Below are 56,849 nucleotides of genomic sequence, written 5' to 3'. Positions count from 1 at the left end.
TGCTTCTGCACGGGAAACCTGATTTCCGCCCGGCTTCAGAAGCGCGGCCTGCCGCTGATCTCGATGAATGGCTGGGGCATGGTCTACGGCACCCTTTGGGCTGCATTTCTCGCCGTTGTTTTCGGCAAGCATTTCACCGTCGCGTGGACCGGCGAATATCTCGGCTCGCTGGTCTTCCTGGCGGTCGTCTCGACGGTGCTGGCCTTCTTCGCATATCTGACGCTTCTCGGCCGCATCGGCTCCGCCCGCGCCGGCTACGCGACGGTGATGTTTCCGGTCTTCGCGCTGATCGTCTCGACCATCCTCGAGGGCTACCAATGGACAGTGCTTGCCGTCGCCGGCCTGCTTTTGGTACTCGCCGGCAATCTTTTCGTCATCCGCGGAAAGAGATAAGCAAGTCCAGGAAAGGTGGAAGGCTTACCACCCCGGCACGAGCTCGCTCGAGCGCACTCGCCGCGTGCGCACATTGGTGGTGAGCTGCGTGATGTCCGATGTGGCGAGGCCCGCCTGCGCGGGCGAGGAGATATTGTCGAGGCTTTCGATGATATGCTGCGCCAGCGCGTCGATGATGGCGGTCTGCTTGCTGTGGCCGCGCATGATGCCGATCCCGAATTCCGGCAGCTTGCCGAAGCCTTCCGGTTCACCCAGGACCCGCATTCCGGGGCGCAGCGCGCATTCCGGCAGGATGGAAACGGCAAGGCCGGAAAGCACCGCAGCCGCCAGGACGGTTGCCGACCAGCTGGTAAAGAGGATGCGATAATCCCGCCCCGCCGTATCGAGCACGTCGGTCGCCGAACGCCGCCATATGCAGGTCGGGCGCCCCACGGCAAGCGGCAGCACTGCCTGCTCGTGGACGGCATGGTTTGCCGATGTGACCCAGAGCAGCGGCTCGCTGCGCACCACTTCCGAACGGCGCTTGTCGTCGCATTGGGTGACCAGCGCGATATCGAGCGTTCCCCGCCTTATCATCTCGTCGAGATTGACGGTCGGCTCGCACACGACTGACAGTTCGACGCGGGGATTGGAGCGGGCGAACCGCGCCATGATCTCCGGCAGGAAACGGTCTGCATAATCGTCCGGCGTGCCGATGCGGACATGGCCTTCGAGCTGCGTGTCGTCGAAGGCGGCAACGGTCTCGCTGTTCAGATGGATCATCCGCCTGGCATAGATGAGAAGCCGCTCGCCATCTTCCGTCAGCCGGTTGGTGCGCCCGTCGCGCTCGAACAGCGGCTTGCCGATCCGCTCTTCCAGCCGCCGCATCTGCATCGAAACGGCCGACTGGGTCTTGAACACCACGTTCGCCGCCCGGGTGAAGCTGCCGGAATCGGCAATGGCGATGAAGGTCTGCAACTGATCGAGATCGAGCGGGGCGGTCATGAGCTTATCCATCATCAATATTGAACAATAACATTAGAAACATTCGTTTGAATAATCAATAAGCCTGCCTCATAACATCCATGTTCACGAAAAAGGCGCGCAGCTTCGAAAAAAAGCTGCGCAACGAGCGTGCGGAAATGCTTTCCGTGCGGTGGATTTTCTTATGCTCACGCGCCCCAAGGAGAACGGCGATGACGACGATAAAGACGACGACCGTGAAGTTGCCTGCCGCGACCGGTTTTGCTGCGATGATGACGCAGACGGCCACGCACGCCTTCAATATGGTGGTGAAGTTTTTCGTCGTGCGCCGAAACCGTGCGGCGATCCTCGGATTGGGCGATTTGGACGATCACATGCTGAAGGATATCGGCATCAGCCGCTCCGATCTACACGCGGTTCTCGGTTATTCCTATCTGGATGACCCGAGCAGCGCGCTCGGAGACCTGGCTGATGCCCGCGTCCGGCAGCAGGCGGTTCGCAGCATTTCGCTCTAAGCATGTCGCCCGAAAGTGGGAACCGGTTTCGGGATAACGACATGCGTCAAAGACAAAGTTCCCAAGGCAGGCGGCCACCCCATTCACAAGCCGGATCCCCTCCCGGCTTCGCCTGCCACCTGCCCGGCCGTGCTTTCACGGCCGGGCTTTTTTATGGTGAATAGGGAATTGTGAAATAGTAATATTGAACAGGAGTTGGCGGATAGCACCCTTTTCCATTCACCATTCACCATTCACCATTCACCATTCACTAATAAGCATACTCAAGGAAGATCGGCTCGATGGAGCTGCCCCAGACGCTATGATACTGGCTCAGCATCTTCTCGGCATCCGTCGTGCCGCGCGCGACGATTTCCTCGAGCGGCGCCAGATAATGGGTCTCGTCGAAGCCGTCGCTGTTGAGGCGATTGCGGTTTTTCAGGCCGAGATGTGAAATCTCCAGCGTTTCACGGGCGATATCGCGCACGGCGCGATTGCGGAAAATGGCGTTGAGCCCTTGCGCCGGCACCGCATCGCGCAGCTCCTGCACCTCTTCATATTGCCAGTCGCGGGTCAGATCCTCGGCGGCATTGAGCGCTTCGGCATCATAGAGCAGGCCCACCCAATAGGCGGGCAGCGCGCAGATGCGCCGCCACGGTCCGCCGTCGGCGCCGCGCATTTCGAGAAAACGCTTCAGCCGCACTTCCGGGAAAAGCGTCGAGAGATGATTGGCCCAGTCGCCCATATTCGGCATGCCATCAGGCACCTCGTCGCGCAAAGCGCCATTCATGAACTGGCGGAACGTCACATGCGTGGCGTCGTAATACTGCCCCTCGCGCAGGACGAAATACATCGGCACGTCGAGCGCCCAATCGACATAATCGGCAAAACCGAAATCCGGCGAGAAGACGAAGGGCAGAACGCCGGAACGCTGGTTGTCCGTATCGCGCCAGATATTCGAGCGCCATGATTGCAGGCCGTTCGGCTTGCTCTCGGTGAAGGGGGAACTGGCGAACAGCGCCGTCGCGATCGATTGCAGCTTCATCGAAACCTGCATCTTGCGGCGCATGTCGGTTTCCGACGCGAAATCGAGATTAACCTGGATCGTGCAGGTGCGGTACATCATGTCGAGACCCTCATGCCCGACCTTGGGCATGTAGTTCGTCATGATCTTATAGCGCGATTTCGGCATGATTGGCGTTTCCGCCAGCGTCCATTTCGGGCTGCCGCCCGTGCCGAGGAAGCGAATGCCGAGATGATCGGCGATCTGGCGCACCTGGGACAGATGGGCATTCACCTCGCGGCAGGTCTGGTGGATGGTCGAAAGCGGCGCGCCGGAAAGTTCGAACTGGCCACCCGGCTCGAGCGAGATCGCGCCTTGTCCGGTCGGCTCTACAAGGCCGATGATATTGCCTTCGTCGATGATGGGATCCCAGCCGAGCTTGACCCGCATCCCTTCGAGAATGGCGCGGATGCCGCGTGGGCCTTCATAGGGGACGGGGCTGTTGTCGGCGGTGTAGAACGGAAATTTCTCGTGTTCGGTGCCGATGCGCCATTGCTCTGCCGGCTTGTTGCCCGCCGCCAGGTAGGACACCAGTTCGTCCGTTGAGGTGATCGACGTTTCATCCGTGGTGTCGCGCGCCATGCCCTGCCGTTTCTCTAAACCCCTGACTCTTTGGTTGGTGATTGGACGGTTTTGTCAAACTGCGCAAGTGAATTCCTTTTATGCGTCGATCAAGGCAAATTGATTATTAGGGGAGTAGGAGAGTAAGGGAATAAGTGAGTAAGGGGGAGGGCACGCTTGTAATAAGAACATATTCCCCTATTCCCGTACTCCCCTAAAATTCCAGTCGCCGATCGTGGCCTGCACCAATGCCAGCGCCGCCACGGCCGCTGTGTCGGCGCGCAGGATGCGGGGACCGAGCGGAATGGCGGTGACGAAGGGCCGGCGGTGCAACACGCTACGCTCTTCCTCGGAAAACCCACCCTCCGGGCCGATGATGAGGCCGAGCGGTCCCGGCCCGAGCGATTGCAGAAGCGGCAGGGGATTATCCGTCTCATGCCCCTCGTCGCAGAAGATCAGGCGGCGGGACGGTTCCCAATCATCGAGCAGCCGGTCGAGTTTCACCGCCTCGCGGCATTCGGCAAGGCTCAGCACGCCGCATTGTTCGGCGGCTTCCACCGCATTGGCGCGGATGCGCTCGATGCCGATCTTCGGAACCTGCGTGTGCTGGGTGATGACGGGCTGCAGCACGCCAGCGCCCATCTCGACCGCCTTCTGCACCAGATAATCCAGCCGCCCCTGCTTCAACGGCGCGAAACAATAGACGAGATCCGGGTGCTCCGTCTGCGGCCGCGTTTCTTCCAGCACGTCGAGCCCGACGCGCTTTTTACCTTCGACGCGAAGCCTGGCTTTCCACTCGCCGTCGCGGCCGTTGAAGAGGAGAATTTCATTGCCGTCCTTCATCCGCAACACATTGGCGAGATAATGGGCGGCCTCGGCTGGAGGCGATATCTGCTCGCCGCCGCCAAGCGGGGCATCGATGAACAGTCTGTGCATTCTATAATTCGCGCGCATGGATTCATCGATGGCAGAGCAGGGGCCATGCGGTCAAGTCAGGCCTCTTTTGGACCGGTCTGCCGCGTGCTATAAACGGCCCGGCCGCGGATGTCGCCGGCATGGCGCTCGCCCGCGCCTGGGTGCGGCAGGTTTAGCCACACGGAAACGTTGCTCTCCTGCCACAGGGGTCGGTCAAAGCCCTCCAATTTGTGGAAATCTAAAATCCAACCCTCACCGTTCAGTTGTCTGTAACGAATTGCGGGTGTACTTGGCTGACGCACCGGCGGCGACCTGATGATCCGGATATTCAACCGGGCGCATTCTTCGCCGCAATGACAATACTGAAGTTTGTGGAGACGTTAGAAATGACTGCCAAGAGCGCCACGCTCCTCACCGTTCTCATGATCTCTGCCATCCTGTTCATGGCCACCGGCATCTTTTCGGTCGATGCGGGCAATAATCAGGTATCAAGCGACGGATATGGCATCTCGTCCGACTTTCATTGATCTCTGATCTCTATGAACTCATGATCGCGCTTCGATGAAGCGCTTGGCCCGACCGTCGATGACGATGGCGCTGAGCCGGCCCGAATGCCAGGCAAAAGTATCGAGATTGACCCTGTTGGATCTCACATCGACTGCCTCAAGCGGCGTATGGCCATGGATGACCACCTTCTCGAACGGCTCCGTCCAGTCGAGAAATTCACGCCTTATCCAGATCAGATCGTCGGGATCCTGCCTGTCGAGCGCGATACCCGGCCTGATACCTGCGTGACAAAAGAAGAAATCGCCGAAGATAAGAGCGCGCGGCAAATGTTTGAGAAATGCGACATGCGCCTGCGGCACGGCACTGACCAACGCGACATAGCCTTGATCGACCGAATCAGGATCGTTGAAATCGATCTCCACGCCGTAGGAAAGCGCCGTTTCGCGCCCGCCATTATTGGCAAAGACGCCGTCTGGCTCGGCAAGTGCCAGGAAGTCCAGAAAACTCACCTCGTGGTTCCCGGCGAGGATCAGATTGCGGTCGTCTTTTTCCCGCGCATCGATCAGGAAATCCAGAACGGCCTTTGAAGCCGGGCCGCGATCGACATAATCGCCCAGATGCACGATCCGCCAGTCGTGAACGGGATTGTCGGCGAGATCGGCGCGGATCAGCCCGTGCATTCTGGCCAAGAGATCCGCCCGCCCGTGAACGTCGCCAATGGCGTAAAGGCGAAGGCCCTCAGGCCCCGCTGCTTCGGGAAGTGTGACTGACTTCATGAGTCCTGACTTGTGCTGGCGTGCCCCGTAATGGGACTGGGATGGGGAACGCCGGAACTGCGTTGGGTGAGCCGCAGGCGCGAGACCTGCTGCCATGAATAGCTAAGCTCGGCATCGTGCATGGCACGCTCGATGAAATCAATATGCGCCTCCACCGCCTTGCGCGCAGCCGAGGGATCGCCGCCGATCACGGCATTGAAAATGGCACGGTGCTGCGCCAAAAGCATCCCGCGCGCGCCGGGAAAGCCATAGATCAGCGCGCGGTTGTAGAATACGCCGTCGGCCAGGAGCCTGTAACAGGATCGCAGCGTGTGCAGGAGCACGATATTATGCGCACACTCGCCGATCGCATTATGGAATTCGACATCGAGATGGGCTTCTTCCGCGAAATCGTCCTTGCCATGGGCGGCTTCCATCGCATCCATGATCCGCGTCAGAAGCGCCTTGTCGTCCGCCGTCGCACGCTTTGCTGCGAACTCGGCGGCAATGCTCTCGATTTCACGGCGATATTCGAGATAATCGGCGGTCGCCTTGCGGTGGCTGGCGATCAGTTCGATGATCGGCCGGGTGAAGACCTGCCCGATCACATCGGCGACGAAGGTGCCGCCGCCATGGCGCGTGACAAGAAGGCCGCGGCTCTCCAGTCTTTTCAGCGCTTCCCGCAGGATCGGCCGCGAAATGTCGAACTGCCGCGCCAGTTCACGTTCGCCAGGCAGGCGGTCGCCGACCCGCAATATGCCTTCCAGGATCAAAAGCTCGATCTGGCTGACGACATCGTCCGCCGTGCGCGAAGGCTCGATTCTGGAAAATATCTGCTCGCCCATGCAATTTCGCCAAACAATCCCGTGAGCGGGCAGAGTAGCGGTATCAGGCAAAAGTGGTCAATTGTTTTGTCCAGTTCGTACGCACTGTCCCGGGTGTTCATGGCGCGGCGAACGCTTTTTTGAGATTTTATCGGCATGGTGGCGAAATGAGCACCTGGAAGACGTCCGCGACATATCTGGCGAAACATGCCGTCATTCGCGCCGGGATGGAGGCGGTGGCGCTGACGCGCGCCGGGCGGTTCCTGCCCAATGCCGCGGGACGCGGGGTGATCTTCACGCTTCATCACGTGCGGCCGCCAACGGAACCATCCTTCAGGCCCAACGCGCATCTCTCGGTGACACCGCATTTTCTCCGGCAGGCGATCGAGACAGCCCTGGAAGCCGGGTTGGTACCGGCCCATCTGCACGACCTACCGCGGCTTCTGGCTGATCGCGACGATACACGCCGCTTCGTCTCGTTCACGCTCGATGACGGCTATCGCGATAATATCGAATATGCCGCGCCGATATTCCGCCAGTTCGCCATGCCCTATACGATCTTCATCACCAGGGGTTTCATTGAACGCAAACGGACGATCTGGTGGGAGACGGCGCAAGCCCTGCTCGGCAAGGTTTCATCTTTCACATTCGATTTCGGATCGGGGCTGGAGAGGGTGGCGAGCGCCACGCCGGCGCAAAGACATCACGCCTTTGCCCGGCTCGCGCGCTTCGTCCAGGCGGCGGATGAGGACGAGGCGGTGGCGCATATCGATGCTGCCGCGCGCGATAACGGCATCGATCCGGTGGCGATCGTCGACGATCTGGTGATGACTGGGGACGAATTGCGTGCGCTTGCCACAGATCCGCTGTTCCGCGCCGGCGCGCACACGCTCACCCATGTCAATCTCGCGCGTGTCGATGAGGCGCGGCTGGTGCGCGAGATCGGCCAATCCGCAGACGCCGTTGCTGAATGGTGCGGCTATCGCCCCGAAAGCTTCTGCTACCCCTACGGCACGCGAGACGCGGTGAGCGAGCAGACGCAAACGGCTGTCGTCGACGCCGGCTTCGCGCTGGCCGTGACGACCCGGCCGGGCGTGTTGCGCACACGCGATCCCGATACCCCGGCGCTCTTTCCCCGCGTTTCGCTCAACGGCCATTACCAGAAGAAGCGCTATGTCGAAGCGCTCCTCTCCGGCATTCCCTTTATCGGCTGAGCTCCGCCTTAGGCGGTTTTTCCCAATAGGGCACGGGACCATAGAGATCGGCGAGATAGTCGATGAAAAGCCGTACCTTGGCCGGCAGGAACTGGCGCGAGGGATAGACGGCGTGGATCGCCACCTTGCGCGTCGCTGTATAGTCCGGCAGCACCTGGACGAGCTTGGCCGCCGCCAGTTCCGGGCCGATATCCCAGGTCGAACGCTGGGCAATGCCGAGGCCGCCCAGAACCGCCTCGCGCACCACTTCGCTGGAATTGGTCTGCAACGGCCCGGCGGGGCGAAGCGTTACCGGGCCGTCCGGACCTTCGAGCCGCCAGGGATCATTGTTGTGCGGCGCAAGGCAGACGTGATTTTCCAGGTCAGTGAAATCCCCGGGGCTTCCGTGCTCCTCGATATAGCGCGGCGCGGCGACGAGGATGCGGCGCACCGGAGCGAGCCGTCGCGCCACAAGGCTCGAATCGGAGAGTTCGGCGATGCGGATCGCCAGATCATAGCCTTCGCCGACGATATCGACGATCTCGTCGGTCAGCATCATGTTGATGGAAAGATCTGAATTGGCCCGCATGAAGGGTTCGAGATGGGGCGCGATATGCATTCGTCCAAAGGTCGTCGGCGCGGAAATCTTCAGCGTGCCGCGCGCGTCAGCAGAGCGGCGCGAGACGAAGCTCTCCGCCTCCTCGACGCCCGACAGGATCGCCAGCACGCGCTCGTAATAGCCCTGGCCCGCCTCGGTGAGCGCGATCTGCCGTGTCGTGCGCTGGAGAAGCCGGGTGCCGAGGCGATCCTCCAGCCGCCGCAGCCGTTTCGAGACGACGGCGGGAGAAAGCCCCAGTTCCCGACCGGCCGCAGACATGCTGCCGCTCGATACCACCCGGGCGAAAATCTCCATATCTGCCAGATTGCTCATCATGCGTGTGTCAGGCCTCAAAAAGCCGCCAAGGGCCTATTGCCGGAAATCGGCTCGTCATGTTCTTACTACACCGCGCTATCCGTGGAAATCATCGCCTTCGAACCGCCGGATGCGTCTTTCATTCATTCCTTGAGGGAAAAACGCCTTCAACGATGCTGCGCCAGTTTGGAGCATTTACAAGTTTGTGCGCTGACAGGTAAACTGTTTTTACCACTTTGCTCATTCGGGAGAGACCATGTCCGGACTGACGATGCCGAAAGCAGACAGCAACACGCTGTCGCGACGCGCTGAGATCGTCGCCGATTTGCGCGATATCGTGCCGGGCGAGGGCGTGGTCGATGTGACCAATGAAATGCGCGCCTTCGAATCCGACGGGCTGACCGCATATCGGCAATTGCCGCTGGTCGTCGTCCTGCCGCAAACCGTGGCCCAGGTTGCGCGTATTCTTGGATATTGCCACGCCAACGACATTCGCGTCGTGCCGCGCGGTTCCGGCACCTCGCTTTCCGGAGGCGCGCTGCCGCTGGAGGACGCCGTTCTCCTCGTCATGTCGCGCTTCAACCGTATTCTGGAGATCGACTATGCCAACCGCGTCGCGGTGGTCCAGCCGGGTGTGACCAATCTCGGCATCACCCGCGCCGTCGAGCACGAGGGCTTCTATTATGCGCCCGATCCCTCCTCGCAGATCGCCTGCTCCATCGGCGGCAATGTCGCGGAGAATTCCGGCGGCGTGCATTGCCTGAAATACGGCCTGACCGCCAACAATGTGCTCGGCATCGAAATGGTGCTGATCAGTGGCGAGGTGATCCGGCTGGGCGGCAAGCATCTCGATAGCGAGGGCTATGATCTACTCGGCCTGATGACCGGTTCCGAAGGGCTGCTCGGCGTCGTCACGGAAGTCACCGTCCGCATCCTGCAGAAGCCGGAGACGGCGCGCGCCGTTCTCATCGGCTTCCCCACCAGCGAGGCGGCGGGGCAGTGCGTCGCCGACATCATCGGCGCCGGCATCATTCCGGGCGGCATGGAAATGATGGACCGGCCCGCCATCCACGCCGCGGAGGATTTCGTCCATGCCGGCTACCCCCTGGATGTCGAGGCGCTTTTGATCGTCGAACTGGATGGTCCCGAGATCGAGGTCGATCATCTCATCGCGATGGTCGAGGCCATCGCAGGCAAGAACGGCGCCACCACCTGCATCGTCTCGCAATCGGAAGAAGAGCGCATGGCGTTCTGGGCTGGGCGCAAGGCCGCCTTTCCTGCGGTCGGGCGCATCTCGCCCGATTATTACTGCATGGATGGCACCATCCCGCGCAAGGAACTGCCGAAGGTGCTGGCCGGCATGCGCGAACTCTCGGAAAAATACGGCCTGCGCGTCGCCAATGTCTTCCACGCCGGCGACGGCAACCTGCATCCGCTCATTCTCTATGATGCGAACCTGCCCGGAGAGCTCGAAAAGGCCGAGGCCTTCGGCGCTGATATTCTCAGGCTTTGTGTGGCCGTCGGCGGTGTTCTGACCGGCGAGCACGGCGTCGGCGTCGAAAAGCGCGATCTGATGCCGGAAATGTTCAATGAGACGGATTTGAACCAGCAAATCCGCGTCAAATGTGCCTTCGATGAAAAGCACCTGCTCAACCCCGGCAAGGTATTCCCGCAACTCCACCGCTGCGCTGAACTGGGGCGGGTGCATGTCCATCGAGGGCAACTGGCATTTCCGGATATTCCGAGGTTTTGACCGTGGTCGCTATACGTTCTCACCCCCCTCTGTCCTGCCGGACATCTCCCCCACAAGGGGGGAGATTACGCCTTCATAAAGGTCGCCACCAATCGCAGACATTGAACTATAGGTCGTGTTGTTCGTGTCAGCCAATCTCCCCCCTTGTGGGGGAGATGTCCGGCAGGACAGAGGGGGGTGGGCCTGTTAAGTCCCCCACCAAAAGGGGCGCCAATTGACCACCTTCACCCCCACCACCGAGGAAGCCGTCCTCGAAACCGTTCAATGGGCGCTGTCGGAGGAAACCCCGGTGGAGGTGCTCGGCCACGGCTCCAAGCGCGGCATAGGCCGGCCCTTGCAGACCGAGCATACCATCGATCTCTCCCACCTCTCGGGCGTCACGCTTTATGAGCCGGAGGAACTGGTTCTCTCGGCAAAAGCCGGAACGCCGCTTGCCGAAATCGAGACACTGCTCGCCAAGCACGGCCAGTGCCTGCAATTCGAGCCGATGGATTACGGCCCGCTTCTGGGAGGAACGTCGGGCAGGGGCACGATCGGCGGTGTCCTCGCCGCAAATCTGAGTGGCCCAAGGCGGCTCAAGTCAGGCGCCGCCCGCGATCATATTCTGGGCGTGCGCGTCGTCTCGGGCAGGGGCGAGCTGTTCAAGTCCGGTGGCCGGGTGGTGAAGAATGTCACCGGCTACGATCTCTCCAAGGGCATGGCCGGCTCCTGGGGCACGCTCGGCATCCTGACCGAGGTGACCTTCAAGGTGCTGCCCGCGCCCGAGACCGAGACGACGCTGGCCATTCGCGGCCTCGATGACGAGGAGGCGGCGCGCGCCATGGCGATTGCGCTTGGGTCGAGCGGCGAGGTTTCGGCTGCAGCCCACCTGCCGGTAACCGTCACCGGCAAGGTCATCGACGGCGCGCTTGCAGGCGTTGCATCGACGCTGCTGCGGCTGGAAGGCTTTGCGCCCTCGGTGAAGGACCGCGCGGCGAAGCTAAAAGCGCTCCTGCACCCGGCGGGCGAGATCGAGGAAATCGCCGAAGCCCAATCGCGCCGCCTCTGGCGCGAGATACGCGATTGCCTGCCGTTCGCGGATGGTACTCAGCGTTGCATCTGGCGCGTCTCGATGGCGCCGATGGAGGCGCACAAGATGGCCGCCAATCTGCGTCTCGGAGCGGGCGTCGATGCATTCTACGATTGGCAGGGCGGCCTCGCCTGGCTGCGCATGGAGGCCGACCCGGAGCCACAGGCGCTCCGCCGCCTGATCGCCCATTTCGGCGGCGGCCACGCCACGCTGGTGCGCGCGCCCGCCGCAATGCGCGCCGTGATTGATGTGTTTGAGCCGCAACCGCCGGCCTTGGCGGCCTTATCACGGCGGTTGAAACAGCAGTTCGACCCGAAGGGGATACTCAATCCGGGGCGAATGGGAACCTAAACATGCAGACCAATTTCACATCAGAGCAATTGCGCGATCCGGTAATAGCGGAATCGGAAAAGATTTTACGCAAATGCGTTCATTGCGGCTTCTGCACGGCGACCTGCCCGACCTATGTGACGCTGGGCAATGAGCTCGACAGCCCGCGCGGGCGCATCTATCTCATCAAGGACATGCTGGAAAATGGCCGGGCCGCCGACGAGCAGATCGTCAAGCACATCGACCGCTGCCTCTCGTGCTTGGCTTGCGTGACCACATGCCCATCCGGTGTCGATTACATGCATCTGGTCGATCACGCCCGCGCCCATATCGAGAAGACCTACCGCCGCCCGTTGATGAACCGGCTGACCCGGGCGCTGCTCGCCTTCGTGCTGCCCTATCCCGCACGTTTCCGCGCAGCCCTGTCGGCGGCGAAACTAGGCCGCCCCTTCACGCGCCTGTTCAGGGTCATCCCGGGCCTCAAACCCGTGGCCGCGATGCTCGATATCGCGCCGCGTTCCGTGCCCGCCAGATCAGCCTTCGCCGAGGCCGGAACGCACAGGCCTGATGCCGCCACGCGCGGCCGCGTCGCCATATTGACCGGCTGCGCCCAGCCGGTGTTGAAACCCGGCATCAACGAGGCGACGATCAGGCTTCTCAACCGGTTCGGCATCGAAGTGGTGGTGCCGAAAGGCGAGGGCTGCTGCGGCTCGCTGGTGCATCACATGGGGCGCGAGGAACAGGCGCTCGATGAAGCCAGGCGCAATGTCGATGTCTGGACCCGCGAGATCGACAATGGCGGCCTCGATGCGATCATCATTACCGCCTCGGGTTGCGGCACGACGATCAAGGATTACGGCCATATGCTCCGCCTCGACCCGGCCTATCGCGACAAGGCGGCGAAGGTTTCAGTGCTGGCCAGGGATATCACGGAATATCTGGCGGAACTCGACCTGCCGGCGCCGGAAAGGCCCGGCGGCCTTACGGTCGCCTATCATTCCGCCTGTTCGATGCAGCACGGCCAGAAAATCACCCGCCAGCCGAAGGCGCTACTCGTGCGGGCGGGTTTCACGGTAAAGGAACCGGCGGAAGGGCATCTGTGCTGCGGTTCGGCCGGCACCTACAACATCATGCAATCGGAAATCGCGCAGCGCCTGCGTGACCGCAAGGTGAAGAATATCGAAGCGACGGGCGCCGATGTCATCGCCACCGGCAATATCGGATGCATCACCCAGATCGCGTCCGGCTCGAAGCTGCCGATCGTGCACACGGTCGAACTCATCGACTGGGCCTATGGCGGGCCGAAGCCCGCCGACCTGACGATAACGGAGAAAGACGCCGCCTGAAAGCCGCGGGCGTTCAGATACTATCCGGATGAGGCCCGATCCGGCCGTTGCTGCCGTTGAGGGCTGAAATCGCGTCATGGTCGCCCGATGACAGCTTGAAGCCGAAAACGTCGAAATTCTCCTGGATGCGTGATGGCGTCACGGATTTCGGGATGATGATATTGCCGATGTCGAGATGCCAGCGCAGGATGGTCTGCGCCACGGTCTTGCCGTGCTTCGCGGCGATCTGCTTCAGATCCGCATTTTCCAAAATCTTGCCTTGGCCGAGCGGGCTCCATGCCTCGGTGGCGATCCCCTTCTTCTCGTGAAAGACGCGCAGCTCGTCCTGCTGGAACTGCGGATGCAATTCGATCTGGTTGATCACCGGCGTCACGCCCGTTTCCGCAATCAGGCGCTGGAGGTCGGCAATCCGGAAATTCGACACGCCGATCGACTTCGCCCGGCCGTCCTCCTTGAGCTTGATGAAGGCGCGCCAGGTATCGAGGAAGCGGTCCTGCCCCGGCACCGGCCAATGGATCAGATAAAGATCGACATAATCGGTGCCGAGCCGCTTCAGGCTCGCGTCGAAGGCGCGGAATGTCGAATCATAGCCCTGATCGGCATTCCACAGCTTGGTCGTCAGATAGATGTCGCCGCGCGCCACGCCCGAAGCCTTCAGCGCCTTGCCGACGCCTTCCTCGTTTCCGTAGAACGTAGCGGTATCGATATGCCGGTAGCCTGTCTCCAGTGCCTGCCCGACGGCGGCGACGGCTTCGTCATTGCCGATCTGCCAGACGCCATAACCGAGTTGCGGTATCTCATTGCCGTCGTTCAGCTCTATCCTGGGTATGGTCATGGTTCATCCTTTGCTTATAGTCCCCGGCTTATTGTCCGGCTCTCGGGAGAGGCAAGGTTATCAGCCCTGGCGGGAGCCCCCAACTATTATTGGGAGCAGATACTATCGGGACCAGATATCGTTTAGAAGAATATCATCGGAAAAACTTGCACGGGGCAAGAGCAGCCATATTATCGATATGGCGTTTGCAGAGAAAAGAAAAAGGGCAGCGGCGTTCGCTCCGCTGCCCAGTTGTGACGCCCTTGCGGGCATCCCCTCTCTCCTTGGGTTTTTACATGACCACGACCTTGGTGCCGATTTTCACGCGCTCGTAGAGATCGGTGACGTCTTCGTTGCGCATGCGGATGCAGCCGGACGAGACCGCCGCGCCGATGGTCCAGGGCGCATTGGTGCCATGGATGCGGTAAAGCGTGGAGCCGAGATAAAGCGCGCGGGCGCCGAGCGGATTGGCCGGGCCGCCTTCCATGTGAACCGGCAGGACGCGGCCCTTCTTCTTTTCGCGCGCGATCATTTCCGCCGGCGGACGCCAGTCGGGCCATTGCGCCTTGCGCGTGATCGGGTGGGTGCCTCTCCAGCCGAAGCCCTCTTTGCCGACTCCGACGCCATAGCGCCGGGCCTTGCCGTTCGGCTCGATGAGATAGAGGAATTTCTGCGCCGTATCGACGACGATGGTGCCGGGCTTGTGCGGACCGTCATAGGCGACCGTCTGCGGCAGGAAGATCGGGTTCATCTGCCGCTGCCGCCGTTGCTCGACGGGACGTTGAGCCGGGCGCTGCGCCGGACGCCTGTAAACCACGTCGCGGTAGCGCGGCGGCTGATCTGCAACCATCCCAGGCGCGCGGCGCATTGCGGGGGTACGGCGCACGACGCGGCCCGTCGTGGGGGCCATGACGCGGGGTTTAGCTGCATATCGCGGCCGCTGCTGCAATTGCATCACCCATGGCGCGGTGAGGTCGGGGCTCAGCATGACCGGAGGCCTGCTGGCATAGCGGTCATTGGCCCATGCTCCGCCCGCGGAAAGCGCGGAGATGGTGATCGCCGTCACGGCGGTGATGAGAAGTAGATGGCGAGGTTTCATATCTTGTGCCATTGCCTTGGCCAGCCCTCGGCTCCTGACATGATGCTGTCAGGAGGGGGGTGGCAGTGTCGATGACGGGATTGTGGCCGAGCTTCAGAGTCGGAAAAGTGAATCGAATTCAATAAAATGCGATTCTTTTACAGAACCGTTTCTTGTGGTTAGCACCCGGTTTCGAATGCTGGTTAACATCGCCTGAACGGCGGGAAAAAGAAAAGTGGAATACGCATCATGACCGAGGAAACGCCCGTGAAAACGGGACTTATTGAAGGCGCGGACGGCAAGACGCGCTGTTTCTGGCCCGGCATCCTGCCCGACTATCTCCATTATCACGACCATGAATGGGGCAGGCCCGTTGCCGACGACCGGCGCCTGTTCGAAAAGATCTGTCTGGAGGGCTTCCAGTCGGGTCTGTCCTGGCTGACGATCTTGCGCAAGCGGGAAAATTTCCGCGAGGCTTTCGAAGGCTTCGATTTCGAGCGCGTCGCCCGCTTCGGCGAAAGCGATGTCGAGCGGCTTCTCGGCAATGCCGGGATCGTCCGCCATCGCGGCAAGATCGTCTCGGCCATCAACAATGCCAGACGCGCCATCGATCTGGCATCCGAGAAGGGCTCGCTTGCCGCCTATTTCTGGTCGTTCGAGCCTGATGCGGCGGAAAGGCCCGCCATCGTCGATTATCCGACGCTGACCGCCAATCCGACCAGCCCGACATCGATCCGCCTGTCGAAGGATCTGAAAAAGCGCGGCTGGAGCTTCGTCGGGCCGACGACGATGTATGCGCATATGCAGGCCATGGGCCTCGTCAACGATCATATCGAGGGCTGCTGCTGTCGCGCCGAGGTGGAGGCTATGCGGCTGAAATTCAAACGGCCGAGGTGAGGGGACATCTCCGGCTTTATTGAACCGGCCCGCAAAACCTGCGATAATTGCCGGAAATCGCGTGAGTTTCCCCGAGGTTTTCATGAGTATCGCATCGCTGTTGATTTTCGCCGGCACGCTGCTTGTCGCGGCGGGTTCGCCCGGACCGAGCATCGGTGCCCTGGTGGCCCGCGTCATCAGCCGCGGCTACAAGGACGTCCTGCCCTTCCTCCTCGCCATGTGGATCGGCGAGGCGATCTGGCTGTCGCTCGCCGTATGGGGGCTGGCAATGGTGGCGCAGACCTTCCATCTCGTCTTCACGATCATCAAATATGTCGGCGTCGCCTATCTTCTCTTCCTCGCATGGAAGATGTGGACGGCCCCTGTCGAGGTGCATGACGGCGCTCTGCCGAAGGAGAACTCTGCGGGAAAGCTGTTCGTGACCGGCCTCGCGGTGACGCTCGGCAACCCCAAGATCATGATGTTCTACATGGCGCTGCTGCCGACGATCATCGATCTTAGCCATGTCTCCGTTGTCGGCTGGGCCGAGCTGACGGGCGTCATGGTGCTGGTGCTGATCATTGTCGACCTGTTCTGGATCGTGCTCGCGGCACAGGCCAAGCGCTTTCTCAGGAGCACGCGCGCCATGCGCATCGCCAACCGCACCAGCGCCACCATGATGGCCGGCGCCGCGGCAGCCATCGCCACGCGATGAGGTTGTCATGGTTTAATTGAAAACGCTGTCGGGACAACGGCCTTTCTCCTGCCGTCATTCTCGGGCTTGTCCCGAGAATCTGCGACAAGGAAAAGAAAAGGAACTACCGTTCTGACAAATCATGCCGCTGTGGATTCTCGGGACAAGCCCGAGAATGACGGCCAGAGAGGAAGCTGTTTCAAGCTAGCTTCTGACAAACTCTAAAGCTTGCCAGGCTCCAGCCTCTACGCTAGGAACCGCCTTGTTGGATTTGTCGATCGACAATGATCGCCAAAATCTACAAAACCTACAAATTCCAGACATCGGACAAATGACATGGCGAACAAGGCTGACAAGGTGAAGGCACGGCTTCCGCGCGGGCTTGTCGACCGCCATGCCGCCGATATCCGCGCCACCGACAAGATGCTGGCGGCGATCCGCGAGGTCTATGAGCGCTACGGCTTCGACCCGGTGGAAACGCCGATGATCGAATATACCGATGCGCTGGGCAAGTTTCTGCCGGACCAGGACCGGCCGAACGAGGGCGTCTTCTCCTTTCAGGACGATGACGAGCAATGGCTGTCGCTGCGCTATGACCTGACCGCGCCGCTGGCGCGCCATGTGGCGGAAAATTTCAACGAGATCCAGCTTCCCTACCGCACTTATCGCGCCGGCTATGTCTTCCGCAACGAGAAGCCGGGCCCGGGCCGTTTCCGCCAGTTCATGCAGTTCGACGCCGATACGGTCGGCGCGCCTTCCGTATCGGCGGATGCCGAGATGTGCATGATGATGGCCGATGTCATGGAAGCCCTTGGCATTGCGCCCGGCGACTATGTAGTTCGTGTCAACAATCGCAAGGTGCTCGATGGCGTGATGGAAGCGGTCGGCGTCACGGATGAGGCGCAGAAGCTCACCATCCTGCGGGCCATCGACAAGCTCGACAAGTTCGGCGAGACGGGTGTGAAGCTGTTGCTCGGCCCTGGCCGTAAGGATGAAAGCGGCGATTTCACCAAGGGCGCGGGGCTCGACGAAGACCAGATCGAAAAACTGGTCGTGTTGTTCCGCACGCCCAACATAAACTGGCTGAGCAAACCATCCAACGACGCCACCATCGATACGTTCGAGAAATCACCCTTCTTCGTGAATTCCACGTTCAAGATCGGCGTTACTGAACTTCGGGAAATAGCGACACTGGTCGAGGCTGCCGGATATGGCACCGACCGTATCCGCATCGACCCCTCCATTGTCCGCGGCCTCGAATATTACACCGGCCCGGTCTTCGAAGTGGAATTGACCGCCGAGATCCCCAATGAGAAGGGCGAGATCGTGCGTTTCGGCTCGGTCGGTGGCGGCGGGCGCTATGATGGGCTCGTCTCGCGTTTCCGTGGCCAACCTGTTCCGGCGACGGGCTTCTCCATCGGCGTGTCGCGCCTGATGACGGCGCTGAAGAACCTGGGCAAGCTTGGCGAAGGTGATGTGCTTGCCCCCGTGCTCGTCACGGTGATGGACGGCGATATGGAAGCCATGGGCAGATATCAGGATTTCACCCAGAAACTCCGCTCAGCCGGCATTCGCGCCGAGATGTATCAGGGCAACTGGAAGAAATTCGGCAACCAGCTGAAATATGCCGACCGCCGCGGCGCACCGCTCGCCATCATCCAGGGTGGGGATGAACGGGCCAACGGCCAAGTTCAGATCAAGGATCTGATCGAGGGCAAGCGCCTTTCCGAGGAGATCGAAAGCAACGAGGAATGGCGCGCCAGCCGCCCCGCGCAAGTGACGGTGATGGAAGCTGACCTGGTGGCCGAAGTGCGCAAGATGCTCGACCAGCAGGCCGAGGATCGCGTTAGGGGGGCGTGACATTATGCTTGGTTTACCGGTGCTCACCCCCCTCTGCCCTGCCGGGCATCTCCCCCTCAAGGGGGGAGATTGGCTGGCACGACCCTCTTTGCCTATCCTGCAACGTCTGCGATTGGTGCCGAACGTCTATGAAGGCATAATCTCCCCCCTTGAGGGGGAGATGGCTGGCAAGCCAGAGGGGGGTGTGATCGTAAAGGCGCTCTGCAAGGATCTGCTCGCATGACCCCCTCCCGCCTTCCCGCTTTCGCCAAGGACCTCTCCGCATTTCTCTCCGGCCGCGATGCCGAGTTCGTCGATATCCCAGTCATCCAGCCTGCCGATCCGTTCCTCGACATGGCCGGCGAGGATCTGCGCCGGCGCATTTTTCTGACCGAGAACGAGAATGGCGACAGCCTTTGCCTGCGGCCCGAATTCACCATTCCGGTCTGCCGCAACCATATCGCGCTCAATGCCGCGACGCCGAAGCGCTATGCCTATCTTGGCGAGGTCTTCCGCCAGCGCCGCGAGGGCGATACCGAATTTTACCAGGCCGGCATCGAGGATCTGGGCGATGCCGATGAGGCGCACGCCGATGCCCGTTCGCTGGCCGACGGGCTTGCCTGCGTGCGGGCCGTGGCGCCCGATGCAGCCTTTGAGATCGTGCTCGGCGACCAGACGATGTTCGAGGCGGTGCTCGCTGCCCTTGGCCTGCCGCGCGGCTGGCAGAAGAAGCTGGCGCGCACCTTCGGCAATCCATCGCAGTTGAAGAGCCTGCTCGCCGGCCTCTCCTCACCGCGCGAGAATGGTGCGCTGCCAGAGCCGCTTGCCGGGCTCGTCGCCGCGGGCGATGAAGCCTCGCTTGCCGGCTTTCTCGAAACCGAGATGCGCGACGCCGGAATTTCGCCCGTCGCGGGCCGCACGCCCGCCGAGATCGCCCACCGTCTGGTCGAGAAAGAAAGCCTTGCTTCCATCAGGCTGCCGAAGGAAGCCTTTGCGGCGCTCGAAGCCTTTCTCGTCATCCGCGAACCGCTCGACCGCGCGCCGCAGCACCTCCGCGAGTTCGCCGCGCGAAACCAATTCGATCTCGGCGACGCGCTGAAGGCTTTCGCGGCGCGTGCCGACGCTATTAAAGCGGCTGGCATCGATCTCGGTCGCGTCCATTACGACGCGGCATTCGGCCGTCCGCTCGATTATTACACGGGTCTCGTCTATGAGATTCGCGCCGCTTCGGGCGACATGCCGGGGGCGATCGTCGGCGGCGGACGCTATGATCGGCTTTTGACGCTTCTCGGCGCGCCGAGCCCCATTCCCGGTGTCGGCTTCTCCATCTGGCTCGACCGGCTGGAAGACCTTGCGGAGAGGCCGCGATGACCGCCACATCGACAACCGTCACGCTGGCGCTTCCATCCAAGGGTCGCCTGAAGGAACAGGCCCTCGAAATCCTCGATAATGCCGGGCTGACGGTCGTTCTGCCGCAGGACCAGCGCAATTACCGGGCGCGGGTCGAAAATGTCGAAGGCATCGATATCCTGTTCCTGTCGGCCTCCGAGATCGCCCGGGAGCTCGGCTATGGCGGCGTCGATCTCGGCGTTACCGGCGAGGATTTGATCCGCGAGACGCTTGCCTCCGCCGATGAGCGCGTCGTCGTGGAAGCGCCGCTCGGCTTCGGCCATGCCGATGTCGTGGTGGCTGTGCCGGAGGTCTGGCACGATGTGACGACCATGGCCGATCTCGATGATGTCGCCGCCGATTTCCGTCAGCGTCACGGGCGCAGGCTCAGGATCGCCACGAAATATTGGCGCCTGACGCAGCAGTTCTTCTCGCAAAAGCACGGCATCCAGGTCTATCGCATCGTCGAAAGCCTCGGCGCGACCGAAGGCGCGCCCGCTGCCGGTTCCGCCGATATCATCGTCGATATCACCTCGACCGGCTCGACGCTCAAAGCCAATCGCCTCAAGGTGCTCGAAGACGGCATCATCCTGCGTTCGCAGGCCTGCCTGATTTCAGCCCGCCGCAGCGGTGGTAATGCGCGTGTCGCCGAAATCGCCGCCCGCATCCGCAACAGCCTGAAATCCTGATCCGGGCGAGGATATCATGCCGGTAATCATCCGAGACGAAGGGCCAGCCGACATTGCCGCGATCCATCGCGTGGTGGAGGCGGCTTTTCGCCAGTCCGTGGAGGCGGATCTGGTCGACCGGCTTCGCGCCGACGGCGACAGCGTGATTTCACTTGTCGCGGAGGAAGACGGGAAGATCGTCGGGCATATTCTCTTTTCGCCCATGTCCGCGCCCTTTCCGGCGCTCGGGCTGGCGCCAGTGTCCGTCCTGCCCGAAAGGCAGCACGCGGGCATCGGCAGCAAGCTTATCCGCGAAGGCCTGAAACGGGCGGAACGAGAGGGCTGCCGTGCTGTATTCGTTTTGGGCGAGCCGGAATATTACAGGCGTTTCGGCTTCGATCCCGCCTTGGCGGCAGGCTTCGCTTCAGCTTACGCCGGACCATATCTCATGGCGCTGCCCCTTAATGGGGAGATGCCCGCCGAAAAGGGCGGGATAGACTATGCCCCGGCCTTTGCGGCGCTGGGATAATACAAAAAGGCCGCGGAGATCGTCCGCGGCCTTCTCGACATTTGCGTCTTTTCGATCAGCCGCGCTTGGCGTCGATCGACAGCGCGCCGGCGCCGGCCGCCGCGAGCACGAAGAAGCCGCCGGCGATGGCGATGTTCTTCTGGAAGTTGATCATCTGCATCATGTCGGCAAAGTTCGTGTGGGCGATGAGAGCCGATGCGATGCTGAACAGGCCGAGCGCGATTGCCGCGATGCGGGTCTGGAAGCCGACGAGAACGGCAAGGCCGCCGAGAAGCTCGAGCAGGCCGACGAGGACCGCAACGATCGTCGGGGCCGGCAGGCCCATATTGGCGAAATAGCCGGCCGTGCCGCCAATGGCGGTCAGCTTGCTGAAGCCGGCGGGAATGAAGAGCGACGAGAGAAGAATACGGCCGAGTAGATTGCCGTATGGATTGCTGGAATAGGCAGAGGCTGACATGTAATTGTTCTCCGGATTGTGTTGCAAGGCAGATAGACAATTGCAGTTGTCAAGGAAAGCCGCATAATTCTCGACAGATCGTTCACTAATATGAAACGCGTTCTGCCTATTCCGGTGCGATCATCCGTTCCGGCCGAACGAGCTTGTCGTAATCCTCCGCCGAGACGAGCCCGCTGGCAAGCGCTTCCTCGCGCAAGGTCGTGCCTTGTCTGTGCGCCGTCTTGGCGATCTTGGCGGCATTGTCATAGCCGATCGCCGGCGCCAGCGCCGTCACGAGCATCAGCGAGCGTTCGAGAAGCTCCTTGATACGGACTTCGTCGGCCTCTGTCCCCTTGATGCAATTATCGGCGAAAGACACCATGGCGTCCGAGAGGATCCGGATCGATTGCAGCACGTTGAAGGCGATGACCGGCTTGAACACGTTGAGTTCGAAATGGCCCTGGCTCGCTGCAACGGTGACGGTGGTATGATTGCCGAAGACCTGTGTCGCCACCATGGTCAGCGCTTCGGCCTGGGTCGGGTTGACCTTGCCCGGCATGATCGATGACCCCGGCTCGTTTTCCGGCAGCTTGAGTTCGCCAAGGCCGGAGCGCGGGCCGGAACCGAGGAAGCGGATATCATTGGCGATCTTGAAGAGATCGGCGGCAAGCGCGTTGAGGCTGCCGTGGAAATTGGTGATGGCGCCGTGGCTGGCCAATGCCTCGAACTTGTTCGGCGCGGTCTTGAACGGCAGGCCGGTGATTTCCGAAACCACGTCGGCGAAGCCGGTGTCGAAACCCTGCGGCGCATTGAGGCCGGTTCCGACCGCCGTGCCGCCCTGGGCGAGCAGGAAGATGTCGGAAAGCGCTTCCTCGATGCGTTTGCGGCCATATTCGAGCGCGGCGCGATAACCGGAAAACTCCTGGCCGAGCGTCACGGGCGTGGCGTCCTGCGTATGCGTGCGGCCGATCTTGATGATATCGGCGAACGCCGCTTCCTTCTCCTTCAATGCCGCGATCAGATGATCGAGCGCGGGGTAGAGCCGGTTCGTCGTCTCGACGGCGGTCGCGATATGGATCGCAGTCGGGAAGCTGTCGTTCGACGACTGGCTCATATTGACATGATCGTTCGGGTGAACCGGCTTCTTGGAGCCGAGCGTCCCGCCCAGAAGCTCGATCGCCCGGTTGGAGATGACCTCGTTGGCATTCATGTTGGATTGCGTGCCCGAACCGGTCTGCCAGACGACCAGCGGAAAATGATCATCGAGCTTGCCTTCGATGACTTCCGCCGCCGCAACCGTGATGACGCGTCCGATCACCGGATCGAGCCTGCCGAGTGCGATATTGGTTTCCGCCGCCGCGCGTTTGACGATCCCCAGCGCATGGATCAGGGGCAGGGGCTGCCTCTCGCCGCCGATCTTGAAATTGTGCAGGGACCGCTCCGTCTGCGCTCCCCAATAACGATCCGAAGCCACTTCGATCGGGCCGAACGTATCGGTTTCCGTGCGTGTTCCTGCCATTCTCACTAATCTCCGTTTCTCATCACCATGTCGGGGAATATAGGCGTTTTGCAAGCCGTTTTGACGGGAACGCTCACGTGTCGTCCCCATTTTCGTTCTCGTCATCGTTCCCGGAGATCCATGCGGCAGGATCGATCTTCTTCTGCGTCCGGCTGTCGGTGAATATCCACCATCCGGTATCGGCTTCGTCCCAGTCGCCGCCTCCTGCCTTCAACTGCGCGAGCGAGTGATACCGCGCAACCGTTTCGTTTTCCCGCTCGTCATCGTCGGTCCATAAAACGATGATCTTGGTGCCGTTCATCGGCGCGGTGGAGATGGGAAGCTTCTTGCGCATGGACGTCTCCTGTTGATGTCAGGAGTTTACATAGCGCGAGAATGATCCGGAACAAAGCCGGGCATCCTGGGGAACACCCGGCTTTGTCTTAGAGTATGTCAGGACGAGCTCGAAACAGCTTCCCCTCTGGCCGTCATTCTCGGGCTTGTCCCGAGAATCTACGACGGTATGATCTGTCAGAACGGTAATTTCTTTTCCTATCCTTGTAGTAGATTCTCGGGACAAGCCCGAGAATGACGGCAGGAGAGGGGCATTGTCCTCTCACATAGTTCTCAGGCGTCGCGGGCGGCCTTGAGCGCCTTCGACCACCAGACGAGCTGGTCCAGCATGTTGGTCGCTGCGTCGGTCAGATGCGGGTAATCGCCAAGCTGCTTTTCGCCCTTCGCCACGGCGAGATATTCCGGGAAGAGGATATGCACGCCGGTCTTGACCGAGGCGGCCTGCATCTCGACGGCGATCAGCCGCAACTGCTCGACCGCGCGGGCGCCGCCGACACCGCCATAACCGACGAAGCCGAACGGTTTCTGAATCCATTCGCCCATATCGATGGCGTTTTTCAGCACGGCGGTCGGTCCATGATTGTATTCGGCGACGGTGAAGATGTAGCCGTCGAATTCACGCATCTTCTTCTTCCAGCGCTCCGCCGTTTCATTCTGGGGTTCGGTGGTGCGCTCCTCGCCCAGGAATGCCATGGGATAGTCGAGCAGATCGACCACTTCCACATCGATATCATCGCGTGCTGCCGCAAGCTCCGCGATCCATTTTGCCGGGGCGGGGGCGAAGCGCGATCCGCGCGTGCTGCCTATGATGACGGCGATCTTCAATTTTGCCATGAGTAATGAGCCTTTCTTCATGAAGGGTGGTAACCAAAAGAAACCGAGGTTATATATCGGGCCATGTTTCAGCGGCGCAAGGAGGCACTTTTTTGAAACCGGATCACTTCGAGGTAACCTCCGAATGTACGGCGGTAAATGAAATTCTGTCGCGTGTCGGCGACAAATGGACGGTGCTGGTCGTCAATTATCTAGGTAACCACCCGATGCGCTTCAACGAATTGCGGCGCACCGTATCGGGCATTTCGCAGAAGATGCTGACGACCACGTTGCGCGGGTTGGAACGCGACGGGTTCGTCACGCGCACGGTTTTCCCGACCATTCCGCCTCGTGTCGAATATGAACTGACGGATCTCGGGCGCGAGCTGCTTGTCCCGGTTCGTGCGTTGGGTGAATGGGCTATCGAGAACGAGGAGCGGGTCAGCGCGGCACGCAAGCGATTCGATGCCGCCCGAGGCGCAGCACAAGAGCCGTTCCGGCCCGCCGGAAGCATGAGCGAAGCCGCTGAATGAAATAAGGGAGGGGACGTTCTGAGGGGGGGTGGAAAGGCGGATGTTGATCCGCCTTTCCGGTTGCCTGAGACAGGACTTCCCTAAAGCGGGGGCAATCGGAAGTCCATCTTGTTCGGCAAGCCCCTGCCGAGCGGTTGACCATGTTTGCCGAAGCCAGTCAATCAGAACTTTCTAACAGAAGAGGTCGGTTAACAGCCGATATCGGCGTATGGTTAAGGCTTTCTTACGCCGAAGGGATAGGTGGTTCCGGCAACCGGCCATTGTGGCATGCAAGAGGCATTGCCACACAAAGAAAGAAAAAGACGGGCACGAAGCCCGCCTTTCCTATTCCGGAAACAGGACTTCTTAGAAGTCCATGCCGCCCATACCGCCCATGCCGCCGCCCGGCATTGCAGGCATTGCGGATTCCTTCTTCGGAAGCTCGGCGATCATGGCTTCGGTCGTGACCAGCAGGCCGGCAACCGATGCAGCGTTCTGGAGAGCCGTGCGAACGACCTTGACCGGATCGACGATGCCAAGTGCGATCAGATCGCCATATTTGCCAGTCGCCGTGTCGTAGCCGTAGGTGTCCTGCTTGTTCTCGAGGATCTTGCCGACAACGATCGAAGCTTCGTCGCCCGCATTCGTGGCGATCTGGCGGGCCGGAGCCTGCAGGGCGCGACGGACGATGTTGATGCCGGCCTCCTGATCGGCATTGATGCCCTTGACGGTGATCGCAGCCGAAGCACGCAGCAGAGCCGTGCCGCCGCCGGCAACGATACCTTCTTCAACGGCCGCGCGGGTCGCATTGAGGGCGTCGTCGACGCGGTCCTTCTTTTCCTTCACTTCGACTTCCGTCGCACCGCCGACGCGGATCACGGCGACACCGCCAGCAAGCTTGGCAAGACGCTCCTGCAGCTTTTCCTTGTCGTAGTCCGAAGTGGTCTCTTCGATCTGCGCCTTGATCTGGTTGACGCGAGCGGTGATCTCGGCCTTCTGGCCGGCGCCGTCGACGATCGTGGTGTTTTCCTTGGTGATCGACACCTTCTTGGCGCGGCCCAGCATGTCGAGCGTAACGCTCTCCAGCTTGATGCCGAGATCTTCGGAGATCACCTGACCACCGGTGAGGATGGCGAGGTCTTCGAGCATGGCCTTGCGGCGGTCGCCGAAGCCGGGAGCCTTCACGGCGGCGATCTTCAGGCCGCCGCGCAGCTTGTTGACGACGAGCGTGGCAAGAGCCTCGCCCTCGACGTCTTCAGCAACGATGACGAGCGGCTTGGAGGACTGGACGACAGCTTCGAGAACCGGCAGAAGAGCCTGAAGGTTCGAGAGCTTCTTCTCGTGCAGGAGGATGTAGGCGTCCTCGAGATCGGCCACCATCTTTTCCGGATTGGTGACGAAGTAGGGCGAGAGATAGCCGCGGTCGAACTGCATGCCTTCGACGACTTCCAGCTCGGTTTCGGCGGTCTTGGCTTCCTCGACGGTGATGACACCCTCGTTGCCGACCTTCTGCATCGCCTTGGCGATCATCTCGCCGACGGATACGTCGCCATTCGCCGAGATCGTGCCGACCTGGGCAACTTCTTCCGACGTCTTGATCTTCTTGGCCTTCTTGACGAGATCCGCGACGACTTCGGTCACGGCCAGGTCGATGCCGCGCTTCAGGTCCATCGGGTTCATGCCGGCGGCAACAGCCTTGGCGCCTTCCTGAACGATCGCCTGACCGAGAACGGTCGCGGTCGTGGTGCCGTCACCGGCGATGTCGTTGGTCTTGGAAGCCACTTCGCGCAGCATCTGCGCGCCCATGTTTTCCAGCTTGTCTTCCAGCTCGATTTCCTTGGCGACGGTCACGCCGTCCTTGGTGATGCGCGGAGCGCCGAAGGATTTGTCGATGACGACGTTACGGCCCTTGGGACCAAGCGTTACCTTAACCGCATCGGCAAGGATATTGACGCCGGACATCAGGCGCTCGCGCGCGTCACGGCCGAATTTTACTTCTTTGGCAGCCATTTTTGTCTCTCCTGGGATTTAACCCGGTTTGATCTATGGTGAGGATATGAAAGGGGATCGGCAATCAGCCGATGATGCCGAGAATGTCGGATTCTTTCATGATCAGCAGGTCTTCGCCGCTGATCTTGACTTCGGTGCCCGACCACTTGCCGAAGAGGACGCGATCGCCTTCCTTGACATCGAGCGGAACCAGCTTGCCGGCATCGTCACGGGCGCCTGCGCCAACTGCGACGATCTCGCCTTCCTGCGGCTTTTCTTTGGCGGTGTCGGGAATGATGATGCCACCGGCAGTCTTCTCTTCCGATTCGACCCGACGAACCACGACGCGGTCGTGAAGCGGGCGGAACTTGGTCTTGGCCATGGTTTGAACCCTTGATGTTTGCAATGGATTGACGGCATGAACCGATGCTGGTTCACGGTTATTAGCACTCTATGGGGATGAGTGCCAATATGCTGCGGAAATAGAATTCCAGCCTCGATTTGTCAAGGGAACAAACGGCGGAACGGAGGATCATTCGAGTTCCGCTGCCCGAAGGAGCTTTGCCTGAATATGGTATGATCAGGCAGATAAACAAGGCCGCGGGCTTCAACCCGCAACCTGCCCGCAACCTGTTTGAATTCATCGTGAGTTTGGATTAGCGTTAACAGAAAGTAGCCGCGCCTCCGGGATGACCGAAGACGCAAACCACCTATTCGACGCACCTATCCAACGATGCGCAGGTTCGAGAGTTCATCGCCGATCTGGCGGAAGGTCTCCGACAGATCTCCGCCGGTCGTGTTCCAGAACAGCTTCGCCGGCTTGCTCGCATCGCCCGGATCGCGGCGGCTGCGTGAATCCGACGCGCAGGTTGTCAGCGCGTCGATCTGCCCCCGGACCCGCTTCCTTTCGTCGGCGTTGCCCTTGGTGGCATCGAGATCGAGCGCCACCGTCATGACGATGATTTTGGCCCTCTTCACATCGTCGCACAGCGTCGCGAACTGCTCGTTCATCGCGGCGGAATAGTTTTCAATGGTGTGCAGACCGGTGTTGGCGTTGCTTGTGTTCTGGAAGAGGCGTGTTCTGGAAGACGTTTTCTGCCCCACATAGCCGAATGCGGAATAGTCGGAGATGCTTCCCGCCTGATCGTCGGCGCGGAAATAGGTTCGGGGATAATACGTGTTGGCGCCGTCCGTCAGCACAATGACAACCTTGTCATTGCCGCGCTCGGTCTCGGCGCGTCCCTCGGTGAACGGTTCTCCACTCGAAATGGTCCGCCATCCCCATGCCATGCCTTCCGGAACATTGGTCGCGCCCAACGGCGCCATGTCGTCGATGGCGTTCCTGATCGTGTTCAGCCCGGCGGTGGTCGAGACATCCGTCAGCGGCGTGATCGGCGTGGTTGTGCAGCTATAATTTGGTCCCTCGCCGGGATGCAGGTTCCTGTTATTATAGGGGGCGGTTGCAAAATACTTTATAAGGCCCCGCTGCCGGGCGACAGCGCCGGGATCGCCGTTGCTCCAATCGTCAGGCCACCAATCATTGCGTGCCCTCGCTGTGTCATATTCATCCGGCGCAAACATCGGCACGAAAAGCGTGTCGGGAGTGGCGGCGCTTGGCCTTGTATCGTCCAGATTGTAGCCTCCCGGTCGCGCCTCGACGCAGCCGCGCCAATTGGCGAACGGGGCGGTCTGTGTGCCATACCAATTGGTATGGATTTTCAGTTCCTTGAACAGGTCGAACCTTGTGTAGGGCCTGTCTCTTTCTGAGATCGGCCAGCCCTTGCCTGTCCGCTTGTACTGGCCGTCCAGGAAGGCAAGCTGCTTGTTCGTGCCGAGCGTGATCGGCTGGCTGATATCGAAATTCTCGTAATGGATGGAGGAGCGACCTTCCTTGTCTAGCCACGTCGCGCTCGGATCATCCGCATATTGCGGCCCCACATTGACCGACGCGGCAAAGGGAACCACGGAAAATTGCACCGATTTGTCGATGCGCGTCATCAGCCCGGCCTGCCCAGCCATGCTGTCCACAAGCTGCGTCGCTGCTGTTCTAAGCAGGTCTATGCGATCCTCGCCCGAGCCGGTTCCCTTCTCACTCATCGAGCCTGAATTATCCAGAACCAGCGCCACCTCGACCGTGTTCTTCACACGCACGTCCGAGACCATATGGTATTTGAACCCGTTCCAATCGCCGCCGCCGAGCGAATTGGCAAGCGTTCCGAAAAGCGAATTGTACGTAAGGTCCGCGACGGCTGAAATCTGCTTCTTCGTGTCGCCATCGCTTGGCAGGACGATGTTGAACTGGACGTTGTCCGGGTTCATCACCTTCAGATTGGCGGCGAAGAATTTCTGGCCATAATCCTGCATGACCGCTTCCGAAGCGCCGCCGCCGAAACGCCGCCCGACCGCCAGTGCCGCCGCATCGAGGGCGTGTTGCACATTGGTCTTGGTCCGCACCAGATTGGCCGCGTCGATGGCCGCCATGCCGGCGAGCAGCAGGGGAGCCATGACGAAAACAGTCATGATCGCGAAATTGCCGCCTTCGTCGCGCCGAAAGCGCGCCAGAATCGATAAGCTTTTTGCCCCGCCGGCCGCTATGGCCGCCCGCTTGTGTTCCGCTTTCATCTGTTCCCCGCTCCCCAAGAGCATTCTTCCTTGCCCACCATGGAAGAATTCTGTCCACTCATAGCAGACAGGCTTCTAACGGTTGGTCACGAAGCTCGGTAAAATTTGAATGAAGCGGAAGAGAGGAACGCAACCAGGCTCTGCGTTGCCGCGATTTTGAAGGCGAAAGCAGATGACATGCCCGGCGGCTTCGGCTAATCCGAACGCGCCCGCCTTAGAGTTGCGCCCGCCGCAAAACGCCATAGCAAAGGATCCCGCATGTTCAGCCTTCCCAAGATCGAACGCCTTGATGAACTGATGCCCGGATATGACGTCCTGCTCTGCGATGTATGGGGCGTTCTGCACAACGGCATCAACGCGTTCGCTGCCGCAAGCGCCGCATTGCAGCGCGCGCGCAAGGCCGGGCTGACGGTCGTTCTCATCACCAACGCACCGCGCCCGGCGCCGCTGATCACCGCACAATTGTCGCTGCTCGGCGTCCCCGACGATGCCTATGACCGCATCGTCACGTCAGGCGACGTGACGCGCGACCTGATCGCCAGCGGTCCGCGCCGCCTGTTCCATCTGGGACCGGACCGGGACCTGTCTCTCTATGAGGGGCTCGACATCGATCTGGTCGAGGCGTTCGAGGCCGCAGGCGTGGTCTGTACCGGCCTGGTCGATGACGAGATCGAGGTGCCCGACGATTATGCCGATATGCTCGCGCGCTTTCGCTCGCGCGACCTGCCTTTCATCTGCGCCAACCCGGATATCGTGGTGGAGCGCGGCAACCGCCTGATCTGGTGCGCCGGTGCCCTGGCGCGCGATTATGGCCAGCTCGGAGGGCGCACGCTGATCGCCGGCAAACCGCACCGCCCGATCTACGAGGCGGCGCTCGCTGCCGCAGGCGAGGTGCGCGGGCAGGCAGTGGACAAGGCCCGTGTGCTGGCGATCGGTGACGGTATGCTGACCGATGTGAAGGGCGCCGAGCAATTCGGGATCGATATTCTCTACATCTCCGGCGGAATTCATGCCGGCGATTATGCCGACCAGGGCATAGTGGATGTCGAAAGGCTGCTTGATTTTCTCAAGAAGCATGGCAGCAATCCCGTCGCCACCATGCACACTCTTAGCTGAGCGATGTTTAGATTGAGGAGTAGTCTGCGGTGCCAGCCCCCTCTCTTGCAAATTCTAGGGACTTAGCAAAGCTAAGCCCAAGAATTTGCTTTCTCTCCCGCAAGGGGAGAGATACGGATTGCATCGCTGTTGCCGCTTATAGCGAGCATTCCAGCTTGGCAGTGAAGGTGGTGCAGCGTTATCTCTCCCCTTGCGGGAGAGAAAGCGATTTCAACATCTTAGCTGGAGCGAAGCGGAGGCTAAGTGTTAGAAATCGCAAGAGAGGGGGAAACGTCCTCCGCCCTTTAATCCTCAACGGAACCCAGAGCCGCACACGCCATGCCTGACTTTCTCCGCCTCGCCAGCCCAGCAGACCTGCCTGCCCACCTCAGGGGCGCGGTCGTGGCCATCGGCAATTTCGACGGCGTGCATCGCGGCCATCAGGCCGTGCTGCAGCGCGCGCTCGATCTGGCCGAGGCGGAGGGCCGGCCGGCGGTGGTGCTGACCTTCGAGCCGCATCCGCGCAGCGTCTTCGTGCCGGATCAGCCTGTCGACCGGTTGACGCCGGCAATAGAAAAGGCCGAGCTTCTTGACGCGCTTGGCTTTAATGCGGTGGTCGAACAGGAATTCACGCGCGCCTTTGCCGAACATTCGGCGGAAGATTTCGTCCAGTGGATCATCGTCGACAAGCTCGGGGCAAGCCGCGTCGTCACCGGCTTCGATTTCCATTTCGGCAAGGGCCGGCAGGGCGGCCCGGCCTTTCTCATGGATGCGGGCATGCGGCTGGGCTTCGAGGTCACATTGGTCGATGCCTTTCGCGACGAGGGCGGCGAGGTCGTCTCGTCGAGTCGGATCCGCTTGGCTCTGGGTGAGGGGGACGTCGCCGGCGCCGCGGCGCTGCTCGGTTATCGCTATACGGTCGAAAGCGAGGTGGTGGAGGGCAAGAAGCTCGGCCGCACGCTGGGTTTCCCGACCGCAAATATGGCGCTGCCGCCGCAGACCCACCTGAAGCACGGCATCTATGCCGTGCGGTTTCGCCGCGCCGACGGCTCGCTCCATGACGGCGTTGCCAGCTTCGGTCGCCGCCCGACGGTCGATACGGACGGCCCGCCGCTGCTTGAAACCTTCCTGTTCGATTTCTCCGGCGATCTCTACGGCGAGATTTGCGCCGTTTCCTTCTTCGCTTATCTGCGTGGCGAGGTGAAGTTCGACGGCCTCGACGCATTGATGGTACAGATGCGCCAGGACGAGGCGGAAGCGCGCGCCGTGCTTTCCGGTGTACGCCCGCTGTCGCGGCTTGACCGGGCGTTTAATTTCGAGGAAAAGCGTATCGGTTGATTTTTCTACCTCAAGTTTAAACAATTTTTACCGATTGCGCTGCAAAGACTGTTTACTATACCCCCGGCTTTCTCTCGCCGTTTCCGGAGTTTGATTTTGCGTATTTATCCATTGGGCGTCCTTTCGGGCGCAGTTCTTTTCACCCATATCGCTTCCACCTCTCTCGTTCAGGCCCAAGAAACCGAAAACCGCCGGCATTTCTGGTCGGGCGACTGGTATCTGACGGTTGGCGCCGCGGGCTTCGTCGCGCCGCGTTTCGAGGGATCGAGCAGCCGCGTCTTCAGCGCGACGCCGATGATCTCGCTGGGACGTGCCGGCGCCACCACGCGGTTTTCTTCGCGCAACGACAATCCGTCCTTCGCCTTCATCGACACGGAAACGTTCCGCGCCGGCATCGCCGGCAAGCTGCTCTTCGAGCGCGATGGGGATACAGCCGATGAGCTGAAGGGGCTCGATCCCGTGCGCTGGGGCGTCGAGGCGGGTGGCTTCGTCGAAGTCTACCCGACGGACTGGCTGCGCATTCGCGGCGAGGTTCGCCACGGCATCCGCGCGCATAAGGGCGTGGTGGCCGATGTCGCCGCCGACGCCTTTGTCGACGTGACGCCGACCGTCCGCATATCAGGCGGACCGCGCGCCTCCTTCGCCACCAAGGATTATTTCGACACCTATTATGGCGTCGATGCCGATGAGGCCGTGGCCTCGGGCCTGAGCCAGTATAAACCCGGCGGCGGCTTCAAATCGGCCGGTATCGGCGGCGCGGTGACATGGAAGACGACCGAAAAGCTGACCACCAGCCTCTTCGCCGAATATGCCCGCCTGCAAGGCCCGGCAGCCGATTCGAGCCTGGTCAAGGAACGCGGCTCGCGCAACCAGTTCACCATCGGCGCATCGGCGACCTATCGGTTTGATTTCTCGTTGTAGGGAATAGAGGGGGTATGCGCGGCATCCACCCCTCATCCGACCGCGCTTACGCGCGGCCACCTTCTCCCACAAGGGGAGAAGGGAGGAGACCTGCATATGCCCCTATTGCCGATTGTCAGCGTCCGCGATTAGCATTTACCTTCGCGTAGCGCCTCCCTTCTCCCCTTGTGGGAGAAGGTGGCCGCGAAGCGGTCGGATGAGGGGTAGATGCCAAACGCTACGTTTTCTGGCGCTCGCCTCTTTATTATACGCCGCGTCATTGCTAAAAGCGGCGTCATGATACGCATGTTCAGGCTTTTCATTTCGGTCATACGAATTAGTGGCTGGCGAATTAGTGGCCCGGCCTTCCCCGCTGCCTGAGAGGGCAGTCGCGTCAAGCGGGAAGGTCCGGGAACGACCGGCTTACGCCCACTCGCATTCACCGTTTTATTTGGAATCCGCCCGCTTGTGCCTTTCCCGCGCGGGCCTGAGAATGAGCCAGAAACATGACCGATACGACCGGAAAAATCGATTATTCGAAAACCCTCAACCTGCCGCAGACGGAGTTTCCGATGCGCGCTGGCCTGCCGGCGCGCGAGCCGCAGTTCGTCGCCCGCTGGGAGGAGATGGACCTTTACAGGAAGCTGCGCGAGGACGCCAAGGACCGTCCGCTCTATGTGCTTCATGACGGCCCGCCCTATGCCAACGGCAACATTCATATCGGCCACGCGCTCAACAAGATCCTCAAGGACGTCATCACGCGTTCCTTCCAGATGCGCGGCTACAATTCCAATTACGTGCCCGGCTGGGACTGCCACGGCCTGCCGATCGAATGGAAGATCGAGGAACAATACCGCGCCAAGGGCCTGAACAAGGACGAGGTGCCTATCAACGAATTCCGCAAGGAATGTCGTGAGTTCGCCACGCACTGGATCAAGGTGCAGGCCGAGGAGTTCAAGCGCCTCGGTGTAACAGGCGATTTCGACAATCCCTATCTGACCATGAATTTCCACGCGGAAAGCCGCATCGCCGGCGAATTGCTGAAATTCGCCAGGTCCGGCCAGCTCTATCGCGGGTCGAAGCCGGTGATGTGGAGCGTGGTGGAAAGAACGGCGCTTGCCGAGGCGGAAGTTGAATACCAGGATGTCGAGAGCGACATGATCTGGGTGAAGTTTCCGATCAAGTACGTAATAGGTGGTGCAGGACCTGCGTGGGGAGGCCTAGACCTTTCGGATACTCCAACTAATTCAGAGACGAGTAAGCTCTTCCCCGGATACTCGATTGTGATCTGGACAACCACGCCATGGACGATCCCTGGAAATCGCGCGATCGCTTTTTCCAAGCGTGTTAATTACGGACTCTACAAGGTCACGGCAGCGGAAAATGAATTTGGTCCGCAGCCGGGAGAACATCTTGTATTTGCAGACAGCTTGGCCGGCGAATGCGGTGCCAAAGCGAAGATAGAGTTAGAACGACTTTATGATGTCCCTTGGGAGGTTCTGGCCGCGGCTCGCTGCAGCCATCCATTAGCAGGCCTCGGCGGCGGCTATGAATTCGACATCCCGCTCCTCGCCGGCGATCACGTCACCGATGATGCCGGCACGGGCTTCGTCCACACCGCGCCGAGCCATGGCCGCGAGGATTTCGACGTCTGGATGGAGAATGCGCGTGAACTTGAGGCACGAGGTATCGATTCATCCATCCCGTTCCCTGTCGACGATGCCGGCTTCTTCACCAAGGACGCGCCGGGCTTCGGGCCGGATCGCGAGGGCGGTGCTGCGCGCGTCATTGATGACAACGGCAAGAAGGGCGATGCCAACAAGGCGGTCATCGAGGCGCTGATTGCGCGAAACATGCTGTTCGCGCGCGGACGGCTGAAGCACTCCTATCCGCATTCCTGGCGCTCCAAGAAGCCCGTCATCTTCCGCAACACGCCGCAATGGTTCGTCTATATGGATAAGGATCTGGGCGACGGCACGACGTTGCGTAGCCGCTCGCTCAAAGCCATCGACGAGACGCGTTTCGTCCCGTCGCAGGGACAGACGCGTTTACGTTCGATGATCGAGGACAAGCCGGACTGGGTTCTGTCGCGCCAGCGCGCCTGGGGCGTTCCTATCTGCGTCTTCGCCGATGAGAACGGCAATGTGCTGAAGGACGAGGCGGTCAACCAGCGCATCCTCGATGCCTTCGAGGCTGAGGGCGCCGACGCATGGTTTGCCGAAGGCGCGCGCGAGCGCTTCCTGGGCAGCCGCGCCAATGAGCCATGGCAGCAGGTCCGCGATATTCTCGACGTCTGGTTCGATTCAGGCTCCACGCATGCTTTCACGCTGGAAGATCGCCCGGATATGAAATGGCCTGCCGACGTCTATCTCGAAGGCTCCGACCAGCATCGCGGCTGGTTCCATTCGTCTCTTATCGAAAGCTGCGGCACGCGCGGGCGCGCGCCCTACGACACCGTCGTCACCCACGGCTTCACCATGGACGAGCAGGGCAAAAAGATGTCCAAGTCGCTCGGCAACACGGTGACGCCGCAGGACGTCATCAAGGATTCGGGCGCCGATATCCTGCGCCTGTGGGTGATGACCACGGATTATTGGGAGGATCAGCGTCTCGGCAAGAGCATTCTCCAGACCAATATCGATGCGTATCGCAAGCTCAGAAACTCCATCCGCTGGATGCTCGGCACGCTCGCCCATGACGACGGCGAAACGATTGCCTATGCCGATCTGCCGGAGTTGGAGCGGCTGATGCTGCATCGCCTGGCCGAACTGGACGAGGTTGTGCGTGCCGGCTACGACGCTTTCGATTTCAAGCGTATCGCACGCGCGCTCATCGATTTCATGAATGTCGAGCTTTCGGCATTCTATTTCGATATCCGCAAGGACGCGCTTTATTGCGACGCGCCGTCGAGCGTCCGCCGCAAGGCGGCGCTGCAGACCGTGCGCCAGATTTTCGACCGCGTGACCACCTGGCTTGCACCCATGCTGCCCTTCACAACGGAAGAAGCCTGGCTCGACCGGTATCCGGGAGCTGTCTCGATCCATTTGGAGCAGTTCCGCGACACGCCCGCCGAATGGCGCGACGAGGAATTGGCGGAAAAATGGCGCAAGGTGCGCAGCGTTCGCCGCGTCGTCACCGGCGCGCTGGAACTGGAACGCGCCGATAAGCGCATCGGCTCGTCGCTGGAGGCGGCACCTGTCGTCCATGTCACCGATCCGGCGCTGATGGAGGCTATCCAGGGGCTCGATTTCGCTGAAATCTGCATCACCAGCGATATCACGGTGACGGACGAAGCTCCCCCTGCAAATGCATTCACGCTGGACGATGTCGATGGCGTGGCCGTGGTCCCGGTGCGCGCGACGGGCGTGAAATGCGCCCGTTCCTGGCGCTACACCCATGATGTGGGCAGCGATCCGGAATTCCCCGACGTCTCGGCGCGCGACGCGGCGGCATTGCGGGAACTGAAGGCGCTCGGCAGGCTTGCCGCCTGAGGGCAGGCAGTCGCATATGGCGAAAGGAAATGCGCGGCATCTACCCCTCATCCGACCTCGCTTACGCTCGGCCACCTTCTCCCACAAGGGGAGAAGGAAAGAGGTGACATCGCCGCATCAACCCCATATGCGACAGCCCCGTGCCTGATCGCAGGCTGAACGCGACATTCGTGAAAAGGTATGCGGCAGTTGCGGATAAGAGAGATATCCGCAATTGCCGCTTCGTCCTCGGTCATGTACAAGGCCATTTGCGAGCCACAATCTAGGGGGCTTGCCATGGAGTTGCCGGAATTTTACGGCAGGGCTGCCGGTGATGGCCGTGTACCGGCTGAAACGATCAGTCTGGTGATACGGGTGAGAAGTGGCGATAATGAAGATTAATGGACAGTTTCTGATTTTAGGGGCGGCCTTCGCCGGCTTTGCGCTTTCGGGCTGCGTTTCCTCCCCGACCTACGGCACGGACAAGACTGCCGGCGCGCAGCTTCTTGACGACATGTCCAACATCGCCTCCTTCGGTTCGCGCAACAACGGTCAGCGGATCGAATACAAGCCGCGTCCGGAGCTTGTGAAGCCCGTCGCAGGCCGGGCAGCCACGTTGCCTGCACCGCAGGAGAGCGTGGCCCGGTCAGGCGCGAACTGGCCGGAATCGCCCGAGGCGCGCCGCAAGCGTCTGCGTGACGAGGCGACGGCCAACCAGGGCAACCCGAACTATGTTTCGCCGATCGCCGGTGACGGCCCTGTCGCGACATCCTCGTCGTCGAAGAATCTGGCTTCGGCCAACAGCCGCGCCGCCGACCGCGCCTCCCGCGGCAGCAATCTGTCGCCTGAACAATCGGCGGAGATCATCCGTCGCCGTCAGGTTGCGAAGACGGGCTCGCCGACGAGCCGGCGCTATCTCAGCGAGCCGCCGCTGGACTACAGGCAGCCAGCCAGCTCGGCGCCCGTGGGCGATGTCGGTGAGGACGAGGCCAGGAAGGAACGCGAGCGCAAGGCTGCCGCACGCGGCTCCAAGAGCTGGCGCAATTACCTGCCGTGGTAGAAGGGAGTAGGTGAGTAAGGGAATAGGGGAGTATGTTTTGCAGAAAAGAACATATTCCCCTATTCCCCTATTCCCCTATTCCCCTCCCTGGGCCGCTTCGTTTTGAAAAAATCCTTCAGCAGCGCCTGCGCTTCCTTTTCGGCGAATCCCGAATAGACGTCGGGCGCGTGATGGCAGGTCGGTTGCGCATAGAACCGGGCTCCGTTTTCCACGCCGCCGCCTTTGGGGTCCGACGCGCCGTAGTAAAGACGCCTTATGCGGGCAAACGAAATGGCCGCCGCGCACATGGCGCAGGGTTCGAGCGTCACATAGAGATCGCAGCCGGTGAGCCGTTCCTCGCCAAGCGACGTGCATGCCGCGCGGATGACTAGGATTTCCGCATGCGCCGTCGGATCGTTCAACTCGCGCGTCCGGTTGCCCGCGCGCGCAAGCATCTCGCCATTGCGCACGACGACCGCGCCGACGGGAACCTCGCCCCGCGCCGCCGCCAACCGCGCTTCCTCGAGCGCGATGGCCATCGGGGCGGCGGCTGAAACGTCTTTTTCCATTGCGGTGGTATCCTTTCGGGAAATTTCGCTCGCATGCTCCTATTCGATTTGTTAGTTACCGCCCCTGAAAGGCAAACACCAGATGACCAGCGACAATGACGACGGCCGGGGCGAGCGCGACAGCGCGAAACGCCCCTTTGGTAAGCGCCCGTTCGACAAGCCGAAGCGGTCGGGCGACAGCCCGTATCCGGACAAACGCAAACCCTTTACCGGCGATAAGCGGCCGGCAAAGGCCGGGTCGCGCCCGTCTGACGCGGAAACCGCTCCCGAAGAAGGCGAGCGCATCGCCAAACGACTGGCGCGCGCCGGCATCGCCTCGCGCCGCGAGGCCGAAACCATGATCGCGGCCGGCCGCATCACGGTCAACGGCAAGGTGCTGGCGAGCCCCGCCGTCAATGTGATGCGCTCCGACCGCATCGAGGTCGACGGCAAGCCGCTGCGTCAGACCGAACGCACGCGGCTCTGGCTCTATCACAAGCCCGCCGGCCTGGTGACCACCAACCGCGACCCGGAAGGCCGTCCGACCGTGTTCGAGGCGCTGCCGAAGGACATGCCGCGCGTTCTCTCCGTCGGCCGTCTCGATATCAATACCGAGGGCCTCCTGCTTCTCACCAATGATGGCGGGTTGTCGCGAATCCTGGAGCTGCCGTCGACGGGCTGGCTCAGGCGCTACCGTGTCCGCGCCCATGGCAAGGTCACGCAGGAACAGCTCGACGGCTTGAAGAACGGCATCGCCGTCGATGGGGTTTTCTATGGCGCCGTCGAAGCCTCGCTGGAGCGCGAGCAGGGCTCGAATGTCTGGATTTCGGTCGGCTTGCGCGAAGGCAAGAACCGCGAGGTCAAGAATGTGCTGGGCGCGCTCGGGCTCACCGTCAGCCGCCTCATCCGTATCTCCTTCGGTCCCTTCCAGCTCGGTGATCTGGAGGAAGGCGCGGTACGCGAGATACGCGGGCGCACCTTGCGCGACCAGTTGGGCGAAAAACTGATCGAGGAATCCGGCGCGGATTTCGACGCGCCCATTTTGAACGAATTCTCGAACATGGCCGTGCAGGGTGAAGTGGCGCCGCCGGAAGTCCGCGAACGCCCCGCGCGCCGCGCGCCGGAATGGATTTCAAGCAGTTCAAACAACACCGGCAAGGCCAGAGGCCCGCGCCGTTCCAAGGATGAAAAGCGCGACGATGCGCTGTCGCGATTGAGCACCAGCCCGGCACCGCGAGGCCGTGCTCCGGCGAAGGCTGGCCCGTCCAAGGGTGGACCAAAGGAACGTGGCGAGCGCGAGGCCGAGCCGCTTCAGCGCAAGTCCCGTGGCGCCAATGTCTGGATGGCGCCGGGCGCAAGGCCGCAAGGCAAGAAGTCAACTCCCGAGGAGAGCACTGAGCGGCCGCGCCGTGAGGAAAAGCCTTTCCGGGCAAGACCCGCCGCCGTGCCCGCGGAGCGCGTACGCGAAGGCGAGGCGAGACCACCGCGCAGGGAGAGGCCGGAAGGCGAGCGGCCTCCGCGTCCGCCGCGCGTCGGCAAGCGCGAACGTGCCGAAGCCCGCGAAAAAGAGGCACGCGGCGGCGCAGGACAGGAGCCTGGCGGCGGACGCTCATTTGGCGATAAGCGCCCCCAGCGTTCCGACGATAAACGGTCGCGCGGAAACACACCCGGCAAGCCGGGAGGCGGAGGCGCCAGAAGTGACGGCCCCCGAAATGACGGGCCAAAGGGACCACGTGGCGATCGCCCTGGCGCTGGCCCGAAAGGTGGACCGAGGGGCGGTGGAAATGCGGATCGTCGGCGGTAGGCTCCGCGGGCGCGCGCTTGCGACACCATCCTCCAGCGCGATTCGCCCCACCACAGACCGGACCCGCGAGAGCTTGTTCAATATCCTGGCGCATCGCTTTCCCGGAAAACTGGAGGGCGCTCGCGTGCTCGATCTGTTCGCGGGAACCGGCGCGCTCGGTCTCGAAGCCATGTCGCGCGGCGCGCGCGCCTGCCTGTTCGTCGAGGAATCGATGGAGGGACGCGGGCTGCTGCGCGAGAATATCGAGGCTTTCGGTCTTCAGGGTCAGACCAAGATATTCCGGCGCGATGCCTGCAATCTCGGCGCTGTCGGCACCATGGAGCCCTTCGATCTCGTTTTCGCCGATCCCCCTTATGGCAAAGGCTTGGGGGAAAAGGCTTTTGTTTCCGCGCTCGACGGCGGTTGGCTTATTCCTGACGCACTTTTGGTGCTTGAGGAGGAGACAGACGCCGCGCTCGCGCTCGATGATCGATTCGCGGTGCACGACGAACGCAACTATGGCGGGACCGTTATCCGGTTGATCGGGGTGCGCAAACCGTTTTAAGAATGTCGTTGATGAATGTCATATCGCGGCTTCATCACGCTCTAATCCAAAGGACGCCTTTCTGTGCCGAGCTTCACGATCCGCCATCTGCTGCTTTCGATATTAACAGTCGCCGCCCTCAGTGCCACGCCGCTTGCGCCAGTCCTCCAGGCCGGTGCGCAAACGGCCGCCCCAGCCCCAGCTCAAAAAACGCCTGAACCGGTCACCGAAGCGCCGGCTCGAGAGACGCCGGTTCAAAAGCCGGAGATCGTCACGAATGACGGCGTCAGCGATTTCAAGCTCGAAAACGGGCTGGAGGTCGTGGTCATCCCGGATCATCGCGCGCCCGTCGTCACTCAGATGGTCTGGTATCATGTCGGTTCCGCCGACGAGTTGCCGGGAAAATCGGGCATCGCGCATTTCCTCGAACATCTGATGTTCAAGGGCACCAAGACCTACCCGGCGGGTGAATTTTCCAACAAGGTGTCCGGGATCGGCGGCCAGGAAAATGCCTTCACCTCCTATGATTACACCGCTTATTACCAGCAGGTGGCTCCGCAGGCGCTGGAAATGGTGATGACCTATGAGGCGGATCGGATGGAAAATCTGGTCCTGACGGATGAGGTGGTGGATACCGAGCGCGACGTCATCCTCGAGGAGCGCCGGATGCGTGTCGACGGTGATCCCGCCGCGATCCTTGCCGAGGAAGCGAATGCCGTGCTTTTCCTGAACCATCCCTACCGTGTTCCGGTTATCGGCTGGATGCGGGAAATGCAGAAGCTCGATCTGAAGGATGCCACCGATTTCTACGAGCGCTTCTATACGCCGAACAATGCGACGCTTGTGATCTCAGGCGACGTCACCCCGGAGAGGGTGCTGGCACTTGCCGAAAAGACCTATGGCAAGGTTCCGCGTCGCGCCGATCCGGGCCCGCGCATCCGCCCGCAGGAGCCGGTACAGCACACCAGGCGCACGGCTACGCTGAATGATCCGCGTGTCTCGCAGCCGAGCTTCCGCAAGATGTGGGTGGTTCCGTCCTATCACAACGCCAAGCCGGGAGAGGCGGAGGCGCTCGATCTCCTCAGCGAGATTCTCGGCGGATCGATCCGCAGTCGTCTTTATCAGGAACTGATCGTCAAGAAGGGTATCGCTGCCGCCGCCGGCGCCAACTATTCGGGTAGCGCGCTCGATGATGGTATCTTCTCCGTCTATGGCGCGCCGCGCGGCGATGCCACGCTCGATGAGGTCGAGGTCGCGGTGGAAGCCGAGATCACCCGCATCATCAAGGATGGCGTGACCGAAACGGAACTCCTGCAGGCGCGCAACCGCTTCTTGAAGAGCGTCATCTTCTCGCATGACAATCAGATGGGCATGGCGCGCATCTATGGCTCGACGCTGGCTGTCGGCGGAACGGTCCAGGATGTGCAGGATTGGCCGAAGCGCATTCGCGCGGTGACGACGGAGCAGGTCAAGAATGCCGCCGCCCGTTATCTCGTCGAAGCACGTTCGGTGACGAGTTATCTCTTGCCTCCGGCGGACGAGCCGCAGAGCGCACAATCGGAGCAGCAGCCGGATGCCGGGCAGATCGTGCCGCTGCAGCCGGGAACGTCCGATGGGGGAACGCAGGGAGTGGTGCAGTGAAAGTGAACATGTCAGGCTTTTTTCTCTATCGTCACGGGCGCGCTCTTGCCGCGGCTTTCATCGCTGTTCTGTTCTTCGTCCTGCCGGCGCGTGCCGTCACCATTCAGGAAGTGGTATCGCCCAAGGGCGTGCGGGCCTGGCTGGTGCAGGATGACTTCGTGCCGCTGATCTCGATCCGCTTTTCCTTCAAGGGCGGTTCGACGCAGGACCCCACCGGCAAGGAGGGGCTCGGCAATCTGATGACCGGCCTGTTCGATGAAGGCGCGGGCGATCTTCCTTCGGATGCCTATCAGGAGCGGCTCGACAATGTAGGAGCCGAGATGAGCTTTTCGGAAACCCAGGATGACATCGGCGGTTCCATGCGCATGCTTGCGGAAAATCGCGAGGCGGCTTTCGATCTCCTGGCGCTCGCCGTCAACAGGCCGCGCTTCGATCAAAAGCCGGTCGACCGCATTCGCCAGCAGATCATCGCCGACATCAAGGCATCGGAACGCGATCCGAGCACCATCGCTTCGCAGAAATTCGCCGAAGTCCTCTATGGCAGCCATCCTTATGCCCGCCGCGAGAAGGGAACGGAAAAGTCGCTCCTGGCCGTCACGCGTGACGATCTCCTGGCCTATCACCGCAAGGTGTTCGCCCGCGACAATCTCACCATCGGCGTCGTCGGCTCGATCAGCCCGCAGGAGCTTGCTCCGCTGCTCGACAAGGTGTTCGCCGGCTTGCCGGAGAAAGCCGAACTGACGCCCGTTCCCGATGCGAAGCTGGCGCTCGGCGCCACCACCAGCGTCAGCTATAAGCTGCCGCAGACCTCGATTGCCCTCGTCTATCCCGGCGTTTCGCGCCACGATCCCGATTTCTTCGCGGCCCATCTCATGAACCACATCCTGGGAGGCGGGTTCTCCTCGCGCCTCTACAGGGAAGTACGCGAGAAGCGTGGCCTTGCCTATTCCGTCAATTCATCGCTGATCATTCGCGATCACGCCTCGGCTCTGATGATATCGACCGCCACCCGCCCGGATCGGGCGCAGGAGACGCTCAAGATCATTCGCGACCAGGTGAGCCGCATGGCCAGCGATGGTCCGACGGAGGAGGAACTGGCCGCGGCCAAGAGCTATGTGATCGGTTCCTATGCCGTCAACAATCTCGATTCGTCCAGCGGCATTGCGCGGACGCTCGTATCGTTGCAGCAAGAGGATCTGGGCCGCGATTATATCGACAAGCGTGCCGGTCTCATCAATGCCGTTACCATGGATCAGGTAAAGGCGGTGGCGAAGAAACTGCTGGAGGCAAACCCGGCGATCCTCATGGTCGGCCCGGCGCAGATGTAGCCTTTCGGGAGAAGCGCGTGACGACAGCACTCGTAGGCGAAAGCGCTGTAAGATCAGGCCCGTCCGTTGCGATCGCCTTCGGCGGCGGCGGTGCGCGTGGCATCGCGCATATCAATGTCATCGAGGCTCTCGATGAGATGGGCATCCGTCCGGTGGCGATCTCGGGTTCTTCGATCGGCGCACTCATCGGCGCCGGCATGGCGTCCGGCATGAGCGGCAGGGACATCCGGGCCTATTGCAACGCCACGCTCGCCAATCGCGTCCAAATTGCCGGCCGCATGTGGAAGACGCGCCCGACGAGCTTCTCCGAAATCCTGGCCGAGGGCATTCGCTTCACCCAGTTCAACATCGAAAAGATCCTGAAGGCGTTCCTGCCGGAGCAATTGCCGGCAACATTCGAGGAACTTGAGATCCCGCTCACCGTCATCGCTACCGATTTTTACGGCCAACAGGAAGCGATCCTCGAAAGCGGCGATCTCGTTTCGGCACTTGCCGCATCGGCGGCAATCCCTGCCCTGTTCAGGCCGATCCGGCGCGACGGGCGGATTCTGATCGACGGCGGCATCTATAACCCGGTGCCTTTCGAGCTCCTGGAGGATAAGGCGGATATCGTCATCGCCATCGATGTCGTCGGCGGCCCGCTCGGGGACGACAGCAAGATGCCGTCCTCCATCGATGCCATGTTCGGCGCGACGCAACTGTTGATGCAGTCGATCATCGCCACCAAACTCAAGCGCGCGCGGCCCGTCATCTTGCTGCGGCCGCAGGTGTCGCATTTCCGGGTGCTCGATTTCATGCGGGTCGAGCAGATCCTGCGCGAAAGTGCGGGCGTGAAGGATGAGCTGAAACACGCCCTCGACGCGGCGCTGACCTTCTCCGAAGGCCGCAAGAGCGCTTGAGGCGGTGTTGAGGAAAAGTCGGAGCCGGTTTTGCGTTCGCGTGTTCCGGTCCCGCCGTGGATGACAAATCGTATTCGCTTTTTCCGAGCGAAAATTACGGCATTAGGTGGTAAAGATCACAAAACTCGAATTAAATCACAATTCCGCGCGACGAACAGTTCGCCTCTAAGGTTCGCATGGATGGATCTGATAGTGAGGCTTCCGGCTGCGACAAAGATCCACAGAGCCAATACGCAACATCGGGCGTCGGGCTGAACGATCCGAAAGGCCCACAGCAGGACGCGGGCGCGCGCAGGCAGAGACGGACTGGATGAATACTTCATTCAAGGAGTTCGGCGTGTGTACCGGTAGCGACGAACACCACCAGATTCTTTTTTTCGTCTACCGTGTAGATGAGGAGAAAATCGCCCCCGATATGACATTCTCGATGATCTTTCCAATCACCCGACAACTCATGATCCTTCAGCTCGGCTGGCAGAGGGCCATCGTTATCTATGATCAAACCTACGACTTTCTTCAGTGCGACCATGTCATATCGGCCAGACCTGGAAAGACGCTCCCAATCTTTTTGGAATTGCTTGGTATGACTTGATTGCCGCGGCAGCGAAGCCCGCTTACTAGAAGCGGACTTCGCTCGTTTCCTATCACTTGACAAGCTTGTTACCCTTGAGTGCCCCAAATAGCTCTTCGGCAGTATCAAAATGTTTGCCATGACCCGCCTTGATGGCTCTTGCTTCCTCCATCGCGGCGATTGTTTTGGCGTTGGGTCGAGTCAACTCGATGGGAAGAGCTTTATCTCGGGCGATCCTGGTCAAAACGATACGGATGATATCCGAGGTAGTTAGTCCAAGACTGTCGAGTACCAAGGCGGCGCTATCCTTCACCGAAGGTTCAATGCGGGCGCGCACGTATGCGTTTGCAACCATCTTTTAGCCTCCTTATTAAGTTCGATATGTATGTAGCCCAAATGAGCAACATTTTCAAGCGGAGATCCTCAGAGCCGTGTGCAGTAAAAGCTGCCCGCACGGTTCGGAGGAAGACGCGGGACTTGCTCACTGAGCGGTGTCCACGTCTACCCTATCTTGCAGTGGGTTCGTTCCGACGATTATTGCGCGGCAATGGCGACTGCTTGGAAATCGGTGCATAATCATCGTCATAGATCGCGATCACTTCGTCGAGCGCAACAATCCGCCTCTGCAGATCACTCTGTTCGCGATTGACCGCCTGAAGCCGCCCCCCCAATTTCGGCTCGCTTGTCTTTCAGATCGTGCACTGTCCTCATTCAAAACTCCTGAAACCGTATTGTTTCCAGGATGAATCGGCGGTCAGCTCAAGTCTGGTGGTGTTTACTACCGAAAAATTACTCCGCCGGCTCCGCTTGCACCGCCATGTCGGTTGCCTCCGCGGGTGCCAGCGTCTCCTCGGTGATCTTGTCGAGCGGCTTGGCTTCGCGCGTCGGTTTCATCAGGGGCTCCGGCGTCACCGGCCTGTTGAAGAGCAGATGCTTGCCTGCCAGAATGCCTTCTGTCGCCTGCACGTGGAGCCGGTCCTCGTCGCGCTTGCGCACGGCTTCTGTGATCTGGCCGGCGAGGTCTTCGCTGATGCCGAGCTTCTCCAATGTTCTGCGCCCGAACACAAGCCCCGATTCAAACGTTTCGCGCAACTCGTAATCGACCTGCTTCGCCCGCAACTGCAATGTGTGTTCACGATCGTAGGAGCGCACGAAAAGTTTTACGTCGGGAAATTCCGACTGGATCAGGTCGACGATCCGGTTGGTCACGTCTTTTTTCTGCGTGCAGATGGCGACGATCTTGGCGCGCCTTATCCCTGATGCCTCGAGCACGTCCTTGCGCGTACCATCGCCGAAATAAATCCGGAAGCCGAATTTGCCGGCAGCGCGAATGCGATTGGCCGAAGAATCGATGACGGTGACGTCGATGCCGCCGGCGAGCAATATCTGCGCGGCGATCTGGCCATAACGCGAAAAGCCGATCATCAGCACATCTGCGCCTGCGCCGTCGAAATCCTCCTCCATTTCTTCCTCCTTGTCGCCGGCGAGCAGCCGGTTGCCAAGCGCCACGGAAAGCGGCGTGAGCGCCATGGATATGGTGACCACGGCGACGAGTTGCGAAGCCAGCGAACCGGAGATGATCGCGGCAGCGGAAGCGGCCGTGAACAGCACGAAGCCGAACTCGCCGCCTTGCGGCAGCAGGAATGCAACGCGGATCGCGTCGTCATGACCGGAGCGGAAGATGCGGCAAAGCAGATAGACGATCGCGATCTTGACCGCCATCAGCACGGGGACGGCCAACAGGATGGCCAGCCAGTTCTCCGCGATGACGGTGAGATTGAGCGACAGGCCCACGGCGACGAAGAAGAGGCCGAGCAGGATGCCGCGAAACGGCTCGATATCGGCTTCGAGCTCATGCCGGTAGGAGGATTCGGCGAGGAGAACGCCGGCGATGAAGGCGCCCATGGCCATGGAAAGGCCAGCGGACTGCATCAGCATCGCGGCGCCGAGCACCACGAAAAGTGCGGCCGCGATCATCACCTCGCGGGCCCCGGTATTGGCGATGATGCGGAACATCGGGTTCAGCAGATAGCGGCCGGCGAGGATCAGCGCCGCGATGCCGATGATGGCGGCGGCGATTTGGAAGCTTGCGCCCTCCTGCGAGGCTCCCTGGGTCGAAAGGACGGGAATCAGCGCCAGGATGGGCACGATGGCGAGATCCTGGAAGAGCAGGATGGAAAAAGCCCGCTGGCCGTGCCTCTGGTTGGTCTCGGCGCGATCTTCCAGCACCTGCATCGCAAAGGCGGTGGAGGAAAGCGCGAGCCCCAGGCCGACGATGACGGCAGCCTCGAAAGGTAGTCCGGCCAGATAGACGGCGAGCGCGGTCAGTGCCGCGCCGGTCAACAGGACCTGGGCCAGGCCGAGGCCGAAGATCGAGTGCCTGAGTGACCACAGCCGGGATGGCTTCAGCTCCAGGCCGATGATGAAAAGCAGGAAGACGATGCCAAGCTCGGCAAAATGCAGAAAATTCTCGCCATCGCTGATGAGACGGGCGACAGGGCCGATGATGATGCCTGCCGCGAGATAGCCGAGAACGGTCCCGAGCCCGAGCCTTTTGAACAGGGGAGCAGCGATGATCGCGCCGCCCAGAAGCATCAGCGATTGAAGATAGAGATTTCCGCCTTCCGGGACCATTACGCGACCTTGCTGAACTGCCTGATGAACTTGATTGGAAAAAGGATTCTTGGCAACCGCCTTGATGCACCCGATATTGCACCATATAGGGAGATTATGGGCTGATTTCAGTTTTGTCTCAAATAATCGTTCCAACAAATCCTCGTCCTCCACACGGCTTGAACCGGAATAATCATGAACGCTCCGACAGATTCCCGACAATTGGTCGACAAGGCCGCCTCTCTCGTCGAAGCCGCGCGCCGCGCCGGCGCCGACACGGCCGACGCGGTCGTGATCCGCTCACGCGCCACGAGCGTGACCGTTCGCCTTGGCAAGGTCGAGGGAACGGATGCCTCTGAAAGCGATGATTTCGCCCTGCGGGTTTTTGTCGGCAAGCGGGTGGCAAGCGTTTCCGCCAATGCCGATGTTGATCCGGCAAGGCTCGCCGAGCGCGCCGTCGCCATGGCGAAAGTCTCTCCGGAAGATCCCTATGAGGGGCTGGCGCCGAATGGATTGCTGGTCGGCAAACCGCGCGACCTCGATCTGTTCGACCCGACCACGGTGGGAGCCGCCAGGCTGACCGAGGACGCTTTCGCGGCGGAGGAGGCAGCCCTGGCCGTCACAGGCGTCACCAATTCCGGCGGGGCATCGGCCTTGGCGGGCATGGGCGGTCTGGTCCTGGTCACGTCAGCCGGTTTCGAGGGGCAGTATGCGGTAACGCGCTTCGGCAGCTCGGCCAGCGCCATTGCAGGAACCGGAACGGCGATGGAGCGCGATTATGATTTCACGTCGCGCCTGCATTTTTCCGAACTGGAGGATGCAGCTGTCATCGGGCGCAGCGCCGGCGAACGCGCGGTCCGCCGCCTCGGCGCGCGCAAGGCGAAAACCGGCCCGGTCAGCGTGATCTTCGATCCGCGCGTCGCGCGCGGTATCGCCGGGCATCTGGCAGGCGCGATCAACGGCGCTTCGATTGCCCGCAAGACCAGCTTCCTCAAGGATTCCATGGGCAAGCAGATCCTGAAGACCGGCATCAGCGCGACGGATGATCCGCTGCGCATGCGCGGGACGTCATCGCGGCCTTTCGACGGTGAAGGCATCGAGGGGCAAAAGCTCGCCATGGTCGAGGATGGCGTGCTCAGGCATTGGTTCCTGTCGTCTTCGACCGCCAAGGAGCTGGGGCTCGAAACCAACGGGCGCGGGTCCCGCTCCGGCTCGACGGTCGTTCCCTCTTCCAGCAATTTCGCCATCGAGCCCGGCGAGGCATCGCCGGAAGACCTCATCCGTGGCGTCGGCACCGGCTTTTATGTGACCGAGGTCTTCGGCCAGGGCGTCGACATGATAACGGGGCAATATAGCCGCGGCGCATCGGGCTTCTGGATCGAGAATGGCCAGCTCAGCTATCCCGTCAGCGAAGTGACCATCGCCTCCAATTTGAAGGACATGTTCCTCAACCTGACCCCGGCAAACGATATCGACCGCAATTTCGGCACGGCCGCGCCGACACTTGGCATAGAAGGCATGACCCTTGCCGGAAGTTGAGACCCCCGTAACGCCCGAGGCAGAGCTGGCGCTGATCCGTGCGGTGGCGCAAGAGGCCGGCCGCATCGCCATGCGGTTTTTCGGCCGCGACCCGGAAGTCTGGATGAAGGAAGGCCAGTCACCGGTGAGCGAGGCCGATATGGCTGTCGATGCCTTTCTTAAAGACGCGCTTTTGACCGCGCGGCCGGACTATGGCTGGATCTCCGAGGAGACGGTCGACGAGCGCGCCGCAATAGTGCGTCGCCGCTTTTTCGTGGTCGACCCGATCGACGGCACCCGCGCCTTCATCGCCGGCAAGGATGTGTGGTGCGTCAGCATCGGCATTGTCGAGAATGACAGGCCATTGGCCGGCGTGCTGGATTGCCCGGCGCGCGGCGAGGTGGTGGAGGCGAGCCTTGGTACTGGTGCGCGCCAGAACGGGCGCGACATCAAGGTTGTCGATCTCGCCAGCCAGGACAGGCTGAAGATTGCCATGGCGCGCTCGGCGCTGGCGCTTCTGCCGGAAGACTTCCGCAGCCGCGTCGAGCCTTATCCTTATGTGCCGTCGCTGGCCTATCGCATCGCCATGGTGGCGCGCGGCGAGATCGCGGGAACATTCGTGCGGCCCAATTCGCATGACTGGGATCTCGCCGCCGCCGACCTTATATTGGCGGAAGCAGGCGGCGAAGTCGTCACTGCGGATGCCGAACGGCTGCGTTACGGCGGCCCGACCCACAAGCACGGCACGCTGGTCGCGGCGAGTGGTCCGTTGCTCGACGAGATGTTGGGTGTTGTGGCGCAAACGGCGTTCGGCTAATCATTCCGCACGGTTCACTCTGTTTGGGATTTGTAATGATGAGCGCAGACGGCGAAGGCAAGAAACAGCTTCTTCATCTCGTTTTTGGCGGGGAATTGAAGAATTTGACGGGCTCGGAGTTCCGCGATCTGGATGATCTCGATATTGTCGGCATCTATCCGGACTACGAATCGGCAAAAGTCGCATGGAAGGCAAAGGCGCAAGCGACTGTCGATAACGCCCATATGCGTTATTTCATCGTGCATCTGCATCGGCTGCTCGATCCGGCCACCGCCGCCAATGCGATTGCATCAGGGAAGGGAAGCTGACGGTCCGTCACGGACCGCCGGCAAGTCCAGAGGAAGCATGGCAGAAAACGTGGAAATCGCGCCTCCCGGGCCGCGAAAGGACAGCGCGGCCAAAAATATCTGGCGCAGCATTCGCGGGCCGCTGGCACGCTCGGCGGTGGTGAAGTCGGCGCTGGTATGGCTGATCTCCGCTTACCTGAAATTCGTCCACGCCACCAATCCGCGTCTGGAGGGTTCCAAGGATCCCGGCGAACTGAAGCGCGATTACAGCCCTCTCATCGTCACCTGCTGGCATGGCCAGCATCTGATGGCGCCGTTCCTGCGGCCAGAGGGGCTGGAACTGGTCGCCATGTTCTCGCGCAGCGCCGATGCCGAACTCAATGCCCGGGTCGCCGAGCGGCTGGGCCTCCAGACGGTGCGTGGCTCCGGCGGGCGCGGATCGCGCAGCCGCATAGAGAAGGGCGGCGCGCGGGCGCTTCTGGCGTTGAAGAATGCCTTGAAACAAGGCAAGTCGACGGCCATCATCGCCGATATCGCGCATGGCAAGGCGCGCGAGGCAGGCCAGGGCGTCATTCTTCTCGGCAAGCTTTCGGGACGTCCCATCGTGCCGATCGGCTACGCCTTTTCCCGCCGCAAGATTCTGGAAAAAACCTGGGACAAGACGGCCATACCGCTGCCCTTCGGCCGGTCGGTCGTGGTTACATGCGAGCCGGTTCTCGTGCCGGAGGACGCCGATGATGCCGTGCTCGAGGCAAAGCGGGTGGAATTGACAGAGAAACTCAACGCGGTGACGGCTGACGCTTATGGCCGTCTGGAGCACGCCGCCCCGGAGCAAGTCGCATGAGCGAAAAATGGGCCCGCACGATCCTCACCGCCTATCGCTGGGGCGGGGCCGCCGTCTACCCGGCCGTTGGCGCCTACGTCGCGTTCCGTGCATCGAGAGGCAAGGAAGACCACGCCCGCCGCCGGGAGCGCTATGGCAAGGCCAGCGTCCCGCGGCCCGATGGTCCGCTGGTCTGGGTGCATGCGGCAAGCGTCGGTGAAACCTCCGCGGTCATCCCGCTGATCGAGCGCATCATCGCGATGGATATCCATGTGGTGCTGACCACGGGTACCGTGACATCGGCCAAGCTCGTTGCCGAGCGGCTGCAGGACCGGGTGATCCATCAATATGTCCCGCTTGATCTCAAGCCTGCGGTCCAAAGATTCCTGACCCATTGGTGCCCGGACCTCGCCGTGATCTGCGAATCCGAGATCTGGCCGATGACGATCCTCGAACTCGGCGCGCGCCGTGTGCCGCAGGTGCTGGTCAATGGGCGGCTTTCCGACCGTTCGTTTGCCGCATGGAAGAAACGCGCCTCGCTGGCCGAGGCATTGTTCGAGAACCTCGCGCTCGTGGTGGCGCAGTCGGAGGTCGACGGCGAGCGGTTCCGCACGCTTGGCGCCCGCCCGGTGGTTGTTTCAGGCAATCTGAAGGTCGACGCCGTCGTCCCGCCCGCCGATGAGGCGGCGGTTGCGGCATTCAAGGCGCAGATCGGCCAGCGCAAGACATGGGCGGCGATCTCCACCCATCAGGGCGAGGAGCAGATTGCCGTCGAGGTCCATGACATGCTGAAGACCCGGCATAAGGATCTGTTGACGATCATCGTACCGCGCCATCCCGACCGTGCCGCAGCCCTTGAGGCGATGATGACCGCGCGTGGTCTCAATGTGGCGGTGAGGAGCCGCAATGACCCGATCACCCCGGAAACCAATGTCTTCCTCGGCGACACGATCGGCGAGATGGGGCTTTATCTCAGGCTCACCGATATCGCCTTTGTCGGCCGCTCCCTAACCGGCGAGGGTGGGCAAAACCCGCTGGAGCCGGCCATGGTCGGCACCGCCATCCTGTCGGGCCGCAATGTCCAGAATTTCCGCGATTCCTATCAGCGGCTCATCAAGAATGGCGGTGCGAAGCTGGTTCGCGACCGCGAGATGCTGGCGGGCGCGGTCAATTTCCTGTTCAACAACGAGACGCAGCGCCAGGAGATGATCGCCGCCGCCGCCCGGACCGTCGACGATATGCGCGGATCGCTTGAACGCACATTGGTTGCGCTTGAGCCTTTCATCCAGCCGCTGATTGTCCAGGCGCAGTTGACGGGAACACAAGGGTCGCGCTGATGGCAAGCGAGGCTCCTCCATTCTGGTGGGAAAAGCCGGACTGGCGCGCCCTCGTCCTTTCGCCGCTCTCCGCCCTTTATGGCGCCGCCGCCCGGCGCAGGCTGTTGCGTGCCGTCCCGCCCAAAGTGCCGGTGCCGGTCCTTTGCGTCGGCAATTTCACGGTGGGCGGCGCCGGCAAGACGCCGACAGCCATCGCCTTTGCCAAAGCAGCGCTGGCAAAGGGGCTGAAGCCGGGGATCGTCTCACGCGGCTATGGCGGCGGGTTTTCCGGCGTTCACCTTGTCGATCCCGTCCATGACAGCGCCAGGCTCACCGGCGATGAACCCCTGCTGCTCGCCCGCCATGCGCCCGTCGCGGTCTCGCCGGATCGCATCGCCGCAGCCAGGTTGTTGATCGGCGAGGGATGCGATTTCCTCATCATGGATGACGGCTTCCAGAGCGCGCGGCTACATATCGACTACGCGCTCATCGCAGTGGATACGAGCCGCGGCGTCGGCAATGGCCGTGTCATACCGGCAGGGCCGCTGCGCGCCCCGCTGATCGATCAGTTGCGCAAGGCCGACGCGCTCCTCAAGATCGGGACGGGCAGCGGCGCGGACAGGGTGATCCGGCAGGCGGCGCGGGCGGCAAAGCCGATCTATGAGGCGCGTCTTGCTCCCAGTTCCGCGAAGCTGATTTCCGGCAGGCGCTTTCTCGCCTTCGCCGGCATCGGCAATCCCGACAAGTTTTTCGCAAGTCTCAGCGAAATGGGCGGCGTGCCGGCCCTGACCCGCACCTTCCCCGATCACCATCCCTACAGTCAGGAGGAGATCGGCGAACTGATGCAGACCGCCGCTGCCGCCGATCTTGGCCTGGTGACCACGGCCAAGGACCATGTCCGCCTTGCCACGGGGCTCGGCACGCCCAAGCAATTCCTGGAAAAGCTCAGCGTTGTCGATGTCGAGTTGGCTTTCGATCAGCCTGATATCGCCGGGCGTATCATCGAGGCGACGCAGGAACGCTATCGTCAACGGCGGATAAAGGGATGATCGCAAGCGTCTTGCGATGAGGTGTATTCGGCAAGCCGAAAAGCTGATGCGCCCCCTTTGGGCTCCTGAGTTTATCGAAGGCGCCCATCTCCCCACAAGGCCCGCCGCCCCAGCCGCCTCCCAGGATTTCCGCAACAGCTGTCGCAACCAATATACCGATGGCTTTAGGCACACGATTGAAGAAAGCCCCCGATGGGCTCCACCACTGGTTCATATCGAGCGATACAGCGGTGGCGATCTGATCAACGTGGTGGAACCGCTTCGAATCCCGCTCATTTTGCGCCTGACATTTGCGACAGGTCGGCCGGAATGCGACCCCTTCCGAGACGATCGCAAAGAAGCGGCGAACGCCGATAGCTGGCATCAACGCCAAGTCGATCCGGTCACAATCCAAAGGTGACGTGGCCGTTCTCGTCTATGGACCATGCAGGGTTCCAGGTGATTTCCCAAGCATGATCGTCTGGATCTGCCACATAGCCGCGGAATCCGCCATGTGGAGGTTCGTCGGCCGGACGAATGACCCGGCCACCGGCTTTCGCTAAACATGCTATTACAGGTTCGACATCCTCTCGGCGCGCGACATTATGCGCCAGAGAAAAAGCTCCCGGCAGGAGCAGGCCGGGACGCTTCATGTCTTCTTCCAGAGATCGCTTCAGAAATGTTCCCAGAACGAATCCGTTCATTTGATAAAAGACGATTTCGTGATTCTCGAAGACTGGCGACCAGCCGAAACCTTCGGTGTAGAAGCGACGCGACCGGGAAAGGTCGGTGGTGGCGAGTGTGATGACAGAAATCTGGTGCTGCATGTCCATACCCTCTCTATCAGCGCATGCACCATGCACGCGCATTGATAGTCTTGGGCCGCCACCAAGGTAACGGAAGGACCCGCTCGCACGGGGGCCGGGCCAACCTTCCCGACCTAACCTGTTTCAGACAGTATCTGTGTAGCCACAGGTGATCAGATCGTCAAGGAACGGCAGCTTCGTTCGCATTTGCGGTCGTCTCTGGCGTTCGCGTGGAGCGTCGGCTCCTTCCACCCCCTCCGGCCATTGCCGATGGTGCCAAATTGCGCCGAAACTTTCGTGCCAGATAGCGAACAAAATGCATCGCGTTATTCGCCTTCCGACAAACGACCGTTTTTCGGAAAGCCGCATGCGACCCCATATCGGCCATAAGACTTCGCCGGTTTAGTCGCCGGATGCGGACATACCACTACCCAATACCGGGCAATGCCTTGAGGGCAGCACTAATCGTGTCGATCAGCGAGCGGATGCGCTTGATGCGTGCGCGGCCGGGTACAATGAGGATGGATAGCGGCACTGGCTCTGGCGCGTAGTCTGGTAATACCTGCTCCACCGCCCCGGCCTGCAGAAGGTCGTCCACCAACCAGACATGAGCGGGAGCGATGCCACGCCCCTGTATCAAGGCTTCCCGGGCGGCGAGGCCGTGATCAACCAGCAGCCGACCGTCGAACGGTATCGAGCAAGGCCGCCCCTCCTGTGGGTGGAGAACGAGCATGTCGCTTCCGACTACGTTGCTCATGCGGATCGTCTGATGGTGCCGCAAATCATCCGGCCTCTGCGGGCGTCCGTGCTCTTCCAGATAGGCGCGTGAAGCCACCAGCAACCGCCGTGAATTACCGATGGCCTTGCGCTGAATGGAACTGTCGGCAAGTGGCCCCAATCTGATTGCAATATCCACCGCCTCCCGGACCAAATCGATTTGCACGTCGGACAGTCTGAGGTCGATGCTCACATTTGGATGCTGATCCTGAAACGCGAACAATACTCGCTGGACATGCTGCACCCCCAACGCGGCGGTGCAGGAAACCCGAATTTTTCCATCCAAGCGATCACCCGCGCTGCGAACGTCATCGGCCGCTTCGTCCACAAGGCGCAGGATAGTGCGCGCATTATCGACGTAATCCGTGCCCTCGGCCGTGAGCGTGACGCGCCGGGTGGTCCGACTGAGAAGGGTCACGCCAAGCGCGCCCTCCAGCTCTGTGATATGGCGGGTGATGGTCGCTTGGCCGACGCCCTGTTCGCGGGCCACGGCAGAAAAGCTGCCACGCTCTGCAACGCGGACGAAGCTGCGCATCCTCTCCAACGTGATCGCTGACTTATCCATTTATTGGAACTATCCTATACGTTCCTACTATCTACCGAATAACTCGCGCGATGAATAGCTTTCCGGCTAACCCACAAGCCAACCAATGGAGAGCGTGATGTCGCCAACTCACAAGCCCCTTATCACCATCGTCGGTGCCTTGAGCAAGCAAGGTCGCAGCGCCGCACGATCCTTGCTGGAAAGCGGGAATTACCGCGTCCGGGCGCTGACTCGCCGCGTAGACTCGGCGGAGGCGCAAAGCCTGGCGCATAACGGTGCGGAACTCATGAGCGTGCCGTTGGAGCTGGGGCAAAAACAGATGATGGTGAGGGCCTTTGAAGGTTCCCACGGCGCGTTCCTTATGACGCCTCCCATCGCGCCTCCAGATACCCACGAAGCCGCACTTGGCAAGGAATTAGCCGATGCGGCCGTTGAGGCGGGCGTCCAGCATCTTGTTTTCAGCAGTTTGGAAAACGTCGATCAAATCACACACGGAAAAAAATTCGCTCCGCATTTTACCGACAAAGCGAACGTTGAGGATTATATTCGCGCTCTTCCTGTGCAAAGCTCCTTCATCATACTGGCCTTCTTTTATACCAATCTGCTTGAATACTACACGCCGCGCATGAAGGGCGACACCCTAGTATTTCCGATCTATCTGCCACAGGATTTCCGGGCTCCCTTTGTCGATCCCACGAGTGCAACCGGCCCCGCGGTCCTGAAGATATTCTCCCATCCGGAGAAATATGCAGGCAAGTCCATGCCGGTCATCGGCGACATTCTCTCGCCCGAGGAAATGGTTGCCACGTTCACCCGCGTTACGGGTCGGAAGGCTGCATACAGTTCGGCTTACACCCGAGAGGGGTTGCTACACCACTTCCCCGATTTTGCGGCAAACGAACTCTTGGTGCGCGAGCTGTTGGGGATGGCGGAATATGCGACCGAATATGGCTATTATCGCAAGGATCGTGATCTCGCATGGAGTCGAAAAGTAAATTCGAACAGCCTAACATGGGAGCAATTTCTGCGATCGACCGGGTGGCAAGGGCAGGCCCAATCCTTCGGCGTTTGATTGGCGAGATCGCAAAGACCGCTTAATCCGCCAATGCAGCCAAAAGCCGCCAATCCGCTTCTCCACCAGAAGCCGAAATTCAAACTGCGACACTGCCCGGCGTCAGGGGAATCGCTTGAAAAATCATTTGTGTGCTGCGGTTATTGCGGTTTCGAGATAATCGTCGTCCCATCCGAGCGTTTTCCGTCTGACCTTGAGGCTGGCCTTGTCGTTGATGGAGCGGATGAGGTTGAGGCTGATATGGCGGACGGTGGCCATGTTGGCGGGTCCGTTCTGGGTTCTCAGGCGCATGAGATCGTCATGGAAGACGACATCCATGACCCAGTGAAGGCGGATCTCCACATGCCAGTGCGCGCGCACGGCGTGGGCGAACTGTTGTGCGGTGAGGGTCGCGGAAGACAGATAGTAGCGCCGTTCGAGGCAGGTTTTTGCGCCCCGTATGGTTTCGCTCTCGACCATTGCGATCATGGCGAGGTCCTTGAACCGCCATTCGCCGGGGAAACGTTTGTCAGAGGTGAGCCAGCCGACATCATGGCAGACGGCATGGCGGCGGATTTCGAGGCGGCCATGGTCATTGTCCGTGCTTTGATGGTGTTGGCAGGTGTCCGGACCAGCGTCGGCGAAGAAGCGCTCGACTTCGGCGCAAAGGGCGGGCCAGTTGCCCTTGAGGGCAAGCAGATAATCGGCGCCCTTGTTGCGGATGGCGGCGGCGATCTTGGTCTGGCAGCCCATGGCGTCGATGGTCACCAGGGCGCCGGTGAGCTCCAGCCGCTCCAGCAATTCGGGGATGGCCGTGATCTCGTTGGATTTTTCCGCGCAAGCCTGCTGTCCCAGCACGAGACGCTGGCGTGCGGCCCAGGCTGAAACCAGATGCAGCGGGTTCTGTCCCCTGCTGCGGTTGT

General features: G+C 61.1%; 53 protein-coding genes (1 of these 53 running past the window's edge). 31 read left to right on the top strand and 22 right to left on the bottom strand.

What is annotated here, in order from left to right:
• Window positions 1-393: the 3' end of a DMT family transporter gene (locus C5748_RS19450; protein WP_245581870.1), read on the top strand. It extends 522 nt beyond the left edge of the window; the window shows 393 of its 915 coding nt (coding positions 523-915); its start codon lies beyond the left edge, outside the window; the stop codon is at window positions 391-393.
• 24 nt (window positions 394-417) lie between these two features.
• Here the strand turns inward: C5748_RS19450 and C5748_RS19445 are convergent, their stop codons facing one another.
• Window positions 418-1,377: a LysR substrate-binding domain-containing protein gene (locus tag C5748_RS19445; RefSeq protein ID WP_105743597.1), complete on the bottom strand. Its 960-nt coding sequence runs from the start codon at window positions 1,375-1,377 to the stop codon at window positions 418-420.
• Window positions 1,378-1,568: 191 nt separating this feature from the next.
• Between C5748_RS19445 and C5748_RS19440 the strand changes: the two genes are divergently transcribed.
• Entirely contained in the window at window positions 1,569-1,871 is a 303-nt protein-coding gene (locus C5748_RS19440) for a DUF1127 domain-containing protein (protein WP_158259898.1), read from the top strand.
• A 250-nt stretch (window positions 1,872-2,121) separates the two neighbouring features.
• Here the strand turns inward: C5748_RS19440 and C5748_RS19435 are convergent, their stop codons facing one another.
• Window positions 2,122-3,495, bottom strand: a complete 1,374-nt coding sequence (locus tag C5748_RS19435; protein ID WP_105743595.1) for a glutamate--cysteine ligase — start codon at window positions 3,493-3,495, stop codon at window positions 2,122-2,124.
• A 177-nt stretch (window positions 3,496-3,672) separates the two neighbouring features.
• Window positions 3,673-4,428, bottom strand: coding sequence for a 16S rRNA (uracil(1498)-N(3))-methyltransferase (locus C5748_RS19430; protein WP_105743594.1), 756 nt, complete (start codon window positions 4,426-4,428; stop codon window positions 3,673-3,675).
• A 347-nt stretch (window positions 4,429-4,775) separates the two neighbouring features.
• On the opposite strand from C5748_RS19430, the gene C5748_RS28615 reads away from it, so the two are divergent.
• Window positions 4,776-4,916 carry a hypothetical protein gene (locus C5748_RS28615; protein WP_199194842.1) on the top strand — a complete coding sequence of 47 codons (141 nt, stop codon included), beginning with the start codon at window positions 4,776-4,778 and terminating at the stop codon, window positions 4,914-4,916.
• An 18-nt stretch (window positions 4,917-4,934) separates the two neighbouring features.
• Here C5748_RS28615 and C5748_RS19425 read toward each other — a convergent pair whose 3' ends face one another.
• Together C5748_RS19425 and C5748_RS19420 are read right to left on the bottom strand one after the other, a co-directional pair.
• Entirely contained in the window at window positions 4,935-5,672 is a 738-nt protein-coding gene (locus tag C5748_RS19425) for a metallophosphoesterase (protein ID WP_105743593.1), read from the bottom strand.
• A complete protein-coding gene (locus tag C5748_RS19420; protein WP_105743592.1) occupies window positions 5,669-6,496 on the bottom strand; it encodes an FCD domain-containing protein in 828 nt (275 codons plus the stop codon). The genes C5748_RS19425 and C5748_RS19420 overlap by 4 nt, the downstream gene beginning before the upstream one ends.
• A gap of 146 nt (window positions 6,497-6,642) precedes the next feature.
• On the opposite strand from C5748_RS19420, the gene C5748_RS19415 reads away from it, so the two are divergent.
• Entirely contained in the window at window positions 6,643-7,689 is a 1,047-nt protein-coding gene (locus tag C5748_RS19415; protein ID WP_105743591.1) for a polysaccharide deacetylase family protein, read from the top strand.
• Here the strand turns inward: C5748_RS19415 and C5748_RS19410 are convergent.
• Entirely contained in the window at window positions 7,679-8,602 is a 924-nt protein-coding gene (locus tag C5748_RS19410; protein ID WP_105743590.1) for a LysR family transcriptional regulator, read from the bottom strand. The two genes, C5748_RS19415 and C5748_RS19410, sit on opposite strands and share 11 nt — an antisense overlap.
• A gap of 235 nt (window positions 8,603-8,837) precedes the next feature.
• On the opposite strand from C5748_RS19410, the gene C5748_RS19405 reads away from it, so the two are divergent.
• The 3 genes from C5748_RS19405 (at window position 8,838) to glcF (ending at window position 13,079) form a co-directional block, all read left to right on the top strand.
• Window positions 8,838-10,334, top strand: a complete 1,497-nt coding sequence (locus C5748_RS19405; protein WP_105743589.1) for an FAD-linked oxidase C-terminal domain-containing protein — start codon at window positions 8,838-8,840, stop codon at window positions 10,332-10,334.
• 214 nt (window positions 10,335-10,548) lie between these two features.
• Window positions 10,549-11,754: a glycolate oxidase subunit GlcE gene (glcE, locus tag C5748_RS19395; protein ID WP_105743588.1), complete on the top strand. Its 1,206-nt coding sequence runs from the start codon at window positions 10,549-10,551 to the stop codon at window positions 11,752-11,754.
• 2 nt (window positions 11,755-11,756) lie between these two features.
• On the top strand, window positions 11,757-13,079 hold the full coding sequence (glcF, locus tag C5748_RS19390; protein WP_105743587.1) for a glycolate oxidase subunit GlcF: 1,323 nt from the start codon (window positions 11,757-11,759) through the stop codon (window positions 13,077-13,079).
• 13 nt (window positions 13,080-13,092) lie between these two features.
• Here glcF and C5748_RS19385 read toward each other — a convergent pair whose 3' ends face one another.
• Both C5748_RS19385 and C5748_RS19380 read right to left on the bottom strand, forming a co-directional pair.
• On the bottom strand, window positions 13,093-13,914 hold the full coding sequence (locus tag C5748_RS19385; protein ID WP_105743586.1) for an aldo/keto reductase: 822 nt from the start codon (window positions 13,912-13,914) through the stop codon (window positions 13,093-13,095).
• Window positions 13,915-14,185: 271 nt separating this feature from the next.
• Entirely contained in the window at window positions 14,186-14,992 is an 807-nt protein-coding gene (locus C5748_RS19380; RefSeq protein WP_105743585.1) for a L,D-transpeptidase, read from the bottom strand.
• A gap of 228 nt (window positions 14,993-15,220) precedes the next feature.
• Here C5748_RS19380 and C5748_RS19375 point away from each other — a divergent pair, with 228 nt between their 5' ends.
• From C5748_RS19375 to C5748_RS19345, 6 genes are all read left to right on the top strand, one after another.
• Entirely contained in the window at window positions 15,221-15,868 is a 648-nt protein-coding gene (locus C5748_RS19375; protein WP_105743584.1) for a DNA-3-methyladenine glycosylase I, read from the top strand.
• 82 nt (window positions 15,869-15,950) lie between these two features.
• Window positions 15,951-16,562 carry a LysE family translocator gene (locus C5748_RS19370; RefSeq protein WP_105743583.1) on the top strand — a complete coding sequence of 204 codons (612 nt, stop codon included), beginning with the start codon at window positions 15,951-15,953 and terminating at the stop codon, window positions 16,560-16,562.
• Window positions 16,563-16,877: 315 nt separating this feature from the next.
• Window positions 16,878-18,401: a histidine--tRNA ligase gene (gene hisS / locus C5748_RS19365; protein WP_105743582.1), complete on the top strand. Its 1,524-nt coding sequence runs from the start codon at window positions 16,878-16,880 to the stop codon at window positions 18,399-18,401.
• A gap of 219 nt (window positions 18,402-18,620) precedes the next feature.
• On the top strand, window positions 18,621-19,751 hold the full coding sequence (locus C5748_RS19355) for an ATP phosphoribosyltransferase regulatory subunit (protein WP_105743580.1): 1,131 nt from the start codon (window positions 18,621-18,623) through the stop codon (window positions 19,749-19,751).
• On the top strand, window positions 19,748-20,458 hold the full coding sequence (gene hisG / locus C5748_RS19350; protein WP_105743579.1) for an ATP phosphoribosyltransferase: 711 nt from the start codon (window positions 19,748-19,750) through the stop codon (window positions 20,456-20,458). The genes C5748_RS19355 and hisG overlap by 4 nt, the downstream gene beginning before the upstream one ends.
• A 16-nt stretch (window positions 20,459-20,474) precedes the next feature.
• Window positions 20,475-20,966 carry a GNAT family N-acetyltransferase gene (locus tag C5748_RS19345; RefSeq protein WP_105743578.1) on the top strand — a complete coding sequence of 164 codons (492 nt, stop codon included), beginning with the start codon at window positions 20,475-20,477 and terminating at the stop codon, window positions 20,964-20,966.
• Window positions 20,967-21,021: 55 nt separating this feature from the next.
• Here the strand turns inward: C5748_RS19345 and C5748_RS19340 are convergent, their stop codons facing one another.
• The 4 genes from C5748_RS19340 to C5748_RS19325 all read right to left on the bottom strand — a co-directional run bounded on the left by C5748_RS19340 (window position 21,022) and on the right by C5748_RS19325 (window position 24,088).
• Complete coding sequence (locus C5748_RS19340; RefSeq protein WP_105743577.1) at window positions 21,022-21,423, bottom strand: DoxX family protein; 402 nt, start codon at window positions 21,421-21,423, stop codon at window positions 21,022-21,024.
• Window positions 21,424-21,529: 106 nt separating this feature from the next.
• Window positions 21,530-22,921 carry a class II fumarate hydratase gene (gene fumC, locus C5748_RS19335; RefSeq protein ID WP_105743576.1) on the bottom strand — a complete coding sequence of 464 codons (1,392 nt, stop codon included), beginning with the start codon at window positions 22,919-22,921 and terminating at the stop codon, window positions 21,530-21,532.
• Window positions 22,922-22,994: 73 nt separating this feature from the next.
• Window positions 22,995-23,255, bottom strand: a complete 261-nt coding sequence (locus C5748_RS19330) for a hypothetical protein (RefSeq protein WP_105743575.1) — start codon at window positions 23,253-23,255, stop codon at window positions 22,995-22,997.
• 272 nt (window positions 23,256-23,527) lie between these two features.
• Complete coding sequence (locus C5748_RS19325; RefSeq protein ID WP_105743574.1) at window positions 23,528-24,088, bottom strand: NADPH-dependent FMN reductase; 561 nt, start codon at window positions 24,086-24,088, stop codon at window positions 23,528-23,530.
• A gap of 92 nt (window positions 24,089-24,180) precedes the next feature.
• On the opposite strand from C5748_RS19325, the gene C5748_RS19320 reads away from it, so the two are divergent.
• Entirely contained in the window at window positions 24,181-24,600 is a 420-nt protein-coding gene (locus C5748_RS19320; protein WP_105743573.1) for a winged helix-turn-helix transcriptional regulator, read from the top strand.
• A 345-nt stretch (window positions 24,601-24,945) separates the two neighbouring features.
• Here C5748_RS19320 and groL read toward each other — a convergent pair whose 3' ends face one another.
• From groL to C5748_RS19305, 3 genes are all read right to left on the bottom strand, one after another.
• Window positions 24,946-26,589, bottom strand: a complete 1,644-nt coding sequence (gene groL / locus C5748_RS19315) for a chaperonin GroEL (RefSeq protein ID WP_105743572.1) — start codon at window positions 26,587-26,589, stop codon at window positions 24,946-24,948.
• A 64-nt stretch (window positions 26,590-26,653) separates the two neighbouring features.
• Complete coding sequence (gene groES / locus C5748_RS19310; RefSeq protein ID WP_105743571.1) at window positions 26,654-26,950, bottom strand: co-chaperone GroES; 297 nt, start codon at window positions 26,948-26,950, stop codon at window positions 26,654-26,656.
• 341 nt (window positions 26,951-27,291) lie between these two features.
• Window positions 27,292-29,190: a pilus assembly protein gene (locus C5748_RS19305; protein ID WP_199194841.1), complete on the bottom strand. Its 1,899-nt coding sequence runs from the start codon at window positions 29,188-29,190 to the stop codon at window positions 27,292-27,294.
• 258 nt (window positions 29,191-29,448) lie between these two features.
• Here C5748_RS19305 and C5748_RS19300 point away from each other — a divergent pair, with 258 nt between their 5' ends.
• From C5748_RS19300 to C5748_RS19270, 5 genes are all read left to right on the top strand, one after another.
• Window positions 29,449-30,306, top strand: a complete 858-nt coding sequence (locus C5748_RS19300; protein ID WP_105743570.1) for a TIGR01459 family HAD-type hydrolase — start codon at window positions 29,449-29,451, stop codon at window positions 30,304-30,306.
• 318 nt (window positions 30,307-30,624) lie between these two features.
• Entirely contained in the window at window positions 30,625-31,623 is a 999-nt protein-coding gene (locus tag C5748_RS19295) for a bifunctional riboflavin kinase/FAD synthetase (protein WP_105743569.1), read from the top strand.
• A 147-nt stretch (window positions 31,624-31,770) separates the two neighbouring features.
• The gene (locus tag C5748_RS19290) at window positions 31,771-32,544 is read left to right on the top strand and encodes a MipA/OmpV family protein (RefSeq protein WP_245581876.1); all 774 of its coding nucleotides are present in this window, start codon (window positions 31,771-31,773) and stop codon (window positions 32,542-32,544) included.
• Between the two features lie 485 nt (window positions 32,545-33,029).
• Window positions 33,030-36,014, top strand: coding sequence for an isoleucine--tRNA ligase (gene ileS / locus C5748_RS19280; protein WP_105743566.1), 2,985 nt, complete (start codon window positions 33,030-33,032; stop codon window positions 36,012-36,014).
• A 370-nt stretch (window positions 36,015-36,384) separates the two neighbouring features.
• On the top strand, window positions 36,385-37,053 hold the full coding sequence (locus C5748_RS19270) for a hypothetical protein (RefSeq protein ID WP_105743564.1): 669 nt from the start codon (window positions 36,385-36,387) through the stop codon (window positions 37,051-37,053).
• A gap of 59 nt (window positions 37,054-37,112) precedes the next feature.
• Here C5748_RS19270 and C5748_RS19265 read toward each other — a convergent pair whose 3' ends face one another.
• A complete protein-coding gene (locus C5748_RS19265) occupies window positions 37,113-37,601 on the bottom strand; it encodes a nucleoside deaminase (protein WP_245581869.1) in 489 nt (162 codons plus the stop codon).
• Between the two features lie 82 nt (window positions 37,602-37,683).
• Between C5748_RS19265 and C5748_RS19260 the strand changes: the two genes are divergently transcribed.
• The 5 genes from C5748_RS19260 to C5748_RS19240 all read left to right on the top strand — a co-directional run bounded on the left by C5748_RS19260 (window position 37,684) and on the right by C5748_RS19240 (window position 43,775).
• Window positions 37,684-39,384 (top strand): pseudouridine synthase, encoded by a 1,701-nt coding sequence (locus C5748_RS19260; protein ID WP_105743563.1) that lies wholly within the window; start codon window positions 37,684-37,686, stop codon window positions 39,382-39,384.
• Window positions 39,365-39,928, top strand: a complete 564-nt coding sequence (gene rsmD, locus C5748_RS19255) for a 16S rRNA (guanine(966)-N(2))-methyltransferase RsmD (protein WP_245581868.1) — start codon at window positions 39,365-39,367, stop codon at window positions 39,926-39,928. Before C5748_RS19260 ends, rsmD begins: the two co-directional genes overlap by 20 nt.
• 63 nt (window positions 39,929-39,991) lie before the next feature.
• Window positions 39,992-41,548: a M16 family metallopeptidase gene (locus C5748_RS19250; protein ID WP_245581867.1), complete on the top strand. Its 1,557-nt coding sequence runs from the start codon at window positions 39,992-39,994 to the stop codon at window positions 41,546-41,548.
• Window positions 41,549-41,556: 8 nt separating this feature from the next.
• Window positions 41,557-42,876, top strand: a complete 1,320-nt coding sequence (locus C5748_RS19245; protein ID WP_105743561.1) for a M16 family metallopeptidase — start codon at window positions 41,557-41,559, stop codon at window positions 42,874-42,876.
• A gap of 17 nt (window positions 42,877-42,893) precedes the next feature.
• Window positions 42,894-43,775 (top strand): patatin-like phospholipase family protein, encoded by an 882-nt coding sequence (locus tag C5748_RS19240; RefSeq protein ID WP_105743560.1) that lies wholly within the window; start codon window positions 42,894-42,896, stop codon window positions 43,773-43,775.
• A gap of 319 nt (window positions 43,776-44,094) precedes the next feature.
• On the opposite strand, the gene C5748_RS19235 is transcribed toward C5748_RS19240, so the two are convergent.
• From C5748_RS19235 to C5748_RS19225, 3 genes are all read right to left on the bottom strand, one after another.
• Window positions 44,095-44,487, bottom strand: a complete 393-nt coding sequence (locus tag C5748_RS19235; RefSeq protein WP_245581866.1) for a type II toxin-antitoxin system YafQ family toxin — start codon at window positions 44,485-44,487, stop codon at window positions 44,095-44,097.
• Window positions 44,420-44,701, bottom strand: coding sequence for a type II toxin-antitoxin system RelB/DinJ family antitoxin (locus tag C5748_RS19230; protein WP_105743558.1), 282 nt, complete (start codon window positions 44,699-44,701; stop codon window positions 44,420-44,422). Before C5748_RS19230 ends, C5748_RS19235 begins: the two co-directional genes overlap by 68 nt.
• A gap of 434 nt (window positions 44,702-45,135) precedes the next feature.
• On the bottom strand, window positions 45,136-46,980 hold the full coding sequence (locus tag C5748_RS19225) for a monovalent cation:proton antiporter-2 (CPA2) family protein (RefSeq protein WP_105743557.1): 1,845 nt from the start codon (window positions 46,978-46,980) through the stop codon (window positions 45,136-45,138).
• 174 nt (window positions 46,981-47,154) lie between these two features.
• On the opposite strand from C5748_RS19225, the gene C5748_RS19220 reads away from it, so the two are divergent.
• From C5748_RS19220 to lpxK, 6 genes are read left to right on the top strand one after another with little or no spacing between them, the layout of a single operon-like run.
• Entirely contained in the window at window positions 47,155-48,498 is a 1,344-nt protein-coding gene (locus C5748_RS19220) for a TldD/PmbA family protein (RefSeq protein WP_105743556.1), read from the top strand.
• Window positions 48,485-49,294 (top strand): 3'(2'),5'-bisphosphate nucleotidase CysQ, encoded by an 810-nt coding sequence (locus C5748_RS19215; RefSeq protein ID WP_105743555.1) that lies wholly within the window; start codon window positions 48,485-48,487, stop codon window positions 49,292-49,294. The genes C5748_RS19220 and C5748_RS19215 overlap by 14 nt, the downstream gene beginning before the upstream one ends.
• A 38-nt stretch (window positions 49,295-49,332) precedes the next feature.
• Window positions 49,333-49,602, top strand: a complete 270-nt coding sequence (locus tag C5748_RS19210) for a DUF4170 domain-containing protein (RefSeq protein ID WP_105743646.1) — start codon at window positions 49,333-49,335, stop codon at window positions 49,600-49,602.
• Between the two features lie 37 nt (window positions 49,603-49,639).
• Window positions 49,640-50,425 (top strand): lysophospholipid acyltransferase family protein, encoded by a 786-nt coding sequence (locus C5748_RS19205; RefSeq protein ID WP_105743554.1) that lies wholly within the window; start codon window positions 49,640-49,642, stop codon window positions 50,423-50,425.
• On the top strand, window positions 50,422-51,741 hold the full coding sequence (gene waaA / locus C5748_RS19200) for a lipid IV(A) 3-deoxy-D-manno-octulosonic acid transferase (RefSeq protein ID WP_105743553.1): 1,320 nt from the start codon (window positions 50,422-50,424) through the stop codon (window positions 51,739-51,741). The genes C5748_RS19205 and waaA overlap by 4 nt, the downstream gene beginning before the upstream one ends.
• Window positions 51,741-52,769, top strand: coding sequence for a tetraacyldisaccharide 4'-kinase (gene lpxK / locus C5748_RS19195; RefSeq protein WP_105743552.1), 1,029 nt, complete (start codon window positions 51,741-51,743; stop codon window positions 52,767-52,769). Before waaA ends, lpxK begins: the two co-directional genes overlap by 1 nt.
• Before the next feature lie 383 nt (window positions 52,770-53,152).
• On the opposite strand, the gene C5748_RS19190 is transcribed toward lpxK, so the two are convergent.
• Both C5748_RS19190 and C5748_RS19185 read right to left on the bottom strand, forming a co-directional pair.
• Complete coding sequence (locus C5748_RS19190; protein ID WP_105743645.1) at window positions 53,153-53,575, bottom strand: VOC family protein; 423 nt, start codon at window positions 53,573-53,575, stop codon at window positions 53,153-53,155.
• A 406-nt stretch (window positions 53,576-53,981) separates the two neighbouring features.
• The gene (locus C5748_RS19185) at window positions 53,982-54,896 is read right to left on the bottom strand and encodes a LysR family transcriptional regulator (RefSeq protein ID WP_105743551.1); all 915 of its coding nucleotides are present in this window, start codon (window positions 54,894-54,896) and stop codon (window positions 53,982-53,984) included.
• Between the two features lie 97 nt (window positions 54,897-54,993).
• On the opposite strand from C5748_RS19185, the gene C5748_RS19180 reads away from it, so the two are divergent.
• Window positions 54,994-55,947 (top strand): NmrA/HSCARG family protein, encoded by a 954-nt coding sequence (locus tag C5748_RS19180; protein ID WP_105743550.1) that lies wholly within the window; start codon window positions 54,994-54,996, stop codon window positions 55,945-55,947.
• Between the two features lie 123 nt (window positions 55,948-56,070).
• On the opposite strand, the gene C5748_RS19175 is transcribed toward C5748_RS19180, so the two are convergent.
• Window positions 56,071-56,849, bottom strand: a 779-nt coding sequence (locus C5748_RS19175; RefSeq protein ID WP_105743549.1) for an ISAs1 family transposase, incomplete at its 5' end; no start/stop codon positions are given.

The sequence above is a fragment of the Phyllobacterium phragmitis genome, from assembly GCF_002980495.1.
GTDB lineage: Bacteria > Pseudomonadota > Alphaproteobacteria > Rhizobiales > Rhizobiaceae > Paramesorhizobium > Paramesorhizobium phragmitis.
This window is presented reverse-complemented; position numbering and strand designations above follow the sequence as displayed.

What these genes read in the sequence shown, in the direction of transcription:
- C5748_RS19445 (WP_105743597.1), bottom strand. Translation starts at nt 1,377, where the DNA reads ATGACCGCCCCGCTCGATCTCGATCAGTTGCAGACCTTCATCGCCATT.
- C5748_RS19440 (WP_158259898.1), top strand. Translation starts at nt 1,569, where the DNA reads ATGACGACGATAAAGACGACGACCGTGAAGTTGCCTGCCGCGACCGGT.
- C5748_RS19435 (WP_105743595.1), bottom strand. Translation starts at nt 3,495, where the DNA reads ATGGCGCGCGACACCACGGATGAAACGTCGATCACCTCAACGGACGAA.
- C5748_RS19430 (WP_105743594.1), bottom strand. Translation starts at nt 4,428, where the DNA reads ATGCGCGCGAATTATAGAATGCACAGACTGTTCATCGATGCCCCGCTT.
- C5748_RS28615 (WP_199194842.1), top strand. Translation starts at nt 4,776, where the DNA reads ATGACTGCCAAGAGCGCCACGCTCCTCACCGTTCTCATGATCTCTGCC.
- C5748_RS19425 (WP_105743593.1), bottom strand. Translation starts at nt 5,672, where the DNA reads ATGAAGTCAGTCACACTTCCCGAAGCAGCGGGGCCTGAGGGCCTTCGC.
- C5748_RS19420 (WP_105743592.1), bottom strand. Translation starts at nt 6,496, where the DNA reads ATGGGCGAGCAGATATTTTCCAGAATCGAGCCTTCGCGCACGGCGGAC.
- C5748_RS19415 (WP_105743591.1), top strand. Translation starts at nt 6,643, where the DNA reads ATGAGCACCTGGAAGACGTCCGCGACATATCTGGCGAAACATGCCGTC.
- C5748_RS19410 (WP_105743590.1), bottom strand. Translation starts at nt 8,602, where the DNA reads ATGATGAGCAATCTGGCAGATATGGAGATTTTCGCCCGGGTGGTATCG.
- C5748_RS19405 (WP_105743589.1), top strand. Translation starts at nt 8,838, where the DNA reads ATGTCCGGACTGACGATGCCGAAAGCAGACAGCAACACGCTGTCGCGA.
- glcF (WP_105743587.1), top strand. Translation starts at nt 11,757, where the DNA reads ATGCAGACCAATTTCACATCAGAGCAATTGCGCGATCCGGTAATAGCG.
- C5748_RS19385 (WP_105743586.1), bottom strand. Translation starts at nt 13,914, where the DNA reads ATGACCATACCCAGGATAGAGCTGAACGACGGCAATGAGATACCGCAA.
- C5748_RS19380 (WP_105743585.1), bottom strand. Translation starts at nt 14,992, where the DNA reads ATGAAACCTCGCCATCTACTTCTCATCACCGCCGTGACGGCGATCACC.
- C5748_RS19375 (WP_105743584.1), top strand. Translation starts at nt 15,221, where the DNA reads ATGACCGAGGAAACGCCCGTGAAAACGGGACTTATTGAAGGCGCGGAC.
- C5748_RS19370 (WP_105743583.1), top strand. Translation starts at nt 15,951, where the DNA reads ATGAGTATCGCATCGCTGTTGATTTTCGCCGGCACGCTGCTTGTCGCG.
- hisS (WP_105743582.1), top strand. Translation starts at nt 16,878, where the DNA reads ATGGCGAACAAGGCTGACAAGGTGAAGGCACGGCTTCCGCGCGGGCTT.
- C5748_RS19355 (WP_105743580.1), top strand. Translation starts at nt 18,621, where the DNA reads ATGACCCCCTCCCGCCTTCCCGCTTTCGCCAAGGACCTCTCCGCATTT.
- hisG (WP_105743579.1), top strand. Translation starts at nt 19,748, where the DNA reads ATGACCGCCACATCGACAACCGTCACGCTGGCGCTTCCATCCAAGGGT.
- C5748_RS19345 (WP_105743578.1), top strand. Translation starts at nt 20,475, where the DNA reads ATGCCGGTAATCATCCGAGACGAAGGGCCAGCCGACATTGCCGCGATC.
- C5748_RS19340 (WP_105743577.1), bottom strand. Translation starts at nt 21,423, where the DNA reads ATGTCAGCCTCTGCCTATTCCAGCAATCCATACGGCAATCTACTCGGC.
- fumC (WP_105743576.1), bottom strand. Translation starts at nt 22,921, where the DNA reads ATGGCAGGAACACGCACGGAAACCGATACGTTCGGCCCGATCGAAGTG.
- C5748_RS19330 (WP_105743575.1), bottom strand. Translation starts at nt 23,255, where the DNA reads ATGCGCAAGAAGCTTCCCATCTCCACCGCGCCGATGAACGGCACCAAG.
- C5748_RS19325 (WP_105743574.1), bottom strand. Translation starts at nt 24,088, where the DNA reads ATGGCAAAATTGAAGATCGCCGTCATCATAGGCAGCACGCGCGGATCG.
- groL (WP_105743572.1), bottom strand. Translation starts at nt 26,589, where the DNA reads ATGGCTGCCAAAGAAGTAAAATTCGGCCGTGACGCGCGCGAGCGCCTG.
- groES (WP_105743571.1), bottom strand. Translation starts at nt 26,950, where the DNA reads ATGGCCAAGACCAAGTTCCGCCCGCTTCACGACCGCGTCGTGGTTCGT.
- C5748_RS19305 (WP_199194841.1), bottom strand. Translation starts at nt 29,190, where the DNA reads ATGAAAGCGGAACACAAGCGGGCGGCCATAGCGGCCGGCGGGGCAAAA.
- C5748_RS19300 (WP_105743570.1), top strand. Translation starts at nt 29,449, where the DNA reads ATGTTCAGCCTTCCCAAGATCGAACGCCTTGATGAACTGATGCCCGGA.
- C5748_RS19295 (WP_105743569.1), top strand. Translation starts at nt 30,625, where the DNA reads ATGCCTGACTTTCTCCGCCTCGCCAGCCCAGCAGACCTGCCTGCCCAC.
- ileS (WP_105743566.1), top strand. Translation starts at nt 33,030, where the DNA reads ATGACCGATACGACCGGAAAAATCGATTATTCGAAAACCCTCAACCTG.
- C5748_RS19270 (WP_105743564.1), top strand. Translation starts at nt 36,385, where the DNA reads ATGAAGATTAATGGACAGTTTCTGATTTTAGGGGCGGCCTTCGCCGGC.
- C5748_RS19265 (WP_245581869.1), bottom strand. Translation starts at nt 37,601, where the DNA reads ATGGAAAAAGACGTTTCAGCCGCCGCCCCGATGGCCATCGCGCTCGAG.
- C5748_RS19260 (WP_105743563.1), top strand. Translation starts at nt 37,684, where the DNA reads ATGACCAGCGACAATGACGACGGCCGGGGCGAGCGCGACAGCGCGAAA.
- rsmD (WP_245581868.1), top strand. Translation starts at nt 39,365, where the DNA reads ATGCGGATCGTCGGCGGTAGGCTCCGCGGGCGCGCGCTTGCGACACCA.
- C5748_RS19245 (WP_105743561.1), top strand. Translation starts at nt 41,557, where the DNA reads ATGTCAGGCTTTTTTCTCTATCGTCACGGGCGCGCTCTTGCCGCGGCT.
- C5748_RS19235 (WP_245581866.1), bottom strand. Translation starts at nt 44,487, where the DNA reads ATGGCAAACATTTTGATACTGCCGAAGAGCTATTTGGGGCACTCAAGG.
- C5748_RS19230 (WP_105743558.1), bottom strand. Translation starts at nt 44,701, where the DNA reads ATGGTTGCAAACGCATACGTGCGCGCCCGCATTGAACCTTCGGTGAAG.
- C5748_RS19225 (WP_105743557.1), bottom strand. Translation starts at nt 46,980, where the DNA reads ATGGTCCCGGAAGGCGGAAATCTCTATCTTCAATCGCTGATGCTTCTG.
- C5748_RS19220 (WP_105743556.1), top strand. Translation starts at nt 47,155, where the DNA reads ATGAACGCTCCGACAGATTCCCGACAATTGGTCGACAAGGCCGCCTCT.
- C5748_RS19210 (WP_105743646.1), top strand. Translation starts at nt 49,333, where the DNA reads ATGAGCGCAGACGGCGAAGGCAAGAAACAGCTTCTTCATCTCGTTTTT.
- C5748_RS19205 (WP_105743554.1), top strand. Translation starts at nt 49,640, where the DNA reads ATGGCAGAAAACGTGGAAATCGCGCCTCCCGGGCCGCGAAAGGACAGC.
- waaA (WP_105743553.1), top strand. Translation starts at nt 50,422, where the DNA reads ATGAGCGAAAAATGGGCCCGCACGATCCTCACCGCCTATCGCTGGGGC.
- lpxK (WP_105743552.1), top strand. Translation starts at nt 51,741, where the DNA reads ATGGCAAGCGAGGCTCCTCCATTCTGGTGGGAAAAGCCGGACTGGCGC.
- C5748_RS19190 (WP_105743645.1), bottom strand. Translation starts at nt 53,575, where the DNA reads ATGCAGCACCAGATTTCTGTCATCACACTCGCCACCACCGACCTTTCC.
- C5748_RS19185 (WP_105743551.1), bottom strand. Translation starts at nt 54,896, where the DNA reads ATGGATAAGTCAGCGATCACGTTGGAGAGGATGCGCAGCTTCGTCCGC.
- C5748_RS19180 (WP_105743550.1), top strand. Translation starts at nt 54,994, where the DNA reads ATGTCGCCAACTCACAAGCCCCTTATCACCATCGTCGGTGCCTTGAGC.